Source organism: Dulcicalothrix desertica PCC 7102 (assembly GCF_003991905.1).
In the GTDB taxonomy this organism is placed as follows: domain Bacteria; phylum Cyanobacteriota; class Cyanobacteriia; order Cyanobacteriales; family Nostocaceae; genus Dulcicalothrix; species Dulcicalothrix desertica.
Genome location: NZ_RSCL01000004.1, coordinates 173014 through 230684 on the forward strand (window position 1 = coordinate 173014; position 57671 = coordinate 230684).

The following is a 57671-nucleotide window of genomic DNA, read 5'->3' on the forward strand; positions in this document are numbered from 1 at the left end:
TCTGCGGTTGCAAAAGCTTCATCTAACCCAAGAATGTTCATTTGATTCCCATCTGACCATTCTATTTGTTGATTTGGTTGTCCAATAGTACCAAAAGGTACTATATCTACTTCGGTATCTGTCGAAATATGTATAAACTTGTGTGAAACTTTAGTTGCTTTAAAAAGTGGGCTTAACCCTTCGGTCATTGCTCTACTGAAAGCTTGAAAATCTAACCAATTGTTTACTTGTATAGCAAAGTCTAAATCAAACGTACCTCGACCTGGAATTTTCAACTGATTGTCAAAAACTAGCACTCTAGCACCTGCACCAACCAACATGATAGATAATTGTAAACTATCAGCGATGCTTTTAATATCCAGTAAAACTTGCTTTTGTTTATCTTCTATTTTACACATTTTGCTGTCTATCTAAAATAAATTTATCATAAATACGTTCTGCTGTTTCTCGCAGCCTATCATGGTTTAAGTTTAAGTTTAGCCGAAGAAGTCACATATGGCTGTATTGTGTAAGGGTAGTCCACTGAGTTAACCGGACTATGTATTGTTAAAATTCCATCAATATTTGTTTTATCGGGTATATTGTATTTTTCATGTAAGGTTGCCCGAATATCTGGCAATACTTTTAGATTATCTAGACACTTTTGCAGTAATTTGTCTTCGTCACTCATATATATATGTAAATTACAGCGGTTTACGCATCCACTTATATTTTAAATTATTTTTGAAAAATCTACATATTTGTAGGGTGGGCACTGCCCACCTTACTACTGCTTTTACCAACAGTTTTAAATTATACGTTTGTAGCCCATAAGTTAGATACATTAAGCGACCAATCTGGTAATAATTCAGGGAGGGTCAATGTATCACCGTCTTCTAATAGAGTAACAGCGGCGCCAAGCTTATATATAGATACATTACGTTGGTCTGGGTCAATGAGAATTCCAAATTTAATTCCCCATTGTAATTGTAGAAAAGCCTGCATTTTTTTCTGTAACGGGAGTAAACGGTCGAAAGCTGTTTTTACTTCCATTACAAGTTATGGCGCCATTTCTGGATAAGTGCGAGGTGTACGTTTTAATCTTTCGCGCGAGATATACGAACAATGGGGTTGCAAAATCTCCCCGTTGGTTAACTGATAACCAACGCGCGAGCTAAGAACATATCCAAGGTTGCGGGGTTCAACCCAAGAAAATAGATGAGCGCAGAAACGAGTGCTAACTTCTGAAGATGTAAAGTCAGGTGGAGATTGTATTGATTCATCTTCAACGTTTAAAGTAGTACTTACGCTGATGAAAAAAAACTATTATATTTAGCAGGGACAGGACTTGTTGCTTATGAAACTACGACATCAACTCAAAAAATATCGCAAATTATTTCTAGTTACAATTTTAGCTGCTGTGATGATAACTATACTCGGCGCCTTTACTCCGACCAAATGGTATTATGATTTTAGCAGTCCTTGTAATGTTAATATTTATGTAATTAATGGTGGTCTACACAGTGATTTGATATTACCAGTAAAAACGTCAAAGTTTGACTGGAATCATTTTATTCCATTAGAAGAAATTGGCACCGACACAAATCAACAATATCAGTATCTCAGTTTTGGTTGGGGAGAGCATGACTTTTTTATTAACACCCCAACGATAGCCGACATTAGAATTCATACTGTTATCAAAGCTTTATTTTACCCGAATAATACTTCGGTGATGCATGTTAGAGGTTTTAATAATTTACCGAATAAAAAATATGTTGATATCAAATGTGTACGTATTAGCTATGATAATTATCTGAGACTAGTACAATTTATTCAACGAACCTTTCAACTTGATAATACAGGTCGTGTAATTAGAGTTGCCAATGGTTATAATGCTTATGGTGGATTTTATGGCGCCATTGGTCGGTATTCAATTTTAAGAAATTGTAATGACTGGACTGCAGAAGCGTTAAGAACAGCTAATGTCAATACTCCTCTTTGGAGCAGTCTTTCCGCTCCTATTATGTGGCATCTTAGAAGTAATTGTAATTGTTAATAGTAGGGTGGGCACTGCCCACCTTACAAATACAGACACATCAAAGCGAATTTCTGTCATTGTTTATTTATTAACCCTTCTGCAGCTTCTGCCAAAGATACTTTTGCTACTTTACCAAACAGGCGCCGCTGTACAAAGGCGCCGTCTATCAACAACAATAAAATACTAGCAAGCTCATATGCATTATTTATATTCGCTTCTTCTCCAAGTTGAGTCAAACGTGCTAGCACTGCTTCTTTATGTTTTACAGCTACTTGATGTCCCGGATAATCTAACTCTCCATATTCTGCGGTTGTAATAATAAACGGACATCCCAAGCACTCTGGTTTTGCTAGTAGTTCATCTAACCATGTGAATACTCTTAATAACTTTTCTACTGAGTGTGACGGATACTTAGCTAGTTCAGCTTCCAATAAATCCCAAAACCGCTGGTTACGCTGTTCTAGATATGCAACTACCAAATCATCTTTTGATGGGAAGTATCTATATAACGTTGATTTTGCCACTCCTGACTTTGCAATAATCGTATCTACACCTGTCGCTCTAATCCCTTCACTGTAAAATAATTCATCTGCAATATTCAATATTTGCTCACGCAGTAAGGGTTTCGCGCCATCTTGCAATTTTTTAGGCATTAGGTTCTCCATTTTTCGTATAACCCTATTGACATGATACAGACCTGTCTGTAATATTTCAATTATAGATATAAAACAGACCTGTCTGTATTAATCAAGGATAAAGCAATGAAAATTGGAATTATTGGCAGTGGAAACATGGGACGTTCACTGGGTATTCTTTGGGCAGAGCAAGGACATCAGGTATTTTTCGGCTCGCGGGATAGTGAAAAAGGGAAAGCAGTTGCTCAAAAAGCTGGACTAGGAACACAAGGAGGAACAAACGATGAAGCGGCAGCATTTGCAGATGTGATACTGTGGACAGCGCGCGGAGTTATGCCATCAGAGTTGTTATCTAACAAAGAAGTTCTCAACGGTAAAATTATTATTGATTGTAATAATCAGGACATTCCAGAAGAATTTGCATATCCTGCGATAGTAGAATCTTTGGCAGAAAAACTTGCTTCAGATGTACCAAACGCGCGTGTAGTCAAAGCTTTTAATACAATGGCACAAGAAGTATTTGAATTGGCGCCTGCACCACTCAAAGATTATCAAGTTTCGGTATTTGTAGCTGGAGATGATGAGCAAGCTAGAAGTACAGTCATGCAGCTTGCTACTGTAATTGGGTTTGCACCAGTAGATTCCGGGGTTTTACGTAACGCGCGGTTAGTAGAAGGGTTGGGAGACTTTATACGGATGATAATGATAGGTCAGCAACAAGGTTCTTATGCGACTATTTCGGTTAACGTTTTACCAAAAGCGGAACAACAGCGTTTAGGTGGAAGACAAGCTTCAGCATTATATTAAATTTGGGTTGACAAGCTGTTTTAATTGCTGGTAGTTCGTTTCATCATTGATTACGCTCCTTGTGAAACCCAAAATTTGTTTTCGAGTAAATATTTCTCCTAGTAAAAGGAGATTATTTATTATTTTATCAGATATTAATTGTCTGGTATTTGAGTTTTTAAGCAAATATCTGTTTCCAAGCTTATATCGTAACTGCTCAATGAGTGAGCAATAACTATTAAAATTCAAATTGTAAAGACAACACGCTTGTCATAAAACACCTCGATTCCCGGTTTATTAAAGAAACCAGGAATCTTATATTTGTTTTAGATTGAATCAAGTTCTGCGCGCTTTGATCTGATTACGTTTAATTGTTACGGCGCCTAAACCAGCAAAGAAGAGAGCAAATACGGAAGTTGGTTCGGGAATAGCGGTGTAATAACTAGCAACGCGGATTGGACCGTCTTGGTCTGCTGGTAGCGGTGCTGCTGGTGGGATAATTCCACCACCCGGTCTCAGGTCGGGTTTGCTAGAGAATGGATTGTAAAATACCGCTCCATTACTGATTTCACCACCGCTAAAAGTTATTCTGTTGCCTGTTACAGTAACGTCTTTAAAGATATCTGTTAGACCAGGTGTGGTTGAGTACCCGATTTTTCCATCTCCGTTCACATCTCCCCACTCAACTGGTTCGTTATTAAACGCAGGAGTCACGTTCGGATTGCTATAGGCAAGCGTTTCTAAATCAAATACAAAACTGCCTATATTATTTCCTGTCGCGTTTAGCAAGTTGTTTGCGAAGTCTGGAACTCCATATTCAATAACTTGTCCAGGTTGTATATCTGTCAACCTTCTTGGATTTCTTGTCGCTAAGATATCTTGATTTGCTGTTGTCACAAGTGGTTCGACAAAAATTACAGCATTTGCGGGTTTAAACGACAAAAAAGCAATTGCTGTTGCTCCTATGGAGGTAACAACCACACGAGGTAGAGCAGTTCTTAAACAAAGCTTCATGAATTACCTATGTAATTTAAAGTTTTGACAAAGAAATATACTTTGCCATAGTCGTAATAATACCGTACCTCACTTGTCTAAACCCGATTTTCTTAATAACTGTCAGAATTAACAAAAAATAAATCATCGTAAGGATTCAAAGAAAGCTCAGAATTATCTATTTTTTCGAGCTTGTTGACAGCTTATTAGAGAAACATGTCGATTTGAGTTGAAAACAACAGTTTCAAAAAATATACCGTCTAAGCGAATTATTATTTCGCTCGCTAGATGATGTAACCGAAGATACTTTTATTGATGCAATAGAGCGCATATCGTCTCATTCTTTAGATAGAACAATGAGCAGGAAATGGGAGTTAGGGGCGCCAGCACCTTCAGTCTAACTTAACGGATGGCATGTTGGAATTTGTGGTTCATCGCTATACCCCTCTGTGTTCTCCGTGTCTCTGTGGTAAAAATCATGAACTGGACTGCACAGGGGCGCTCCTGCCTATGCTACAACATCTCAAATTTGATAAAGGAACAGTAGTGGTTCATGTCATCAGTTTTGGGGTGTCGGCTGGCAACGGATGTAACGGATGTAACGGATGTAACAGATAAGTTATTGGTTACAAACGCTCATCTAATTGTTAAAAATAAACCATCAGTTACATCCGTTTATCATCCGTTGCTAATATTTCTACCCACCAAAATTAATGACATGAACTAGTAGTTGACGATTTGATTGTGAAAGCTTAGATTATTAATATATTTGTACCAAATATGAAGCTGTCTGTTGATGTCTGTTTAATTAACATTTTTTACAACACCCATCACTATGAACATCTCTGAATATATAGAATCTAAGCGTCATGCGATAAAGAAAGTGAAGAGCGATATCCGCGAACGCTGGAATAACCGTTTGGTTAAGAACTCATGGCATTTACAAGGAACTGACGGCGCCGCTCAATATCTAGCAAACTACGGTAACAACATTGGCATTGATAAAGTTATAGGGTTTGCAGTGTGTGCGGAACAAGAAGGATACCCGGAAGTTGCAATGGGGTTTTGGCAGAAAGCTTTTGAAATTGAAACAGGTGCGGCGCCAGTTCCAAAAAAAACAAAAGCTGCTGTTAAGGCTTCCACCAGTCCAGAGTCTACGGTTATTGTAGAAGCGGCGCCAAAGTTAGTTGAAGAGTTACCATCACATTTGCAACCTGGACGAATTGTAACGATGCAGGCAGTTGATGCACCGTTTGACCGCTCATATTATATAGATTCTCCTGATTATTGGGGACAACCTAAACGGGATGGTAATAGGTTGGTAGTAGTTGCAACGAAAGACAAAGTTTATTATCAGTCCCGCTCAACCAACATAAAAGCACAACCATCTATAGAAATTAATAATTTATTGCTTGAACTAGCAAATCAAATAGGTACTTTTGTTCTTGATGGTGAGTTATACTATCGGTCTTCAACAGGTAGTGAACATCGAACTGCACCGCAAGCAGCAATGGTAAATGAGCAAAATGGACAACCTGTTGTCGCAATACCTATTTACGCTATTTTTAAAGCTTTGTGGTTCTCTGGGCAAGATTTAACTAATAAAAGTGAAGTTGAACGCATTGCAGCTGGAGAAAAAATCGGCAAACATTTAGATACTCAATATTTTGAAGTTGTTCCAACTGCCAAAACTCAGGCAGAAAAAGCATCTCTAGCAACTAAACAGCAATCTGAGGGTAGAGAAGGTGAAATATGGGTATCACATAGCTGCCAATATACTGGCGGAAAAGATACACGCACTTATGTAATGGTACGTACAAAATATAATTTGGAATTAGATTTAATTATCACCGAATGCACCAAAACAACTGTAGTTGGTAGACCATTTAGTGCTATTAATGTGGCACAAGAAGTGAAGGGTAAATTAGTACCAATGGGTTCAGTTGGTACAGGATTTTCACAACATGATATGGAAGAAATTGCTCGGCGCCACTCTGCAAACCCCGGAAGCGTTAAAATTACAGTGCGCTGTCAAGGCTTAACCGAACGCGGTAAACTATGGCACGCGCGCTTCATCGGAATTTGTGAAGATAAATGAGTATATTTGAAGATGAAAAATATATCAACACTTAAATGGAAAGAATTTTTATGGTTCAACTTATTTATACCTGGTATATTTTTTATCTTCGCTTTTTATATAATGCCGATTTGGCGAGCATTTGAATTTGATACAAGCGATGAAGGAATCGAATTAATCAAAACGTCTTTATATTTACGGGGATTTGATTTATATACACAAATATGGAATGACCAACCACCACTCTCAACTATTGTTTTGGCTCAGTGGTTTCGTTGGTTTGGTGAGTCGATAGTTTCAGCAAGACTTTTAGTTTTATGTTCTTCAACGCTACTTGTGTGGTCATTTTGTCAAACTATACGCATTTATGTAGGTAATATTGCAGCAACTGCAGGCGCCTTTTTGTTAGCTATCTCTTGTAATTTCCTCAGAGTTAGTGTTTCTGCAATGATTGGTCAGCCAGCGTTAGCAATGGCAATGATGTCTATTTATATGTTAATGCTGTATAGACAGAAATTATCAAAGAGTTTAATTATAACATCTGGTATCTTTTTAGCGCTGTCGCTACAAATTAAATTATTTACTGCGTTTTTAGTCCCACTAATTATATTAGAATTGATTAATATCAGATTAGAAAAAGATTCTTGGCAATTTAAAAAAGATATATTTGTTGATATTCTTACTTGGATAGGCTCTTGTGGATGTGTTTTTTTGCTAATTAGCTTTATATCTAATTCCTTGAGCTATGAGCAATTATTTGGCTCTCATTTTGATGAAGATGTTAAAACAGCATTTGATGTAGGTAATAGTGTGAGACTAACACTTTCGTTTTTGTTACAAGATTTTGATTATATGCTCCTAGCAATTCCAGCAATAATAATTATCTTTAAAAAACGCGAATGGAATAAAGCTTTTCCAATCATTTGGCTCTTAACAGCATTTTTGCTCATTCTTACTCATAAACCTGTTTGGTATCACCATTATCTGTTAATTTCAATACCATTAACTTGGCTAGCTACCTACGGGGTAGAATTAGCAATTAATTATTTGAGAAAAAACCGTAATAAGTTACAAACAAAGCTAAATAATCTTCCCAAAATATCTTTACATAAATTATCAACTTATTTTTTAATATTATCGCTATTTTTCATTCCAGTTAAACTGACTATTATCACGATGGAAAATAATAAATATATTCAAGAAAGTAAAGAAAAAGTTGAATTACTAAATGTTGTATTAAATCATAAACAAAATACGCAATGGATATTTACAGACTGCCCAATTTATGCATTTTACGCTGGGTTACGTATTCCACCAGAGGTAGCTGTTTTATCGCATATCAGACTTCGCTCAAACACTATCACGCGCGAGCAGTTTCTCTCAGTCTTTAAAAATTACCGTCCTGAACAAGCTTTATTTTGCAAATCTAGAATGATTCGCGATTACGTTGATAGTCATATCAGCCAGTATTATACAAAAACATTTGAAAACGGCGCCGGAACTCACTATTTATTAAAAGAGAAATTTTAGTGAGCTATCACTCACTAAAAATCATAATAATGTTTACATAATAAAACTTTTTGATTGTATATTGACGAACTTGTAAAGTTGGAATATAAAAGATTAACTTGTGATGGGATATATTATTGGAATTCAAAATTGAGGTAAAGACACATGGCTATTAATTTCAGTGAAGTTTATCAAATTATTATTATTGCTTCTATTGCAAGCTTTGTATTATCTTCAGGCATGTGCTTGACGGCGCCTAAAGTTAAATAATATTTAAAATTTTTTCTCTGTCTCCTCTGCGTCTCTGTGGTGAAAATATTATTACCACAGAGGCATTGGTAAATATGTGATTTATCTGAGACGTGATATATCTGAGACGTGACATGTCACGTCTCTACATTTATGGACATCAACCCAGCGTAACCAATTAAACACGAATATCCCCCAAACAAAAAGGCGCCATATCTTCCTGCTGTTTCAGGTTGCATATTCACCATTAATTCAGAAAAAGTCGAAAGCACCAGCACTTCACCTAACATTCCCGGCAAAGCAAGACACACCGCACCATATAACCAATATTGCGACTCAATGCGGCGCCACTTCATTAACCCTATACCAACAGCACTGTACAAAAGACCAGTGACAATTACATTCATCCAATATCCAAGCGTAGAGCTTTCAAAAAAGTAAGACCCAGCTAGACGGTAAACTAATGTACCTACTGCCCAAATAATCAGACCTAACGAAAAAAGAATAATTCCATCTTTACGGCTCATAGCTACTTCCTTCCATGTTAATGTAATAGCTGTTACGTTAATAATTAGTGTAATAGCCGTTACGTTAACTGTCAATGAGTAGACCACCCGAACCTCAAAAAAAGGAAGAGCTTTTAGAAAAGTGCTTAAATGCTGCCATCGAGACAGGCAGCTTAGACTGTAGCATTAACGTTATTGCCAAGCGCATTGGTACAAGTGGACGGATGCTTGTGTATCACTTTGGCTCGAAGCAAGAGTTAGAGAAGCAGGTGATAAGTCTTTTAGAAAGGCGCCTGCGTGATAAATTATGGTCATTCCAACTGGCAACAGATGATAAGACAAAAGCTTTGATTCAAATGTGGGAGCATTTCACATCTAAAGAATTGCACGGTTTGCTCAAACTGACTATGGAACTAAACCAGCGTGCGGTACAAGGTGATGTTGAAACGCGACAATTTTTGGAGCTTGAAATTCAAAAGTGGTTGGAAGCGCTATCACAGCTTTTACACGATGAGAATAAAGCGTTAATACTGCTGCACTTATTTCAAGGCGCCGTGTTAGATTATCTCACGACAGGAAACGTACAGCGTGGGGAGCAAACAATTAGGAATTTTATAAAACTCTGTTACGAATAGAAAGCTTGCTGCGAGGAAAACATGAATGTTGCTCAATCTTTATTCCCCAAAACAATAAACTCGAAGCAAAAGCAGACAAACTAATTTTCGTAAGCAGTAAATAGCAGTTTATCCTATCAGGTAACGTACAAATCCATCAAAAAGGTCAACTATTGCAAGGTGATAAGTTTATCTGCTCTTTAGTAGAGAGGAAATGTATTAAAGATTAAAATAATTCGCGCACGTTAATTTTTACCTATTCTTAGATATAATGGAGTACAATATGTAGAAGTTAATTGATTAAACTTAGGTGAGTAATAATGGATAACTGGAATATTTTATTGGAAAGTACAGATGATGGTTTTACGACAGCGACAGTTTTGGAAGTTCCTAGCTTTCAAACTACTGATAAAACTAAACAAGGCGCAGTAGAAAAAATTCAGCAGTTATTACAAGAACGTTTAGCCAAAGCCGAGATTGTTAAAATACCGGCACCAATACAACCAGTTGCCGCAGAACATCCTTTGATGAAATTCGCTGGGATTTTTAAAGATGACCCAGACTTCATGGAAATCATCAAAGAAATTAGAGCGGAACGTGAGTTGGACAGTGATGTATGAGCTTATGGATTCTTGATACCGACCTTTAGCAAAAAATAAAATTGAAAAAGACTTAAGAATAGCCTCCATTACTCTTGTTAACAATGCAACAGTAGTCACACGTAATTATAAAGACTTTTCCCAAATACCAAACCTTAAAATAGAAAATTGGCAAGATTGAGTAATAAATACGGAAGACCTGCAGTTTGCGGAATATAATCTACAAAATTGATAGTAAGCAATATGCATCCGTACAAGATACAGCCACAGTTATTCTGTAGTTAATGTAGAAAGGAAAGAACTTGCATACAGTGCAGCTTGGGTTCTGTCTCTCAAACCCAAGCTACTTAAGATATTAGTGACGTGGTTTTTGACAGTGTTTTCGGATATATATAGTGTGCGTGCGATTTCACGGTTATTGGCGCCAGTGGCAATTAAACGTAATACTTGTAATTCTCTGGGGGAAAGTTCTAATAGTTCTTGGGGAATATTTAATTTTACAGGTTGAGTAGCAGATTGGGAAAATGCTTTTTCAAATAACCCTGGCCCCATATGCGTGTAACCTTGATGTACTGCGCGTATTGCTGCTGCTAGTTCCTCGGAGGGAGTATCTTTGAGTAAATAACCTTTGGCGCCGAAGCGCATTGCTTTTTAGTTTGTATAAAAATCTAATTATCACATTTTCCTCTAACCACCTTAAATAATCACTAGTACTTTATTCCTATTTATGTTTAGGACTATCGAATCATTTCAATCTTTAGGCTAATCACTATACTTCTGAAAGTGGCTAAAATACAGCAAGTAAAACTAATGCTTCCTATACAGCAAATTCAACGTTTTCTTCAAGTATTCGGCAAATCAATTGCACTACTCTGGTCTGCTTTGCCTATTCTTACCGTCTTACTAATTATATGTCAGTTGCTGCAAGGTTTGGCGCCTGCAGTTAGTGTATGGATTGTTAAACAAGTAGTAGATACTATTAGTGCAGCATTAACACAAAAAGTTGATGTTAGTACAAATATGACATTTCTGCTAACAGGTTGGATTGCAGCTTTGATGCTAGAGTCATTGTTGCCACCTTGGGTAACAGTAATTCAGGGTAATCTCAATGAAAGGTTGATGGGACACATTAACCTGAAGTTGATGCAAAAAGCTAATACATTTGAAGATTTACAAGCGTTTGAAGATACTTTGTTTTATGACCGTTTACAAATATTGCGCTCAGAAGCAAATCAAAAACCTTTATATCTACTAACAGGTTTGGGTTACTTAGGGAAGCAACTCGCTACCATGTTAACTATTGCGGGATTGTTATCTTCTTTAGGTTGGTGGATTCCTACACTGTTATTTGCTGTATCTTTACCTCAAGCTTATGTTTCGTTTCGACTTGAAGAAACAGCTTGGCAAGTCGCTGAGGGCAAAAGTCAGCAAATACGACGGATGGAATATTTTTCCTCTGTCCTGCTTACAGATACTTATGCTAAAGAAGTTCGTTTATTTGGTTTAGGCAAATTCATTGTAAACCGTTATCAGCGTGCTTTCACTGACTGGCATCAAGCACAGTCTAACATACGTTTTCGTCAAGCTCGATGGTCAATGTTATCTGCCTCAATAAGTGCTATTGCCAATGCTGGTATATTTTACTGGGTTGTACAGCAAGCTCTCCAAGGATATTTAAGTGCAGGAAGCGTTTTACTATATATACAGTCGCTGGCATATTTTGAAGAAAGCATTGCCGAAATTGCTTATTCACCAATATTGTTTGAAGCGCTGGTGTATATGCGCTCTCTATTTGAGTTTCTCGTGCGACAGCCAACTTTGTATATAAACCCTTCTCCTGTTACCGTACCCCTGAATTTTACAAGTGGTATTGAATTCAAAAACGTTTCGTTTAATTACCCCGATGGCAGGTTAGCACTTTCTAATATCAGTTTTACTATTCACTCAGGAGAGACTATAGCACTCGTTGGTGAAAACGGCGCCGGAAAGACTTCTTTGATTAAATTACTTACACGCTTATATGACCCAACGTCGGGAAGTATATTTGTTGATAATACTAATTTACAAGATTTGGATATTACCGAATGGCGCCAGCGTATTAGTGTAGTGTTTCAAGATTTTGGTAAGTATTCTTTAACGATTATATACATCATATGAATATACTAGAAAATTTTAACATGGCAGTTAAAACTTTGACAGTTAATAAAATGCGAAGTCTTCTTACCATGTTAGGAATAATTATTGGTAATGCTTCGGTAATTGTAATGGTAGCAGTCGGAGAAGGGGCACAACAATTTACTAAACAGCAACTCGACTCAATGGGACCAAATCAATTATCAGTATGGGCTGCACAAAGCGCTTCTGAAGTAACTACTGAAGCAACTGAATTAACATTAGCAGATGTAGAAGCTATTCAAAAAGCGCCATCTGTAATTAAAGTGGCGCCACAAATAAGCGCAAACCTTCAATTAATATATCAAGGACGTGCAACTAAAGCCAGCGTTACAGGTACAAACCCATCTATATTATATGTCCGCAACTTAAAAGTGCGCCAAGGACGTTTCTTTGATAGCACCGAACAAAAGCAAAATGCACAAGTAGTTATTTTAGGCGCCGCCATTGCCAGTAAGCTATTTAGTAGAGAGAATCCACTTAGTAAAGAAATACAAATTAATAATATTAACTTTCAAGTCATAGGGTTGATGCAACAAAAAGGCGCCTTTTTAGGAATAAACTATGATGATGCCGTTTATATTCCGATTACAACTGCAGCAGACCAATTAATTGCTAGACGCTCAGTAAAAGGAATAACAGTAGATTTTCTAGAAGTCTCTGCAAAGGATAAACAGGGAGTACGTGCAGCAGCATTTCAAATAAATAACATACTAGCACTTCGACACAGCAAGAAAAAATTCACAGTATCAGCCAATAAATCACTACAAGATTTGGTAGGTAACATTACAGCAGCATTAAGCGTATTTTTAACCCTTATAGCCGGAATTTCATTATTCGTCGGCGGTATTGGTATTATGAATATTATGCTTGTATCAGTAACCGAACGTACAAAAGAAATTGGTCTACGCAAAGCAATAGGCGCCCCTAGTAATTCTATACTCACTCAATTTCTGATCGAAGCTATCATATTATCGGTTGGTGGTGGGTTAATAGGCACAACTATAGGAGTTGGTAGTGCCATGCTAGTGAGCATTTTCACACCTCTAAAACCAAATGTACCAATAAGCGCAATTTTTTTAGCAACTAGTGTATCTGGTGGTATAGGATTACTATTTGGCGTGGCGCCTGCACGTCAAGCTGCGCGGCTAGACCCCATTGTCGCACTTAGAAGTGATTAAATTTAAAATTAAAGATTTTGAGTTTTATAGGTTTAGCGTAGTACTACTCAAAGACAGTGACTCAACTGCATTCACATAAATGTTTCCTGCATTCTGATATCATGTCCGGGAGCGTAACCATAATAAAATCATTGTAGAGACGCGATGTTCCTCGCGTCTCTACGTGACGTGGTAATTATGGGTAATCAAGCGGACATGATATGACTTCCTCGGCTAAAGTAAACCCGACTCCCAGAATTAATGTTAAATTGAGTAAAACTATGAAATAAATTGCTACCGCGAGCGGCGCAGCCATAAATAAAGGCATTAGGTGAAATTAACCTACCTAGTCCCGAATATGGTAAAATTTGCGCGCTTACAGGTAATTGAAATAGTCAAATTATAGAAAATAATCGCCAGTTCATAAATTTTAATATAAGTTTTCGGTATTGAGCCGCTGCAATTTTACTGCTTTTGCAATAGGAGTTTTAATTGTAGAGAATTAGTAAATGTATAGGACTATCCAAATCAGTTGCTTGTGTAAATCCCCCCTAACCCCCCGAAATTCGGGGGGAACAAGAGAGATTGAAATGTTTACTGCCAGTTACCGACTAGTACGAAGGGAGACCAAATTGCTGGGTGTCCGTTGGCGTCGGAGATGATTTTGAGTTGCGCTTGACGAAGTGCTTCGGCTTTGTTTACTCCTGGTTTTTGAATTTGTTTGTAGAAGTTTTGAATTAATGGTACGGTGTCAGCGTCATTGACAAACCATAAGCTTGCTAATGTACTTTGAACTCCTGCACGCAATGCAACTCCTGCTAGACCTAGTGTGGCACGACTGTCACCTGCGGCTGTTTGACAAGCGCTTAGTGTTAGTAAGTCAATTGGTTTTTTGCTGCGACGTAATACTGACTCGAATTCGTTGAGTGATACTCGTTGGTCGTAAAGTTGTAAAAAGGTGCTTTCGGTATCGGCGCCAAATTTACCGTGAGTTGCGAGGTGAATGATAGGATAATCGTTTTTATCTATTTGTTTTTGTAGGTTTGCGAGAGTAAAGTCTTTGTCTAAGAAGCGTTTACCACCTAGTATTTTTTCTAAGCCCTCAGTTTCAAATTTGACATTTGGGAGAGGTGCAAATGGTGGAATTTCTACGCTTAAACCAAATATTGCGGCTCTAGCATCGCGTGCTATTGGAGTGTTATTAGGTGTTAGGTTTAACCCAAGTGTTGTAGCAACGGCATATTTCTCAATTAGGAATTGTTTACCGTCATGTAGTGCAGCCATTGGGATGTTTCGCAGCACACCATCGCTAACAAAGACGAGTGTTTTCGGATTAGCTTGTGCTAAATCATCTGCCATTGGACGAATCAGCAAATCATAGACTTTTTGCGCTTCAGCAAGATATTCATCGGTGGAAATATCTTCGAGAGTATAGCGCAAGCGGTCAATATTTTTTGCTAATTCTTCAGCAGATATTGCAACTGGGTAGCTTTTAAGATTACCGTTGCTTAAACGCAGCAACATGTGAGTTTTTTGGTCAAGAACAACTGAGTGAATAAATGCTGTGTCTTTATTACTGTACGCAATTTCTGCACTAGATTTAGAATTACGTGCGACTTGAACACATTCGTCTCCAAAAAAGTTTTGCAGTTCGTTTAATTGCAGTAGTTCAGAGACTTGAAGCACTTCGGAGATTTTCGATTTTTGATTTCCGCTTTTGGATTCTTTTTCTTTGTCTCCATCTTCCAAGAGCAGTGCCATAAGTTCGCGATATACGGGTTCTACTGAGTCACGCAAATCAAATTGTAGGTCTTTGCTGGCAACTGCAATATCTCCGCGAATGCTTTGCAATGAAGCAATGGCGCCTCGATACGATGTGATAGCTGCTTCGCGTTCGCCTTGAGCATTATATATTCGTCCAGCTTGTGCTTGCGCGCGGTAAAGACTGTCGGTAGCATAAACTTGCTGTGCTGCAAATTGCGCTTGCTGGGTTAATTCCATTGCTTTACCCAGATTTCCCATTTTTTCGTAAATGGCGCCTAATGTAGTCAAAGCAAAAGATTCTGCCCGTTGGTCTCTTAGGCGCCGCGATGTTGCAATGGCTTTTTCTAAGTTTTGGACTTTTATATTTTGGGAATCTTCAGCACTTAAACTTTCTGCCAAGTTAATCAAAGCGTATGCTTTTGAACGAGAATCAGGAACAGCATCTAATAATGCCATTGCTTCCGAACGGTATTTATTAACTGTATTTTGTGAAGAAGGTTCGCTCTGTTCTAAGAAGCGGGCAAGATTAAGCATTGCTTTCGCTTGCTGAATTCCACCAATAGTTTTACTTATATCAATACTTTGCTCGTAAGCTTGTTTTGAGAAAGTAAAGTCTTGTTGCATCAAACCATTTAACCGCACAACTTCCTTATCATCGCCTTCAAGTTTTACTGAGTTTGCTTGCAGGGCATAACGTTGGTAGCGGTTGCTATATACATTACCAAGATTATTTAAAGCTGTGGCAATGAAACCAGAATTTTTTAAGTTTGTAGAAAATTCTAAGCTTTTTTTATTTGATGTAATGGCAGCATCAAATTCACCTAGTGCTAAATAAGCATTTCCCAAGGCGCCATTAGCTGCTGCCAAGGTATTTAAATCTTGGTACTTACTAGCTTTTTCAATAGCTTCTTCAAGCAAAGGTACAGCAGTTCGCGACTGTCCTAGTGCATTGTAAGCTTGTGCTTGTTCGGTTAGTACTTGTGCTAACAAACGATTTGATTCTTTGCCCTGACTCGATTTATAGATTTTGATTGCTTCATCCCAAGCTTGAATTGCTTGTCCTAAACTACCCACTTGGCGATAAGCAGAACCTAAATTTGTATAGAGAGTCGCTAGAACTTTTCTATCTGATGTTTGCTTTAATGCTTGACTCCACAGCTTTATCGCTTCTTGGTATTGTCCTGAGTTGTATTGGAACAATGCTTGGTCTTGCTGTGTTGTAGTTTCTTTGTCCAAAGCAACTACTGAACCAGATATTTCCTGATGATTGTTTGGTTGGGCAGCTTGTACTTCTTCTTCCCAGAATAAGAAATGTGAGAGTAAGTAAGCTAGCAATCCTACACATAACGAGAGGCAAAAGCGGTATAGCCCCTTCTGTCGAATATTAAATCTCATGTTTTATTAAATAAGGCTTTTCCGACAATTGAACTTTTTATACTCGCTAAAAGTCAATCGTAAAACTATTGAATTATCTATACTTTTTTAGCTTGCCATCATTTTTATAAGTATTATTACTGATAAAAAGACCGTGAAGCTAAAATCATAAAACTTTGTTTTATTTATATAAAATTTATTGAATAATCGCACAAATACGGATTGCTGATTTATTAACTGCGAATACGATTAATTGGTAGTAATGTTTATTTTAAACCTTATTACAAATTCTTAGAAACCGGGTTTTTTGTTCGATATCTTGCAATAAAAAGGCGATTTTGGATAGAAACCCGGTTTCTTTAATTTAAGGGTTAATCACATATATGTTCAAACACAAACTTACGGTAGCTATAGGCGCCGCTTCATTATCGTTATCATTACTGGGTGCATTTTTACCTGTATTCATTAATGAGGCACCTGCACACGCACAACTTAATGGTTACAAGCCTCCTGGCGGTCGGGGAAGAATGCAGCGCACCGAAGGAAGTGGAGCGCGCGGTTGTACGAATTCAATTCCTGTAACGCTGAATTTAGTAACACCCAGCGACCACACTGCGCTTACAACCCAAGCGCGTCCAACCTTTTTGTGGCATATTTCAAATGCGACAACTGCACCAATGGTGTTCACTTTGACGGCGCCGGGTCAAAACAAGCCTATTCATCAAGAGTTTCTCAAGGCAAACAAAGCTGGAATTATGAAGCTTGAACTGCCTGCAAAAGTTCCAGAGCTAAAAGTTGGTCAAGAGTACCGTTGGACTGTAGCACTTGTGTGTAACGACAAACGTCCTTCTCAAAATATCAACGCGCGTGCTTGGATTGAAAGAGTTGCAACCAGTTCGCAGTTAAAGCAACAGTTGGCAGCAGCTAGGAATGATAACGAACGCGCGCTTGCTTACACTCAGTCCGGTATTTGGTACGACGGAATGAGTATTTTAAACAATTTGCAATCTTCCAATTCAAATCCAAAAGCAAATGAGTTATTTACATCATTGCTTAAACAAGTTGGTTTGAACAAAATTGCAACCGCAGGAAGTCAGCGTTCAAGCAACTAGAAGTAGTGGTCAGAGGTTAGGGACTACTAATTTTCTAACCTCTTAATTTCCATTCCAAAACCCCTTAGCAAAGAGTCGCGATGTTTTCTACCAAATTGACAAAAATTTTAGCGCTCACTAGTGTATTTACTATCCTCCAGTCTGTAGAGCTAAGTACCTCTTCATATGCTAGTACCTTTCAAGGTTATACTCCCCCAAAAGAACGCAGACCACTACAACGAACTGATGGTGCAGGTTCGCGCGGTTGTCCAGAAGGATTGTTTGGTTCTTTGAATTTGCTTGTGCCAAACGACCATGTAGGGTTAACTATTTCTGAACGTCCAACATTTTCTTGGCACGTCTCAGCAGTTCCCTCAACCCCGATGAAATTTGCTTTAGTTGAACCCGGAGTTGCAAAGCCATTATTCGTTAAAAAAATAAAGGTAGATAAACCTGGTTTAGTGCAACTGCAAATTCCTTCAGATATTAAAGGATTGACAGTTGGTAAGCAATACCGCTGGACAGTTTCGCTTGTATGTAATACTAAACGTCCTTCACTAAGCATTTATGCACGAAGTTGGATAGCACGTGTTCCACTCACCGAAGTAAATAATTTCTCTAAAACAGCATCGGAACAGCAAGTTAGGGATAAAGCGATGTTTTACGCTCAACAAGGTATTTGGTACGATGCAGTAGCAACCATGACTAAAGCGTATTTAAGTAATCCAGATAGTCAGTTTTACGCTACATACCTTCATGGTTTATTAAACCAAGTTGGGTTATCTGATGTTATGGCAAATGAATTACAGCGTCTTGCTGAAGGTTAAGGCAACGGATACAACGGATGTAACAGATAAATGTATGGTTCCTGATTTCTTTGAGAAATTGGGAATTTTATAATTTTATCAGTAAATAGTTTTTTTAATATGAAGATAGGCGACTTTGTTTTGGGAATACTACAGAGAGGTAAGGACGTTACATGTGGAGACTAAACATGTAACGTCTCTACTGGCTTTTATAAACGAAGACGATGAAATTTTTTTATACCAAGCTTTTAAAGCATTTAGAGAAAGGCGCCAGTTCATCTGTTGGCGCCAGAAAAGTCAGTAAGATAGTCGGTAAAATCGCGAAAAATAGCCAAAAATGGCATGGAACACTGGTAATAGCACCAGGTGTTGCAGGGTTAATAATTGGCATTCGACTGTTGGGTTTTATACAACCTTTGGAATTAGCTGCTTTGGATATAAGATTTCGGTTGCGTCCTGCTGAACCAGTGGATAAAAGGTTTGTAATTATAGGTATTGAAGAGTCTGATATTACGCGGTTTCAACAATGGCCCTTTTCTGACAAAGATTTGGCAAGGTTAATAAATAAGATTAAAGAACAACAGCCTAGAATTATTGGTTTAGATTTATACCGCAATTTGCCTGTTGAACCTGGTCATGCAGAATTATTAGAAGTTTATAAAACTACCCCTAATCTTTACGGTATTCAAAAAATAGTCGAAAACGGGTTTAATTCTAAAATTGGCCCTCCCCCAATACTTGGTGAAAAAGGTCAAACAGGTTCAAATGATGTAACTGTTGATATCGATGGAGTGGTACGTCGTGGTGTGCTTTTTCCAGAACCAGGAAACCCACTACCAAGTTTAGGTTTAGTTACCGCAGGAACTTATCTAGAAAAAGAAGGTATTAAACCCGAAGCTGCTCCTGATGGTTCAATAAAATTCAAAAATACTGTTTTTCGTCCTTTTGAAGCGTCAGATGGTAGCTATATTAATGCTGATGCAGGTGGTTATCAAATTATATTAAATTACCGTGGTCAGGCGAAGTCATTTAATTATGTTTCGCTGATAGATGTTTTGGAAGGTCGCATTCCAAATGATTTAATGCGCGACCGTATTGTTTTAATCGGCGCCAAAGCAGCAAGTCTTAATGATGCTTTTTATACACCTTATAGCCGTGGATTTTCTAGTACGCCAGAAAGGACACCAGGGGTAGAAATTCAGGCAACCTTAGCGAGTCAAGTATTAAGTTCTGTGTTAGATGGGCGCCCGTCAATTTATGTATGGCATGACTCGTTAGAACACTTATGGATTTTTGTATGGGGTTTACTAATAGCCACTCTCGGTTGGAAATGGCGAAATATCACAGCTTTGCATTACCTGCTTCGTATGCTAACACTATTATTATTGAGTACTGTAAGTGTTGGTATTATTAGCTATGTTAGTTTTTTGTTTGGATGGTGGATTCCTGTACTATCACCAGTACTAGCTTTAATTGCCTCGACAACTGGAATTTCTAGTTATGTTTATATTAGTAGATTACGCGAACTCAACTCAGAGCTTGAGAAAACCGTCAAAAATTTAGAAGATGCAATGGATGAGTTACAACAGTCTCAAATTCAACTTATTCAAAGCGAAAAAATGTCCACTTTAGGACAATTAGTTGCTGGGGTAGCTCACGAAATAAATAACCCAGTTGGTTTTATATCAGGTAATCTTAAATGCTTAGAAGGGTATGTTCAAGATTTAGTCAATCATATACAGCTTTATCATCAACATTTCCCTGAACCTGGTGAAGAAATTGAAGAAGATGCCGAAACAATAGATATTGAATATGTATTAGAAGATATGCCAAAAATGGTCGCCTCAATGCACGTTGGAGTTACTAGAATCAAAGAAATTAGTATCTCTTTACGCACTTTTTCGCGCAGTGATACAGCGAGTAAAGTGGCTTATAATATTCACGAAGGAATAGACAGTACAATATTAATTCTTAAACATAGATTAAAAGCCAATAGTGTTCGTCCAGATATACAAATTATTAAAGAATACGGCAAGTTACCAATGGTTAATTGCTATCCTGGGCAATTAAACCAAGTAATTATGAATTTAATTGCCAATGCTATTGACGCACTCGATGATTCTAATGAAGGTAAAACGTTTACAGAGATTGAAAATAATCCAAATAAGATTATTATTACCACTGAAGTGGTTACAACGGTGGTTACAACGGTGGTTACAACGCAAGCTATTATCAAAATTAAAGACAATGGTCGTGGCATGTCAGACGAAGTTAAGCAAAAAGTATTTGAACACTTGTTCACAACAAAAGGTGTTGGCAAAGGTACTGGTTTAGGTTTATCTATTAGCCGTCAAATAGTCGAAGAAACCCACGGTGGTAAGCTGAGTTGCGCTTCTGAACCAGGTAACGGCGCCGAATTCCGGATTGAAATTCCTATTTCTTAATTCTTGATTTCACCCAAAGCTAAAAAAAGTTCAAATATCTTGTACGGTGATAGCTTAAAATATAATTACATTGAAAAAATGAAAATTATTATTATAATTACCAAATGAAAAGTTTTTATTTCAAGATATCCCTGTATAGTAGCTTGATGCATGTCATATTTGTTCCAGGGGAAGTCATAGCTCAAATTGTTCCAGATACAACGCTACCAATAAATTCTCAAGTTACGCAACAGCAAAGCATTAATGCTATTGAGGGTGGAACGACAGCAGGAACTAGTTTGTTTCATAGTTTTGATTCGTTTTCAGTTCCGACAGGTAGCAGCGTTTTTTTTAACAATGCACAGAATATTCAGAATATATTATCACGGGTGACAGGTCAATCAATATCTAATATTGATGGTTTAATTCGTGCTAACGGAAGCGCTAATTTATTTTTACTTAACCCGAACGGAATTACTTTTGGTAAAAACGCGCGTTTGGATATTGGTGGGTCATTTATTGGTAGTACTGCTTCGAGTTTAAAGTTTGCTAATGATACTACATTTAGTGCCAAAGCTTCTGAATCTACACCGTTGTTGACAATCGGTATTCCTGTTGGTTTGCAATATGGAGTAAATCCGGGAAAGATAGAAGCGCAAGAAAATACTTTACAGGTGCAACCAAATCAAACTTTAGCTTTTTTCGGTGGTGAAATTATTTTAAAAGGGTCAACACTAATGGCACCAGGGGGTCAAATCGAATTAGGAAGTGTGAGTGATAACAGTTTAGTTAAGCTGACTCCTGTAGAAAAGGGTTTAAATGTGGGCTACAGTGGGGTGCAAAATTTTGGAACTATTCAAGTTGAAAGTGGCTCAAACATTGATGCCAGTGGTATTGGTGGAGGTGATATTCGTTTAACAGCACGCAATTTACGAGTAAATGAAGGTTCTCGTCTTGCATCTTTTACTCTAGCATCAGGGACATCGGGTGATATCACTCTTAACGCTACCGAGTCAATTGAGTTAACTGGCACTGGTGGATATATAGAAGGTTTGGAGCAAGTTATCACCCCTACTAATATATTTGCACTACGCAATGGCATATATAACAGCAGTGTAGGTGAGAGTGGAAGTGGCGCCATTGAGATTAACACTCAAAAATTAAGCGCACGGGATGGATTTTTCATTCTCGCATCTCCTTTTGGTCGAGCAAACGGTGGGTCTATAAATATTAATGCCTCTGAATCAATTGAAGTGATTAGCTCATTATTCTCGACAGGGGGAAGAATTGGAAGTACAGGAGACGGGAGCAACTTTACTATAAACACTCGGAATATGTTGCTTTCGGATGCAGCAATAGTTTCAACTGCTGGTTTAGGTACTGGTAGATTTGGTAATTTGAGCGTTAGTGCTTCCGAAAGCTTGGAATTGATTGGTGGCAACTTAAAAATTCCTTTTTTTAATGACCTAAGAACACTTTTAACTACTGCCACAACTAGTTTATCAGATGCTGGAAATTTGGAGATTAACACCAAAATACTAACTGTTCGCGATGGTGCCCAAATTTCAGCCAGTACTGTAGGTCAAGGTAAAGGAGGAAATTTAACCATAAATGCATCCTCGTTGGTGGAAGTTATTGGTATTTCATCGGATGGAATGATTTCTAGTGGTATATTTGTTCAGGCAGACCCAGGTACAACAGCTCCGGCAGGAAATTTAACGCTTAATACTCGTGAATTGTTAGTTAGTGATGGCGCCTTAATAGCAGCTACTGCATTTGGTGCAGGAAAGGGAGGCAATTTAACAGTTAATGCTACCGATATCAAATTGCTTGGTACAGCAAACGACCGTGTAACATTATCTCGTGGGTTATCTGCTCAAGCAGCTCCTAATTCAACAGGAGCGGCTGGAGATTTAACAATAAATACTCGTAATTTGTTAGTACGAGATGGAGCGCAAGTTAATTCTGGTACTTTTGGCGTAGGTAAAGGTGGAAATTTGACGGTTAATGCGGATGGCACAGTAGAACTTATAGGCGCCTCTAAAGATGGTATTTTTGCGAGTGGCTTATTTGCTGAAGCAGGACTTGGAACAACAGGAGCAGCAGGAGATTTAAAGATTAACGTTAATAAATTGATTGTTCGGGATGGCGCAAGAGTTGCAGTTAGAAGTCAGGGAAAAGGTAACGCTGGTAATTTTACTGTCAACGCTCACTCTATCCGTTTAGATAACAAAGCAACTTTTACAGCAGACACTCAAAGTATAAATATTGACCCTAGACAAGAGCAAGCTACTATTACTTTAAACACTGAAGATTTAATATTGCGTCGTGGTAGTAATATTACTACTAACGCCAAAGGACAAAATGTCATCGGTGGGAATATTAATATTAATACTCGTGTGTTAGCTGCATTTGAAGACAGCGATATTGGCGCCAATTCCACAGACGGACGTGGTGGAAACATCAAAATCAAAACTCAAGGTATTTTTGGTACGCAGTTTCGTAATATACCAAGTATTAATAGTGATATTACCGCAACAGGCGCCAGTTCACAGTTAAGTGGAAATGTCGAAATTAATCAACCCGATGTTGACGCGACTTCAGGATTGTTTGAAATATCAGTTGATTTTGTAGACGCAAGTCATTTAATTGTTCAGGGTTGTCCAGCATATAAAGGTAATTCATTTATTATCACTGGACGTGGAGGTTTACCATCTTTGCCTAACTCGATTGGGCGCAGTAATCTTGCTTTAGGTATTGATTGGGTTGAAAATAGAGTTTTGCAAGGAACAGAGACTATAAAACATAATAATATCTCACGTTTCCCAATCAATTCATATATAAAGCAAAATCAAATAGTGGAAGCATCAAGTTGGCAAATTAATCAAAAAGGTGAAGTATTACTAACTGCCTCTAAACCTATAACTAAATTATTTTCATCTACTTCAGACTTAAGTATAAAATGTTATTAATTTTGTGGAGTTGCAGGTGAAGCAAAGACCTACTTACATTTCCAAATTAGGGATAAAAGGAAGATTTTATGGAAATATTTGGTTTAATAATGTAGTCTTTGTAAATACAAATATAATTACAGTAAAAGTATGCCAAGCAACATAATTATTTTAATCGCTGCATTAATTATTGCTTTTTTTGTCTTCAGAGCTTTACTTAATGTAACAAAAACACTTATTAGTACAGCTATTACGATTCTTGTCGTTGTAGTTATACTATCAGTTTTTGGTGTTGCTCCTCAAGACTTAATGCAGGAGCTAAAAAACTTACCTCAAATAATTGGACGCTCAATAACGGAAATCAGGAAGCTGTTTGGATTTTAAAGACTTTCTTCTTATTGGTACATCAAAATCCATAATTATACCCATGTCAGATTCGGTTTTGCGAAGTCAGGAAAGATTTTATAGCAGAAGGTATAAATGTTTGAGCAGCGTTTAATTATTTATGCTTTATTTTGGGCAAACTGCTTTTATCGCACGCTCTTGTGATGGAGTGACAGTCGGCGCCGTTGCTACCAGTTCAACAGAACCATCTTCTGTTTTTATCCAACCTTGCGCTTCGACTATTGGGGAATTAAGTTGAGGTTGTTGAGGCATATTTGATACTTTAGCCTTTTCGTCTAAAGAAGCAAGCGCACGTTGTGTTGTTGTACCTGGCATCATGTCGAGAGGATTCGGTGGTAAGCTACCACGTCCTGTAATAGTAAATTCGCCTAATGGTTTGGCGCCGGGAATTCTAGGACAAATTTGAGCAACTTGCCGAGTTGCATCAACAACTTCTTCGGGCAATTCTATTATTGCTTGAGTAGGCTGAACTTCAGGTTGCTGAATCAATATTTGACCTTGCACACCAAGTTCAGAACTCGCTGTAATATCGCTGCTATTCAGTAAATCTTCAGGACGCGCTTCTATTCCAAATAATCCCTGTGTTTTGATGTTAATGTTACCACCATTACCTGTAAAAGCATTGGCGGTAATATTGCTATTTTCTTTACCTACTGCCACTATAAACGGGACATCAATGGTAATATTTCCGCCATTTCCACCTTGGTCAGATATGCCTGCTGTTGTTGAAATTCCACTATTACGACGCAGTAGTAACAAATCTTTTAGCTGCAATCGAATGTTACCACCATTTCCAGATGTGGTAAAAGTGCCGATAGTACTATTGTTATCAAGCTGAAGCGAACGCGCGTTAATTTCTATATCATTGGCATTGCCGGTTTGAGATGGAAACAAACTAAGAGCTAGCTCAAGTTGCTGTAAGTCCTCTACTGTAGCACCAGACCGCTTGACTGTATCAATATAATCCCTTAACGAGATTGCTGCAGCAAGAATACCGCTAGTTTTATCAAAGTAAATCGTACCGCCTGAATCAATCACGACTTTTCCAGCATTAACTGGCCCGTAGGCTGCGGTTGATAATGCACTCTTATTCGCAAAGGTAATATCGCCACGAGTTTTCACAATTATGTCACCTGCGTTACCCCCTCCAAGACTACTAGTAGTAACACCCATTCGATTGGTAATCGTTAGTGAGTCCGCATTAATCCTGATATCACCTCCTTCGCCCTTGGCTCTATTTGATACTATGCTAGCAATTCCGCTAGCGTCAACGTTTTGGTTTGCACCATCAAGGACGATTTCGTTACGCGCGTTAATAGTGATGTCGCCAGCCGAACCTTTGCCGAAAGTACTCGTATTGATATACGCTGTATTTCTAACAAAAAGCGAATCCGTATTAATATTGATATCTCCTGCTTTTCCTTCCGCATTAGGAGATACAGCGCTAGTAATAGTAGTTGGTTTTCCCATTCCATCCACCACCACCGTATCGCGCGCATCAATCTGTATATTTCCTGCGTCTCCTTTTGCATTAGTGGCAGAAGATATAGTTGACCCGTTTTTTACGTAGAGTGAGTTAGTTGTAATTTTGATATTCCCACCTTTGCCTTCTCTTCCAAATAGAGTGCTAAAGATTCCGCTAGGGATACCATCCAAACCTTTTCCATCTACTACAATAGTATCGCGGGAATTAATAGTGACGTTGCCAGAAGCTCCAGTAGCAAAAGGTACGGAACCAAGCATCGACCCATTTTTTAGGAAAAGCGAACCTGTGTTAATATCCACGTTTCCAGCTTTTCCCACTGCTCCAACATCTGTGGTACTGGCAATTAATCCGCCTTCTACGGTAATGGCGCCGCGAGTATTAATGATGATATTACCAGCATCACCTTGTCCCAAGCTCACAGTTCCAATACTTGAATTTTGTTTCAAAGACAAAGAGTTAGCGTCAATAATAATATCGCCACCCGGAATAACTGCATTTGAATTCGTTTGAGGTGCAAAGCTGTTGGCTAATTTAGCTTGAGTTAGTGAAATTGCACCTGTGGCATTAATAGTAATTTTTCCAGCTTGGCTTCGGGCTGTTGCTAATTCTTTAGTACTAGTTTGTAAGGAACTTTTGAAAATATCAATATTGCGTCCATAAAGTGAAATATTTCCTTTATCGTTTGATACAACGTTTATTATTGAATTCGCAATCGAGGTATCCGCACGTGCAGTATCTTTAGGAAAATCAAGTCGGATACCATCCTGGTCAAAAACTAGTCCCACTGTTCCAGCTTCAGATAACCCACCAAGTTCGACTCGTCCTCCCGAATTTAATATTGCTGAATTGTTTAAATTTACCGCTCCTCCCACTAACAAAAGACTGTTACCTAATTTGATAAGTCTTTGTGCTTGACTTTGAATTGGTTGTGGATTGATTTGATTATATAGTAATGCTGATGGATTCACTGTTAACAACGCTGGTGCTTCTGGATTTGTCGCACTAAAAAATCCTTGCTCACCAAATTGAACTTTGTTTGCTGTTGTCCCAACAAATGAGCCACGTATATCCAACCGTGCATCCTTGCCAAAAATAATACCTGAAGGGTTAATTAAAAATAAATTTGCGGCGCCATTAACTCCCAACGTTCCCAAAATTGTTGATGCGTTTCCACCTGTTACGCGCGTCATTATATTTTGCACCCCAGTGGGATTGCTAAAATACACGCTTTGACCACTACCAATATTAAACTGACCAAAACTATGGAATAGGTTATTACCACGTTGGGCGCCACCATTTATCAAATCTATACCATTACCAATTGGTGTAATGACGGAATTTTCTTTACCAAGCGAATCGTCACGAGTAACCTGAGCATGTGAAGACGGCGCCCATGCCATGATTACAAGGCTAGTAAATAGGAAACATGATGTGGATATTCGCGTAACCATCAGCTTTTGCCTCTAACGCAGGTAGATGCGTGTTCTTATTAAACTATTTCTGATAGTAAAGAACTTATGCGATTTTACAAAAATAAATATATTAACCTAAACTTACTAATTATGTTGCTATTTAACTAAGTATTTTTATGATGCTTTCGTCACTTTATGTGTTTTTAAATACTGCAACCAATATATTAGCTAGGAAAAGAAAACTTCAAAGTTATTAAATAACAGTATAAATTTTTATAACTAGCAACTAGCTAGCTGTATTAATTATCGTTTATGGACGCATCTACCAAATAACAGTTTTTAGTATAGTTACTACTTAAACGGCGCCTAAAATTGTTATATAGTAAATTATTTTTGACAAACCATGACAACTTATGCATCTTTTTAATTGACAGGCGCTATGAAACGAAATGCCAGGATTTTCGTACTATTAATTCATTACCTATTTTTGATCAATTAGTCCAGGCAGCATTTGTCAAATGCAAAAAGCGCCCCCTGTAAAGGGAGCGCTTAAGCGTTGGTTATTCAACTAGAATTAACCGTTGATTGCAGGTGCAGTCAATGCTACAGGTGCAGCGTCGCCACTTGCTAAGTCAAGTGGGAAGTTGTGAGCGTTACGCTCGTGCATTACTTCCATACCTAAGTTAGCGCGGTTGATGATGTCTGCCCATGTGTTGATGACGCGACCTTGGCTGTCAATTACTGATTGGTTGAAGTTGAAACCGTTCAAGTTGAAAGCCATTGTGGAGATACCTAAAGAGGTAAACCAGATTCCAACCACTGGCCAAGCAGCTAAGAAGAAGTGTAAGCTACGGCTGTTGTTGAATGAAGCGTATTGGAAAATCAAGCGACCGAAGTAACCGTGTGCTGCAACGATGTTGTAGGTTTCTTCTTCTTGACCGAACTTGTAACCGTAGTTTTGGCTTTCGGTTTCGGTTGTTTCACGAACCAACGAAGAAGTTACAAGTGAACCGTGCATAGCTGAGAACAAGCTACCACCGAATACACCTGCTACACCTAATTGGTGGAAGGGGTGCATTAAGATGTTGTGTTCAGCTTGGAATACCAACATGAAGTTGAAGGTACCAGAGATACCTAAAGGCATACCATCGGAGAATGAACCTTGACCGATTGGGTAGATCAAGAATACTGCGGTTGCTGCTGCAACAGGTGCAGAGTAAGCAACACAAATCCAAGGACGCATACCTAAGCGGTAAGAAAGTTCCCACTCACGACCCATGTAGCAGAATACGCCAATGAGGAAGTGGAATACTACCAACTGGTAAGGACCACCGTTGTACAACCACTCGTCTAAGGAAGCTGCTTCCCAGATTGGGTAGAAGTGTAAACCGATAGCGTTAGAAGAAGGAACAACTGCACCAGAGATGATGTTGTTTCCGTACATTAAGGAACCAGCTACTGGTTCGCGGATACCGTCGATGTCAACTGGGGGTGCTGCTACAAATGCGATGATGAAGCAGGTGGTTGCTGCCAACAAGGTAGGAATCATTAGTACGCCAAACCAGCCGATATAAAGGCGGTTCTCGGTGCTAGCGACCCAACGGCAGAACTGTTCCCACACATTGGCGCTTTCGCGTCTTTGTAAGGTTGCGGTCATGTCTTTATGATTGCTCTATGTGATGAATAATTTAAGCGAGTCGTTTGACTTGCTTAATAACTAAGTTAAATCTTTTATTGAGTTTTGTAAAGGTATTTAACTTAACATTTTGTTATATATGAGTGAGTATTTATATAGTTTACATTATGAAATGTAAATAAATTGGTTAAATATTTTACGTGTATAAAAATGTAGAGACGCGACATGTCGCGTCTCTACAAAAATCGGCGCCTTCTATAAAAACCTTACACAGCAATGATTCCAGCACATTAACTATTGATGCTCAACCTGGTGGCCAGCCCAGCGGGCGCCCACCTAATATATGGAGGTGCATATGGAAAACCGTTTGACCACCATCGTTGCCAGTATTAATCACAACTCGATAGCCGTTAGTAAGTTTTTCATTTTCGGCAACTTTCTTAACAGTCTGTAACAAATGACCGAGAAGTTCGGTGTCATCGCTTTGAGCATCGGAGAGCTTGGGTATAGGTTTTTTGGGAATTACAAGGATATGTACAGGCGCCTGTGGGTTAACATCTCTAAAAGCAAGCGCTAAATCATCCTCATAAACAATGTCCGCAGGTATTTCGCGTCGAATAATCTTGCCAAAAATCGTATCTTGGTTGGTCATGTGTAATTTAATGATTTGGTAAACCATTTGTCATTCGCCAATTTCCAATGATAAGACAAAGGAATATTGCTATAACAAAAGGCCATAAATATAAATGCTTGCAAGGGTTTGGAGTGCTTCTGTAGTTGGAATTGATGCTGTAAAAGTGGGTGTAGAGGTAGATGTTTCAGGGGGATTACCTGGAATAATTATTTTAGGCTTACCAGATGCTGCGGTATTAGAGGGAAAAGAAAGAGTCAGAGCAACATTAAAAAACGCTGGGTTTGGATTTCCGACTAAAAAGATTGTAATTAATTTGTCCCCTGCTGATTTACGTAAGGAGGGGCCTAGTTTTGATTTACCCATTAGCGTGGGGATTTTAGCTGCATCCGAACAAGTCGGTGCTGCAAAACTAGGTGATTATTTATTCTTAGGTGAAGTTAGTCTTGATGGGAGCTTGCGTCCAGTTGCGGGAGTATTACCAATAGCAGCATCTGCACACAGTATGGGCATAACAGGTTTAGTTGTACCAGCAGATAACGCTCAAGAAGCAGCAGCAGTTGATGGATTAAAAGTTTATGGTTTTCATAATTTGCTGGAAGTTACAGATTTCTTAAATAACCCATCTCGCTACAAACCTGTACAAGCTACACATAATATAGAAGCATTCGCAGCTTCGGACGTTGATTTAATTGATTTAAAAGATATAAAAGGACAAGCTCATGCACGACGAGCGCTAGAAATTGCCGCAGCAGGAGGACATAATCTTATATTTGTGGGGCCACCAGGAAGTGGAAAAACCATGCTCGCACGACGTTTACCCGGTATTTTACCACCACTAGATTTTGCTGAATCATTAGAAGTAACCCGCATTCATTCAGTTGCGGGTATGTTAAAAAATCGTGGAACATTAGTAAGAGAGCGTCCTTTTAGAAGTCCACATCATTCAGCTTCGGGTCCCTCCTTGGTGGGTGGTGGTAACTATCCTCGTCCTGGAGAAATTTCTCTAGCTCATACTGGTGTGCTTTTTCTCGACGAATTAACAGAATTCAAACGCGACGTATTGGAATTTTTACGTCAACCACTTGAAGATGGTTATGTCGCAATATCTAGAGCAAAGCAGTCGGTAAACTTTCCAGCGCAGTTTACATTAGTGGCAAGTACAAACCCATGTCCATGCGGATATTACGGTGATGTAATTCAACAATGCTGCTGTACACCCCGAAAACGTGAAGATTACTGGGCAAAACTTTCGGGGCCACTAATGGATAGAATTGACTTACAAGTAGCAGTCAACCGATTAAAAGCAGAAGAAATTACCCAGCAACCCACAGGTGAATGTTCTTTAGAAATACGTAAAAGAGTTATCAAAGCGCGCGACATAGCAACCCACAGATTTAAAAAAGAGCAAAATATACGCTGTAACGCGCAAATGCAAAGTCGTCATTTACAAAAACATTGTAAACTCGACGACTCAAGCAAAAGACTACTAGAAGGCGCCATTCAAAAGTTAAGTTTATCAGCAAGAGCCAGCGACCGCATTCTCAAAGTCGCACGTACCATAGCAGACCTAGCAGGAGACGAGCAATTAAAACCGCACCACGTAGCAGAAGCCATCCAGTACCGCACAATAGATAGAATGTAGGTTGGGTGTAGGCTTTACGTAACCCAACAATCTTATGATGAATCAACAAATGAAACCACTTAACCCCATAAAATCACCTGCATTTCTTCAAAAACTACAATGGGTCGCCAATCCTGTAGGATACATGGAAAATGCGGTTCTTGAATATCCAGATATTTTTAGCGCTAATATTTTTAACTCTGAGAATAAACTTGTATTCGTTAACCACCCTCAAGCTATCCAAGAAATTCTAACTAATGACCGAAAGAAATTCAGTGCCCCAGGAGAATATAACGGTATATTAAAACCTATAATTGGCGATTATTCGGTGATTATGCTTGATGGTGAAAATCATCGCAAACGGCGCCAGTTAGTAATGCCATCATTTCATGGTGAGCGAATGAAAGCATATGGCGATTTAATTGTTAATCTGACCAAAAAAGTGATGGACTCAATTGCATTGAACCAGCATTTTTTGGCACGGTCGGCAATGCAAGAAATATCAATGCAAGTTATTCTTCAGTCAGTTTTTGGCTTGTATGACGGTACACGCTGCCAGCAACTCAAAGATTTAATGGGAAAAATGTCAGAAATTTTTAAATCCCCTTTTTCCTCAAGCTTCCTATTTTTCCCTTTTCTACAAAAAGATTTAGGCGCCGCAAGTCCTTGGGGTAGTTTTTTACGTCAGCGCTCCTCAGTTGACCAATTAATATATGCTGAAATTGCCGAACGCCGAGAAAACCCAGACCCAAACCGGATTGATATTTTATCATTATTAATGTCCGCGCGCGATGAACAGGGACAAGGTTTAACTGATAAAGAATTACGCGACGAATTAATGACGCTGTTATTTGCTGGGCATGAGACAACAGCCACCGCAATGGCATGGAGTTTATACTGGAGTCAACATGTACCTGAAACTAGCGAAAAAATCCTCAATGAGATTAATACGTTAGGTGATAATAATGACCCAGTAAGTCTTTCTAAATTACCTTATTTAACAGCATTCTGTAACGAGACATTACGAATTAATCCAGTTGCAATGCTGACATTTCCGCGTGTTGCCCAAGAACAAGTAGAAATTTTAGGGTATCAAATAGAACCTCAAACTATTATAATGGGCTGCATATATCTTGTACATCATCGTGAAGAATTATACCCCCAGTCAAAACAATTTAAACCAGAGCGTTTTCTAGAACGTCAGTTTTCCCCCTATGAATTCATGCCTTTTGGTGGTGGTGTACGTCGCTGTCTGGGTGAAGCTTTAGCTATATTCGAGATGAAATTGGTTATCGCTACAATTTTGTCTAATTACCAATTATCACTCGTTGACTCAAAACCAGAAATTCCCCGTCGTCGTGGTGTAACTCTGGCGCCTGCAAAGGGAGTCAAAATGGTTATAACAGGAAAACGCGCGCGTCAAGAACGAGTAATGGTTACTACTGCGTAATTTCTACTAATATAGATATATTACTTCACATTAGTTAACAAAAGTCAAAGTTATGCAGTCTGACCGTCAAAAGAAAATCATGGAACACTTAAGCCGCAGTAAGGGTGATTTTATCAACCCCAAGCTTGACTCAGCTTCTCGTAAGCAGCAAATTATGGATCATGTCCGGTTAAGTAAAGGTTAGGCAACGGATGAGAGCGGATGTAACGGATAAAAGAATCAACTATTCGTTACATCCGTTTATGATTCTTTGCTAAGGCGCCTTGGTTCGTACCCATACATTCTCAGGGCGATTTTTAGTAATATTTTTTAGTAATATATTTATATTATCGTAGGTGAACCTAGTATGAGTCCAGAACAAGAGTTATTAGAAAAGTGGCGTTCTCTCCCTGAAAATAAACAAGAAGAAGTACTAGATTTTGTGGACTATCTTCATTTGAAAAATTCAGCAACGAAACCTCCATTAGGTGAACGTCTACGAAAAATTCGTGAAAAGATTGTTGCTTCAGGTAAACCTTTATTAGATGAGGATGAAATAGAAAGAGAACTTGCTAGTCGTAGAGGTGGATTACAAAGTAGAGAATAATGAGCATAGCTTATATTGATTCAGGGGTATTATTGAGTGCTACAGATGGCACGAGTAGAATTGCTGAGAAAGCTTTACAAGTTTTGGGGGATTCAAATCGTAAGTTTGCTTCAAGTCAATTTGTTAAGTTGGAAGTAATTCCTAAAGCTGTTTATAACAAGCAAACAGAAGAATCTGAATTTTATGAAGAATTTTTTAGTGATGTTACTTATTGGGCACGGGATTTAGAACAAGTAGTTCAAGATGCTTATAATATTGGCTGTAACTACGGTTTAGCTGCAATGGATGCTTTACATATTGCAGCAGCACTGTCAGTTGATGCGGATGAGTTTATAACTACTGAGAAGCCAACAAAGCCGATGTTTAGGGTTACAAGCATTAGAGTCACTTCTATTTTTAGTTAATGTTGTATGGTGGAACCAGTTAATAACCCAACAAAGCCTAAATTGTTGTTGGGTTGGTTAGCAACGGATAAAGCGGATGTAACGGATGACTTATTCGTAAAACAAAGTTTAGTTAATTAAAGTAACTTATCCGTTACATCCGTTTATCATCCGTTGCTAATCATGGTTTGTAAAGCTTTGTGTAGGTCTTGGGTTAGTTCGGTGACGGTTTTTCTGGCTGACTGACGGTCTTGTTTGTAGCTTTGCCAATATTGGGTTACCGAAATTGGTGTGCCAACTTTTACTGTTGACTGGCGCCAACCTAAGTTAGGGCGCCCAGGAAATGTGTCATCCTGGAGACGTGACATCATGTCATATATTAATAGTGTTGTTTCAGCGAAGCGCTCAAATGTTGGTTTATCTTTTATGTATGTGGCTGTAACAGCGACAAAACTCTCTACCAAACGCATATGCTGCAAGCGTTTTGCTGCTTCTGTTGCTGCCCAGTCAGCAAGTCCGCGCGTAAGTGGGGTTAAAGTATCTAAAGAAGGTAAATCTTCGCGGTAAATATAACTCCAACCAGCTTCTTCTAAACGACGACAGCGGTCTATAAAGTTTCCTTGCGGTTGTAAACCGAAGTGTTGCTCGCTAACACGCAAGGCTATATCCTGCAAACGGTGAAGACGAGCAATGATAATTTGGTTAGCTTCTGCTTCTGAGTCTAAGTCAATTGGCACAAGGGTTTGATGATAAAAACGTTGATAAAAATCTTCTATTTCTGAAAGTATTTTTTCAGCAAGACGCAGTATGCGCTGGTAATAAATTTCTTCGCGCTTCAATGAAGAGTCTACTGCGGACTCAAGTCCACTCATCGCTTCTAATTTACTCAACAGCCAATCAAGCTTTTTCCAAGGTGGGTTAGGGTAACTGTATTGAATGGTAATGGGGACTATAAATACTTCTTCCGAACGATTGGCTTTTTGTAAATCTTCTACACACCAAAATCCTAGCTGGGCAACACCAGGTTCTAACGGACTAACTTTACCACTGTGTCCATTAGTGGCGCCTTCTGGGGCAACAGATATGGGTATATTACTGTTGAGAAATAATTCGCGCGCTGTTTGTAAACCAGTTTTATCAACTCGTTTACCGCGACGAATAGGGAATCCACCTAAAAACGAGAAAAATTCTCCCAACCAGTTACCTGCCCATATCGTCATCCCTCGTTCGTAGATAAAGTGGCTATGAACAGGTTCTTTTAATTTAATTCCATGCTGACGCGCGCTCTTGGGAACACCGCGCGAGATTAAATAAAGCATTGATAGCGGGTCATCGACTTCAGGATGACGAAATGCCATCAAGAAACGAACTTTACCCGCTTGGAACTGTTCGTATAGTTTAGCTAATTCCAAAGCGTTCTCGGTTTCAACTCGAATGATCTTCGCAGGTAGCCAGCGTCGAAGACGAAAGCGCAATAGTATGGGTAATGACCATTGAACAATCTGGAGGAAAAATCGATTGAAACGTGGGGCTATAAATTTTAATGGCGGTTGAACGCTTTTAATTTCTTCAGACAAGGCTATTCTCCAGATTTAGTCAATCTTGCCTACTGACCCAAAGATATAAAAGTATACATTACTTTGGCTTCTTTGACGCAGTAGCTTGCTCTAAACATCTCTAATTTTAGAATTTTGCCTGAATTTTTGCTTGAACGCCAAAATTAAGAGCGAAAAATAGGCTTAAAAAAATTGCTGAACGGTTACAGGCTAGTTTAGTTACACTATATTTAGTGAAGCCATCACGAGAAAAATGATAATTATTGTCATGGGTGTATCAGGTTCGGGCAAATCAACGATTGGTAAACAGCTAGCGGATTCGTTAGGCTATGAATTTCACGATGCCGATGATTATCATCCTCAATTCAATGTCAGTAAAATGCAGCAAGGTATTCCGCTTACAGATGCAGATAGAATACCTTGGTTAGAAATATTGCAAGCTTTAATTCATAAATGGTTATTAGAACACCGTTCGACAGTACTAGCTTGTTCAGCATTAAAAGCTACTTATCGTCAATATCTTAACGGCAACGATGAGATTCAACTAGTTTATCTCAATGGCTCATTTGAAACTATTGAAGCACGATTGAGACGGCGCCAAAATCATTTTATGTCATCTGGTCTTCTTCAAAGCCAATTTGAAGCGCTCGAAGAACCAGTAAACAGCATCAAGGTAGATATCTCATCTTCCCCCGAAATTATTGTTCAGCAAATACGCGCGCAGTTAAAAATTTAAGTTAATAATTAATACTTATTTAGTGGTAGAAATCTGACATCGTTTTAGTGGTTGACCTTTGACAAAGTGACTTTCAACAATGGCGCCGACATCTTCAGGAGTTAGATGACCATATACATAACGCTTCGGAAATAGCAATCGTCTAAGTTTTACCTGTAGTTTAGTAGGTAGCCAAGAAAACTCGTTTCGATTAGGCTGATAAACCATTGCGACTGCTCCAGTTTCACAATGATCTAGGCACCCAGAACGACGAACTTCAACGCGCTTATGCAACATTCGTGTTTGAATTTCATCTTGAAACGTTTGGTAAACATCCAGCCCACCTGCATTACAACAACACCCTTCCTCTGCATTCTCTGGGCGCCGTTTAGTACAAACAAAAACACGGTATTGAGGTGAATCCATAACGTTTTGCTCTTCAACAGTTATTACTCGTATGGTAAGAGCAAATATTCGTATTGCCAACTCACTTTTGATCTTGGTGCTTCAATGCCTAAATAAAGGTCAACAATGTATAAAAAGTATAAGTTTAAAGGTGAATGAATCTGTATTTGTTAAAGAAGTTGGGCGTCTTGAGTAATATATAAAAAAACTCTTGTGGGATGCAAGTCCCCTTGCGTCCCTTAAATGTGGCAAATATTTATGTTGGGTTCATGACGCCTCCACCCAACCTACGATATTTGGGAGGCGAGGAATGCTTCTACTTCGGCGAGAGTGGGTTGGGAAGCAATGGCGCCAGGTTTCAAGGTAGTTAATGCACCAACTGCACTTGCATATCGTACAATTCCACGAGCGGTTTCTTTATCTTTAAGACTTGGAATACCGTGAGTTAATAGTTGATGAATAAAGCCAGCTAGAAAACTGTCTCCGGCGCCTGTTGTGTCAACTACGGGTACTGAAAAAGAAGGTAATTTGCCTTCGTTTTCATCTAAGCAGTATGCACAACCGTTTTCACCGTCTGTTACTAACACACCTTCAACTGAGTCGAGACGATAGTTAATTGCACCTGCATCGCTGGTATCAAATAACCATTCTGCTTCTTCTTTAGCAAGCTTAACAAAATCTACTTTTTTAAAGATTTTACGAATTATATCTGGTGCTATTGCTGGATTATGCCAAAATACTGGGCGCCAGTTCACGTCAAGAATAATTTTCATGTCGTATTTTTCCGCCAAGTCCAAAGCGTGATGTACAGCTTTGCCGCTTTCGGGATAGGCTAACTCTAAAGTGCCTAAAACTAAAATATCTGCTGCTTCAAATAATGATGGTGGTAATTCTTTTGCGTTGAAGCGTGTATCCGCAAACTCGCTAGTGTCGTAATTACCGAACCCCGCAAAAGTCCGGTCGCCGCTTAAACTTCTTGTTACATAAACTTGCCGCGTTGGCGCCGACTCAGACCGTTGTAAACCAGTTGTGTCAACCCCAACATCATTTAAAAGCTTTACTAATTCATTACCTGGTTGATCTTCACCCACACAACCAACGAAACCCGCAGGTATTCCCAACTTGACTAACGCACAAGCAACATTAGCTGGCGCCCCCCCTGGATAGGGAGTCCATGACTCAACTGAAGAGAGGTCACGTCCTAGTTGGTCAGCTAAGAGGTCAAATAAAACTTCGCCGAGACACAATACACGGGGATTACTCATGCGCTCCTGTCCGTTTCTTTAGAAGGACAATTCCATCTAGAAAATTTACAACTAAAAATTTACAATAATTTTGACCCACGGTCGGCAGTTGTTCACACAAATCTACAAGAACTTTTATTACTGATTTCACTTTGTATGAATTAAAAACAACATTTCACCTTTGAATGCGCTGGTATTTTCTTCATATATAGCGTATAATAAAAAACTAAGTAACACAAAAATGTGCTACGGCTAACTGGCCAATTAAAGAATTCTTTATTATCGTATTACCGCTAACAGTTGAAACACCGACTAGACAAAGAATCTTCTAGAATGAGAAAGAGCGATTGAGTACATATACTAGGAGGATTCAGTAAAACATGGCTAGTGGCGAGTCACAAACCCCTGTAAGTCTTTCAGACAGAGAACTGCAAATTATCGACTTAGTAGCCGCTGGCTTAACTAACCAAGATATTGCAGGCAAGCTTGAAATTAGCAAGCGCACAGTTGATAACCACATCAGCAACATTCTTACCAAAACGCAAACCGATAACCGTGTCGCGCTTGTGCGTTGGGCAATGCGCTGGGGCAAAGTTTGCCTAAATGATGTGAACTGTTGTACTTTGCCAAACCCAAACCAACCTGATTGAATACATATTCGCTTCTTTCAACTTTTAAACACGACTCAGCAATTATGGCTGGTTGCTGTCCGTTCTCCTCACGTCGCAGCTTGTGTGTCAACCAGTCAGAAAGCAACTTCAATTTCTCTCTTCTTGGTTATACGTAGCTTTTGGCGAACAGGTGTTGCATTATTACGCTATCTCCGTAAAAAACACAGACAACTTCAAACCTGCTAACATTCGCGCGCAAGCGCACTCTCTATACAGACCGGAGTTTAAAAGCTTCGGTCTAATTTTTTCCCAAATCTTTAGAAACCCGGTTTCTTGTTCGATAGCTTGTAATAGAAACGACAATTTTGCATAGAAACCGGGTTTCTTTGTTTCTCAGCAAAACTCAATAAAAATTTGTAGTTATTTGATTGATACAAGAGTTAAATTAAAAATATCTTCAATACTCCATTAATTCTAAGAGGGCGGTGTTTTAATGAATACCTCTGTTCCTGTACAGGGTAACTCCAATTCCCTTGATTTTGTAAATCTTGATTTGTTGGATTTTATTACTCCTCAGCCTAACCAAGATAAGGAGTTGCTTGCACTGCTGCATTTTGTACCTGGCTTAAAAGAAATTTTGATGTTACGTCAGGTTCATGCACTTGAACACGCTACTGTGTGGCTTTTGAGTCAACCCCGTTCTTCCCGGTTTATTTCGCTGCTACCTCGTAATTTTCAGGTAGATAACGAATCACTTGGAGGATTATCTACCGAACAAGGCTTTTTTCTCTACGGTGATGTTAATATCAGTGATTTACGTCGCGCTGTTACCAACGGTCTTCAACGTTTAAAAGACGGTGAGTGGAATTTAGCTGTTCATCCTCGGTGTGGTACTAATGTATCGACATCAATGTTACTGACTGCGGGATGTGCAGTAGGAATGCATTTAATTATGCCACGCGGATTAATCGAACAGTTGTTTGGGTTGGGAATAGCTACCACTCTTGCTGGTGAGTTGGCGCCTTATGTCGGCGCTTTAGCACAGCGTTACTTAACGACATCTGTACCTTTTAATCTCAGTATCGAGAGTATTACCAAAACTAGGGATATGTGGGGACGTGAAGCGCATTTCGTGAAGGTTCAATGGCAAAGTTAGAAAGAAATTTTTTTAGGTATCGTGTAGCGCTACTTATTAGCATTATATTTATTGTGCCACTGGGTTATTTTGTACGCTTTGCACAAGGATTTGGATATCCTGAACTGTATGATTTTTTGGGGAGCGTTGCTTATGAGATATTTTGGATTTTATTAGTTGGTTTTGTTTATCCGAAAGCTTCTCCTTTATGGACTGCGGTTGGAGTTTGTGTTGCTACTTGTGGAATAGAGTTTTTACAGCTAGTGAAATCTCCTTTTCTTGAAGCTGCACGCGCGACGTTGCTAGGGAGGCTTGTTTTGGGTAATACTTTTGTTTGGTCTGATTTTATTTCTTATTTTTTTGGTAGCTTTGCTGGGTGGTTTTGGATGCGCTGGTTAGTTAAAATTCGTAAGTGAACCCGCCCATACAAAATATGCGAAAACTTTATTTTTTGTTGCCTGGTACGGATGCTAAATTTACTTGTGGTGGTTTGTTTGCGGAACTGAAGACGCTTAGTATTGCTCAAAATATTTGTGATGCGGAGGTTGTTACTTACCGTCAACGCGAACCTAATAAGCTTTTTTTGGATGATGTTCTTAAAGCATCTAGTCTTGAGGATGTTATTTTTGTTGTTAGTTGGGGATTTGATGTTCCTAAACTGGCGCCTTCTTTAAAGTCTCATAACGTTATATATCATGCTCATAGTGCGGGTTACGGATTTAAGCTTCCGGCGAGTATTCCAATTATCACCGTTAGCCGTAATACAATGGGGTACTGGGGACAGTTGGCGCCTAACTCTCTAATTTACTACTTACCAAATCAAATTAGCGACGAATTTACAAATTTAGATATAACGCGCGATATTGATGTACTAGTACAAGCGCGTAAATCTTCAAGTTACTTAATAAAAGATTTAATCCCAGCTTTACAAGAAAAATGTAATGTGTATATCGTTGAATCTTTTGTAAAAGATTTGACAAGTTTGTTTAATCGGGCAAAAGTATATTTATACGACTCGGCAGAATATTGGGCACTCCAAGGTGTTACCGAAGGTTTTGGCTTACAACCACTTGAAGCAATGGCTTGTGGATGTCATGTTTTTTCTAGTCTAAATAATGGACTCTCTGATTTTTTAGACCCAGGATTTAATTGCTATAAAATTGCCGGATATTCTAAAGAGTATGACATGGAACGTATATTAAAGGTAACTGCGACTGAGCAACCCTTTAATTTATCTCAAGATTTCTTGACTGAATACCGATTAGATAATATTACCAGGCGCCTGCAAGTAATTCTCAGTGAGTTAAACGAATTCTTTGACCATAAACAAAAATACCCTGGCAATATCCCAGATTTTAGTAATATTCGCCTAACTCAGCTAAAAATACAGCAAGTATTAAGCAAAGTTAAAAAAAAGCTGAAATAATTAGAAACCAGAAACCCGGTTTCTTTACTGAAATATTGTAATAAAAATAAAGATTTGACGTAGAAACCGGGTTTCTAGAATATTACACTCAGGTAAAACGAATGAGTTATCGGTTGCTGGTTACTGGTAGTGCTGGGTTTATTGGCGCCAATTTTGTGAACCATTGGTTCACAAATTATCCTAATGACCGAGTGGTGGTGTTGGATGCTTTGACGTATGCTGGCAACCGTAGTAATTTGGCGCAATGGGAAATATAAGAAGGTTTAAGCTTAACAGTACAATTGTATATTAGTAATCGTGATTGGTAGAAATCGTTACTTTCTGACGTTTTTTAATATTGTAGCTAACATAGTAGTACTGATACGCTCCACCCGCAGTTGCTCGCTTTATAATGATGCTGCAAGTAGAACAAGTATTACAAGACCGTTACCAGTTACAACGCTTACTAGGTAATAACGGTATCCGTCAAACTTGGTTGGCCAAAGATTTACAAGCTGCTGATGTTGACTCACGAGTTGTAGTCAAATTATTAGCGTTTGGAGGCGCCATACAGTGGGATGATTTAAAGTTGTTTGAACGCGAAGCGCAAATACTCAAGCAACTAAAGCATCCTAGAATTCCTCAATATATAGACTATTTCTGTGTTGACGACCGCAGCTTATGGTTCGGTTTGATTGAACAGTATATACCTGGGGAGTCTCTGAAAGAAAAACTTGCTACTTGTCATCGGTTTAGTGAAAAGCAAGTACGTAAGATAGCTGTTGATGTTTTAAATATTTTAATTTATCTACATGAGTTAAATCCCTTGGTGCTGCATCGCGATGTTAAACCCAGTAATTTGATATTGGGTGAAGATAATCGTGTATATTTAGTCGATTTCGGCGCCGTTCAAGATAAAGCAGCTTCATCTGGTGTTACTTTTACCGTTGTCGGAACATACGGTTATGCACCAATGGAACAATTTGGTGGTAAAGCTGTTCCTGCATCAGATTTATATGCATTGGGTGCAACTTTAATTCATTTGTTAACTGGTATGTCACCTGCGGAGTTACCCCAAAGGTCATTAAGAATTGAGTTTAGTCATTTGGTTAATGTAACTCCTGAATTTAAGGAATGGTTACAAAAGTTAACTGAACCTGCACCAGAAGACCGTTTTGCAACTGCCGCACTTGCATTAAAAACTTTAAAAGAAGGTGCTTCTTTAAAAGTAGTAAAACCGTCACACATACAACAAGTACCAGATATTAATAACTCTGGATGTGGAATTAATAGTACGGCGCCTGTTCCTGAAGAAGTTTTAGGATGGAATTGGGGCGCCTTTTTAATGCCTTATTTATGGCCGTTTACAAATAAAGTCTGGGTAGGTTTATTATATTTTGTGCCCTCAATCGGAATTCTTATGACTGTTGTTCTTGGCGCCAAAGGTAATGAATGGGCATGGAAAAGTAGACGTTGGCGCAGTATTGACCATTTTAAACGTCATCAACGCGGTTGGGCAATTGCAGGACTTTTTGTGGGAGCGCCTATCAGTTTAATGATTTGGTGGCTTGCTATGATGATAATTTCAGGTTTTTTTAATTAGAAATCTATAATTTATATTTTTAGTAATTTAATGAAATGCTCCAACCAGAACAAATAATCCAAAATCGTTATAAACTTGAGCGTCAACTTGGTAATAATGCAGCGCGTCAAACTTGGTTGGCAACATATTTAAGTGTTGATGATGGCAAAGATTCACATGTAGTCGTGAAGTTGCTTGCTTTTGGCGGTACAGTTCAATGGGATGATTTAAAGTTATTTGAACGTGAAGCTCAGATTCTTAAGCATCTTGAACATGCAAAAATTCCCAAGTATATAGATTATTTTTCCATTGATGACCGGGTGCTATGGTTTGGACTCGTCGAAGAGTATATTCCTGGTAATTCTTTGAAAGACTTGTTAGTGCAAGGTAAAAGATTTACAGAGAAAGAAGTACATAAAATTGCCACCGAAGTCTTAAATATCTTAATATATTTACATAATTTAAATCCGGCTGTTTTACATCGAGATATTAAGCCGAGTAATTTAATTTTAGGAGAAGATAAAGAGATTTATTTAGTTGATTTTGGCGCCGTTCAAGATAAAGCAGCAAAAGAAGGTGTTACCTTTACTGTTGTCGGAACATATGGTTATGCACCAATGGAACAGTTTGGAGGTAAAGCTGTACCTGCTTCTGACTTATATGGACTAGGTGCAACTATTATTCATTTGTTAACAGGTATTCCTCCTGCTGATTTGCCTGTTCGTGATTTAAAAATACAATTTCACGATAAGGTTAATATAAATGATAATTTTTTAGCTTGGATAGAAAAAGTATTAGAACCATCAGTAGAAAGACGCTTAAGTAATGCCACTGAAGCATTAAAAGCACTTGAATCTAATAGTTTGAGTAACAAAGCTGCAAGCAATATTTTCCAACCCTTTCGCAAACCTAATTATAGTTTAGTCAAAATCAAAAAAACTTTTAATAAATTAAACATAGTTCTTCCTAGAAAAGAAATAGATAACATTAGAGTCATTGCTTTAATAGTTAAGTACTTAATCATATCAGGATTTGGGCTAGCCTTTTTTTCTCTGTCAGGAATAGGACTAGTAACAGGAATGTTACCCACACTTGGAATTACTGTTCCCCTGCTTTTAATTTGGCTAGCAGCTATAGACCAGTGTATAATTTCAGACTTTGCTAATCACAGAATATGTTTTAATGAAGATGATTTTCGGATAGAACTATGGATATTTACGTTTCGCCGCAGTATAAAAAGTGGCAAAATTAGAGATATTAGAGACGTATTTCAAAGTATTATCCGTTTAGGCAAAGAAGATAACCTTCAGCTTGAAAGTCATCAAGAAAAGGAAATGATTACTATTCAAACCGTAAATAAACGATTCTCATTCGGTATTGGACTAAGTGCCCAAGAATGTTTATGGATAGCGCAGGAAATTAAAGACTGGTTACGTGGAAGGTAGAGACTAAACATGTAACGTCTTTATATAACATCAAGATAAACAGGCGCCGAGTTTTGTTTCTAACTCTTCTATGAGTGTATCAACATCTTTACCTAGTTGCTCAAAACTTTGAGGTGGCGCCGTTTCTGGTTCAAAATAAATAAGTTTAACTTGGTCTTTACCAATACCTATCATCAAAACTTCCACTTCGGGTTTATGGTGCTTAATAAGTCCTAAAATTTCTTGAAGTCGATTCTCTACTCTGTCGTTTAAGCTTTCAACTGCTGTCGGTGGACAGTATACAAAGTGCGGTGTAGGCTGTAAATCTATGCCTATGGTTCCTTGACTGTTACCATTTTCTAGCCATAGTCCCCATGACAAAGCCGCTAGCTCTATTTTATGGTCTTTAACGAATTTGTCTAGCCGATGGCGCCATTCGTTTTCTGGAGATGAAGGTTGAGATGACGTAGTAAACATAATTTAGCTCCTGACTGTTTTGGCAAGGTAACTTTTAAAGATTGGCGCCGCCCATTATTTTAAACCACTAATGAGACGTTCTTGATAATTGGGAATCTATTTTTGTAAGCAAAAGTAATATTGTTTAACTCAACTTCTCCTCTGACCTTTTCGGGAGATATGCGTGTATCTCCTGTATGAATCGTGATAGGAGTATCTAATAAATCCATAATACCGACTCTAATACCCAGACAATCACTGTAAAAAACGCTAAAATAAGGAACTGTCCGAATATATCGGTAATTCCCAAACGTGCGATGACTGAATCTTGCTTTTTGACCACCACATCAACTGCCGTACCAATTAGTACAGGTGGCGCCAAATCGAAAACTTTGTTTAAAACCGAACAAATGGCTGCTTGCCAGATTTGTTTGCGATAATGAATATCGTAACTTGACAAGCGCGCTTTGTGGATGTACTGAACCAGTGCGAGTATTGGATACCCTAAAATTTTTTGATAGCGTAACCACAGCTATTTTTTGAAGTGTGAATTATATTTTACTACGTTTGCCTTAATAGAACGCAAACGAGTATAGATAACGGAAATAAAAGGAGAGGAGAATTGAAAAATACGCAATCTACCAGTTGGCAAAGCGCTGCACTAGGTATAGCACTAGGTATAATTGTACTGTTGAGCTTAAATTCCTTTATCATAATAAATCCTGGACAAGCAGGGGTGATTAGTATATTAGGTAAAGCGACAGATGGAGCATTACTGGAGGGAATTCACGTTAAACCACCTTTTATTTCAGTGGTAGATGTATATGATTTGACGGTGCAAAAATTTGAAGTGCCTGCCGAAAGTTCAACGAAGGATTTGCAAACGCTGTCCGCAAGATTTGCGATTAATTTTCAAATAGATTCCTCAGAAGTAGTACAAATACGTAGAACACAGGGTACTCTAGAGAACATAGTAGCAAAGATTATTGCACCACAGACTCAGGAATCATTTAAAATAGCAGCAGCACGCAGAACAGTAGAAGAAGCTATCACCCGGCGAACTGAACTTAAGGATGACTTTGATTTAGCATTAAGCCAACGATTAGATAAATATGGAATAATTGTCTTAGACACCAGCGTCGTAGACTTAACATTCTCTCCTGAATTCGCAAGAGCCGTAGAAGAGAAGCAAATTGCCGAACAGCGGGCACAACGAGCGGTCTATATAGCTAGAGAAGCAGAACAAGAAGCTCAAGCAGAAATTAATCGTGCCAAAGGTAAAGCCGAAGCTCAAAGACTTTTAGCTGAAACATTAAAAGCTCAAGGAGGACAGTTAGTGTTACAAAAGGAGGCAATTGAAGCATGGAAGACTGGTGGCGCCCAAATGCCAAAAGTTCTTGTTATGGGGAACGATAAGACTAGCAGTGTGCCATTTCTATTTAACGTAGGTAACATCCAATCACCTTAAAGTGAAATAAAACACGAAGAGTAACGCGCTATCTCACCAACAAAGCACACAACTAGCAACCAGCAGGTATATGACAAGTCAAAACCAAACCAATCTCACACTTCAAGACGCAAAAAAAATCCTAAACAAATTCAATTGCGTCGATATTGCTCCGATAGTTAAGAGTTCTGAAAAAGCTTTAGTTCGTAAAGCAATACTAGCTTTTGCTAGACTTTCAGATTACCAAATCTTAGGTATTTGTGCCGATACAGCCGAAGAAGGTTTGGCAGCGATGAAAGGTTACTCCTTGGCATTCGGCTATGAGCCACCTAGCAATTTGCCTATTATCGAGGGACCTGTTTACATCAAATTAAACGGCAAAAATGGTTTGTGCTACCTTGATTCATATTCAGGACACCATCGCGGCGTTTTAGTATCGTGCCAGTCCCACACCCAAAGCGGAATTAATGAAATGTATGGTCACCTACCCCTAGACCTATTTGATTAATCTTAATCTTGTGGACTCTCTTGTGGAGCCTCTTGTGGAGCGGGCATCCCTGCCCGCCTAAATATAAAAATTTGCCCAATATTTATCAGTTATGAGTCTCGTTACATTACAATCAGTCAAAAAAGATTTTGGCATTAAAGAAATCTTAAAAGAAGCTAGTTTTAGCGTTGATGCGAACGATAAAGTTGGTTTAATTGGTACAAATGGTTCGGGAAAATCAACATTATTAAAAATGATAGCTGGTATCGAGTCAATCGATGCTGGACAAATCATAACTAACTCCGGCGCCAAAGTTATATATTTACCACAGCAACCCGACGTTGATGAAAGTCGTACTGTTATTGAGCAGGTTTTTGCTGACAGTGGTGAGCAAATGACCTTAGTACGCGAGTATGAAGAAATCTCAGAGAAATTAGCGCATTATCCAGAAGATAGTCAGTTGATGTCACGTTTATCGAGCGTTATGCAGCGAATGGACACAACAGGCGCCTGGGAATTAGAGACAAATGCTAAAATTATTCTCACCAAGTTAGGTATCACTGACTTTAATGTAAAAGTTGGTACATTATCTGGAGGTTATCGTAAGCGGATAGCATTAGCAACAGCTTTACTTGCCGAACCAGATTTACTATTAATGGACGAGCCAACTAACCATTTAGATGCACTTTCGGTAGAATGGTTACAAAGTTATTTAAATCGATACCGTGGCGCCTTATTATTAATTACTCACGATAGATATTTTCTGGATAAAGTCACAAATCGAATTATTGAAATAGACAGAGGCGATATTTATACTTATTCTGGTAATTACTCATATTACCTAGAAAAAAAAGCTGCTGCTGAAGACTCTGCCGCAAGTACACAACGTAAATTCCAAGGTGTATTACGACGCGAGTTAGAATGGTTAAAGCGTGGACCAAAAGCACGCAGTACGAAACAAAAAGCGCGTATTCAACGTGTTGAAGCAATGCGCGAAACCGAATTTAAACAAGGAATTGGCAAAGTTGAAATTTCTACCGTTAGTAGACGCATCGGTAAAAAAGTTATTGAGCTAGAGCATGTTTCTAAAGCATATAACGAGCGAACACTAATCAAAGACTTTACCTACGAATTTAGTCCTGAAGATCGTATTGGTATAATTGGTGGAAACGGCGCCGGCAAATCCACTTTAATGAATATTATCACCGGAAAAGTACAACCTGATTCAGGTAAGGTAGATATTGGCGCCACAATTCATATAGGGTATTTCGACCAACATTCCGATGACTTACTAGCAGCACTCAACGATTCGCAGCGTGTAATTGATTACATCAAAGAAGAAGGAGAGTTCATCAAAATATCTGATGGAACTCAAATTAGTGCTTCCCAAATGTTAGAACGATTCTTATTCCCAGGTAATCAACAATATGCACCAATAAGTAAACTATCAGGAGGAGAAAAAAGGCGCCTATTTTTGCTGCGTATACTAATTAGCGCACCAAACGTATTAATACTAGACGAACCGACAAACGATTTAGACGTACAAACACTAGCAATACTAGAAGAATACCTAGAAGACTTTACAGGCAGTGTAATCGTAGTATCGCACGACCGTTATTTTCTAGACCGCACCGTAGACACAATTTTTGCCTTAGAAGAAGGTGGAAATATTCGTCAATACCCAGGTAACTACTCTGTATACCTCGACTATAAAGCACAAGAGGAAGCACAACAAACATCGGAAGTCAAAGAAAAACCTAAAAGCACCTCAGCAGAAACAAAAGAAATAAAAACATCGGCGCCATCAGAAACATCCAAAAAGCGTAGACTATCAACATGGGAAAAACGAGAATTTGACTCTCTCGAAGGAAAAATAGCAAAATTAGAAACCGAAAAAGCCGAAACCGAAAAAGCAATGGGTAATGTACCAGCAGGAAACTACACCCAAGTACAAAAATTATACGACCAAGTAGAAGAAATCAAACGCGCAATCGACAAAGCCACAGAACGCTGGATGGAGCTAGCAGAAATCGAATCGTAGGTTGGGTGGGGGAACGGAACCCAACACCCAACACAACATTCGCGCAGAAAATCTCATGTGGCGCCTCCAAACTAAAATTAGAATAATCTTTTACTGGGGGATATAATAAACAAACCCCAGTAAAAAACAAAATAAAAATCATAACCACCAGTAAAAACAGCCCCAGTAATTCAAATAAATACTGTATACAGATGTATAAAAATTAATTCTCCATATTGTGGAATGGGCATCTTGCCCGTTCCATTACAAGGGCGGGCAATGATGCCCACCCCACAAGAAAATTTTGAATATTTTATTACTTGGAAGTCCCTAATCACTAACTTGACTAATAAAGATGTAGTGGCGCCTGAACCTGAAGTTAAAATCATGTTTTACTGGGGGATATAATAAACAAACCCCAGTAAAAAATAACATAAAAATCATAACCACCAGTAAAACAGCCCCAGTAATTCAAATAAACAAGCTTATCAAATCTCTGTAGTAAAAAAAAACTATATCATTGCACAGGCTAGAAGCCTATGCTACAACTTACCAATTTTGCAACAGTCTGCGAAAATAAAAGTACAGTCTTCTTCCAAGTGACTATGACACAGCTTCAAACAAAGCGCTTTACCATAGAAGAGTATCATCGTTTAACACAGCTTGGTTTTCTGACAGAAGGAGACAGGGTAGAGTTGATACGAGGAGAACTTATACAAATGGCAGCGAAAGGAACTCCTCATTCAGTTTGTAATACAAAATTAATCAGAGAGTTAGAAAAACTACTCTGTGAAACAGCAGTTGTACGCTGTCAAGAACCAGTAACGCTTTATCCTAATAGCGAACCAGAACCAGATGCAGTAATTGTCAGAGGACAACCCGATGACTATTTAGTAAACCATCCTCAACCAGAGGATATTTTTCTTTTAATCGAGGTTTCCGACTCAACTTTGAAATACGACCAAACCGAAAAGTTATCTTTATACGCAGAAAACCAAATACAGAATTATTGGATTTTGAATTTGGTAACATACGAACTTGAACGCTACAGTCAACCATATCGAGATACTCAGGGTAAGTATAATTACCGGAATAAACAAATTTCGTTAACGACTGAAACAGTCTTGCTCCCAGGTTTTGCTAATTTGTCATTAAATTTAAATAGTGTGTTTCCAAGTATTTAACAATTTCTCTTAATTCCTACTAGTGGTTCATCCATTTGGGTGAATACATTTGCCCTGGTTAGAATTTAATCTAAGTAATAGGGGTGAGGACTAAGGACAACAGGGATGAGTAAATGTGAAAAGAGATTAATGATTTGTGTTATGAGCAGATAAATAAGGGATATTCATAATAGGGTTCTTTTATAATAAACTTGTACTCAGGCGCCTTTCGATTCGTTTCCCTAGTTCTTAGTCCTAACCTCTTTATATAGTAATGGTTCACAGAGTGAATGAAACTGCAAAAGTACAAATGCACACTCGCATTAATGGATTATCGTTACTAGAGAAAATTACAGCTAGTTTGCCTGGGGTAATTTTCACGTGTATTCAACGTCCTGATAACTCGAATGTAATAACCTATATCAGTTCGGGTTGTCAAGAACTATTTGAATTAAAACCAGAAACTGTGCAAGCAAACTTTTTGGTTTTGCTTAATCTCATTCATCCAGAGAATGTTCAGACTTTTACAGAATCATTTTTAGTATCAAGCAATACTCTGTCTCCTTTGTATTGGGAAGGTCGAATTGTCACCGCAAGCAACAAAAGTAAGTGGGTACAAGTCACTTCTCACCCAAGTAAACAAGCAAACGGGGATATTTATTGGGAAGGTTTGGTTATGGATATTACAACTCGCAAATTAGCGGAGGAAAATTTGCGTGTCAGTGAAGCACGATATAAAGCGATTTTAAATGCTATTCCTGATTTGATTTTTAGAATAAATGCCAATGGTGAGTATATAGACTTTAAAGGAGAAGGGGCAAACATTACAATTCCTCGTGAGCAAATTATTGGTAAAAACCTATGGGATTTATTACCACAGGATGTTGCCAACAGTAGTTATGCTGCAATTCATAAAGCTTTAGCATCAAGAAGCGTACAAACTTGTGAGTACAAATTGCTTACACCAATAGGTTTACGCGATTATGAAGCACGCTTAGTAGTTAGTGGACACGAAGAAATTTTAGCAATCGTCAGGGATATAACCGAACGTAAACAAGCAGAAGCGCAATTACATATAAGTGTATCGCGTAATCGCTTGCTAGCAGAAACCTTGGCAAGAATTCGCAAGTCCCTTCATCTCGATGAAATTCTACAAACGACTGTCACCGAAGTGCGGAAATTTCTTCAAGCAGACCGAGTGTTTATTGCGTTGCATGAAAATAAAAATCAAAACAACGCACAGTGTAGAGTTTTAGCTGAGTCAGTAAATCCGTGTTATCCAGCGGTATTAGATTGGAAAGACGATAATCCTGACGAGTGTTTATTTAACGAGCTAAAAACTTCATTATTAATAAATAACGTTCGCGTTGTCGAAGATATTACAAAAATCGAAGCATCTGCGAGTTTGAAAGGATTATATCAGGCATTTCATACGCAGGCAACATTAGCGGTGCCAGTTATTCTGGGTGATGAATTATTTGGTGTATTAATTGCAAATCAATGTTCCAGTCCTCGTTATTGGCAACCAGTAGAAATAGATTTACTTCAACAAATATCTGAACAGTTAGCAATTGCTATCCAACAAGCCAAACTTTATCAAGAACTTGCACAGCTTAACTTTAACCTAGAAGGGCAAGTTGAGGAAAGAACTGTTCAATTACAGCAAAAAGTCCAGGAAATTCAAGAGCTAAGTCGTATTAAAGATGTTGTATTAGATACAGTGTCTCATGATTTACGTACTTCAGTAATGGGTAATTTGATGGTACTTAATAACTTGCTCAAAGCAGATAGAGAAATTCCTAGTTCTATAATTGAACGCATGATTCAAGGTAATGAACGACAGCTAGGAATGATTAATTCTTTATTAGAAATCAATTCTAGTGATGCAAAAGATATGATAATGCATCAGGAAATAGTAAATTTTACTACATTGATTGAAGCAATACTTCAAGACTCAACGTCATTACTGACTCGTTATCAAGCACAATTAGTTACACAGTTAAAAAACTTAGACCGTAAAAATTCTGTTATAGTAAAAGCCGACCAAGAATTATTACGTAAAGTATTTGTATCTTTCTTAACTTATAGCTGCCAAAATAATCCACCCGGACTAAATTTTAGTATAAAAGCTAAGATGGATGGAGATAAAATTCGATGCATAATTCAAGATTCGGGGGTGGGGATGAACAAATCGGAGTGCGATAGTTTCTTTGATTTACACGTGCGTGACCCACAAAACCGTTTATCAACGAGTCTGTGTTTGAAACTATATATGTGTCGGCAAATTATTAAAGCACACGGTGGTGATATTGGTGTAAATTCTAATCGCAAACAAGGAGTAACTTATTGGTTTACACTACCCATCCAACAAACGATAACCTCGTAAGGGCGGGTTAACCCATAACATACAATAGTACAGCAGATTTCGTAAACCCACCCCCCTATTTATAGTCCCTAATCTAATGGTTGACGTACTTAGAACCGTACAACGGAGATGGAGACAAGCCGTTTCTACATACATTCTACCCAAAACCGATATTTTAACTGTTAAATATGAAACTTGGCGCCGTCATTTTTTGTGGCAGCGTCTACAGTTATGGTTATGGCTAGCACTTTTCTGTGTTCTAAGTTTTGTCGTTCGCGATGTTTACAACTTCTTTTTTCCTTTAAAAGAACTTGCTAATCTTCCACAACAATTAATGCGTCATGCATTGCTTGTAGACGGCGCCATGTTATCAAGTATCAGTATATCATTACTAGTACATCGAACCTCATTTGGGCGCCGTCATCCAGGAGTACTATTTTTAGCCTCATCTTGGTCAATAAGTCTTGGGCAACAAATATTTAGTACTCTTAAAGGGTTTGCAATACCTGATATTGTCACTTGGTCACTGCTGTTTCTTGGTCAAGCAGCTTTTATGCCAGTACGCTGGAGACTGCATCTAGTCTCCCAAGTCGTATTATTAATTTATTACTTCGGTGTAAATCTGAGTCTCGGTTTTAAACTTCCAAGACCAGCACTAGGTCAAGAGTCTATATATAGTGTGACGCTACTTTTATATATATTTTGGTTCTGTGCTATATGTAACTTTAGCGTTTATTTATACGACAGACTACAATCGCGTGAATTTAACGCACGTAAACAGCTTGAGAAAACCAATAATAAACTAAAAATAGCCGAAAATAAATACCGCAGTATATTTGAGAACGCAGTCGAAGGTATTTTCCAAAGTACAATCGATGGACGCTACATCACCGTCAACCCTGCACTTGCACAAATTTTAGGCTTTTCCACACCCGAAGAAGTTATTGATTATTATACCGATATTGGTAAACAGCTTTATGTCAATCCAAATCGACGTACAGAATTTATTAATTTAGTCGAGAAGCATGGTAATGTCTCCGAGTTTGAATCTCAAATTTACCGACATCATAATTCTTCAAATAACATTGTTTGGATTTCCGAAAAAGCATATGCCGTTCGCGACTCCCTAGGTAATATACTATATTACGAAGGAATTATTGAAGATATAACCAAACGTAAACGCGCAGAAGAAGCACTCCAAGAGCAATTTGACTTTTTACAAGTTCTTATCGACACAATTCCGGCGCCTGTATATTATCAAAATGCTCAAGGACTGTATGTAGGATGCAACAAATCTTTTGAAACGTCAATTGGTTTAAGTCGAGCAAGCATTATTGGTAAAAAGGTGTATGAAATCGCACCAAAAGAACTCGCAGAAGAATATTATCAAGCAGATATTAAGCTATTATCCAAGCGAGGAATTCAAACTTATGAAAGTTCTATAATCTATGCTGATAACAAAAAGCACAGTGTAATATTTTACAAAGCAACATATGATAAAGCAGATGGCGCCTTGGGTGGTATAGTAGGGGTAATATTAGATATTAGCGAGAGAAAACGCACCGAAGAAGCACTACGAGTATTCATTCACGCAGTTTCCCACGACTTACGTAACCCAGTATTAGGAACATTGATGGTTTTGAAAAATTTACTAGGGGATAAACAAGAATCATCGTCGGTTACAGTGCCTCGTGCAATAATTGAAAGAATGCAGCAAAGTAGTGAACGTCAGTTAAATTTAATCAACTCATTAATGGAAGCACACGTTAGTGAAGTCCAAGGTATAGCACTACAATTACAACCAATATATTTAAACAAAGTCGTAGAAGATGCAGTTGCCGACTTACAACCAATGCTTACAGAAAATGAAGCAACCCTTATCAACTTAATTCAATCTGACTTACCCCAAGTTAACTCAGATGCAACACAACTATGGCGAGTCTTCTCTAATATAATCGCCAACGCCGTCAAACATAACCCTCCCGGTTTAAATATAATACTCAACGCGACTATCAAAGATAATAATAGTAAAATTTTCTGTACAGTTTCCGATAACGGAGTTGGGTTAACGCAACAGCAAAGCGAACATCTATTTGACTTATATTTTCGCGGTACCAACGCACGTAACTCTCTTTCATTAGGACTGGGATTATACTTGTGTAAACAAATTATTGAAGCACATGGTGGTGAAATAGGTGTTAATAGTACCCCAAATGCAGGCGCCACTTTTTGGTTCACATTACCAGTATATAATTGGCAACGGATGTAACGGATGTAACGGATGTAACGGATGAAATATGTCATGCTGAGGTACGTTAACGCAGTTTTCCCGTAGGGTAGCATCTCATATGCATTGTCATGCTGAGGTACGTTAACGCAGTTTTCCCGTAGGGTAGCATCTGTTATGTATTGTCATACTGAGGTACGTAAACGTAGTTTTCCCGCAGAGTAGTATCTTCAAGCATATGCTACGTGTCAGTACAATAAGTGTCACAACCCAAAAATTAATAGATATATTTTTTATAGTACTATAGTGCAGTAATACGGTGGGAGTATCCCATCTATCAGCAATAATAGCTAGACGAGGCACCCTCATCTATATGAATCATTGGGTTAAAAATATTATATGCATCTAATAAGCATTCGTTATTTACGTAATGATGCAGCGATATATCCAGACGTAGCTGAACAAATAGAAGTTTGGTATCGGGTTGTTAGAGATGCATCATGGCAAAGTTTACAAGATGTAAAAGAAATTTATCCATCAACTGATGCTGTGGGAAATTTTACAGTATTCAATATAAAAGGTAATGCATATAGATTAATTGTTGATATTGACTATGAAACTCAAACAATCTATTACAAATACTTTTTGAGTCATGGTGAGTACGATAAAGAAAGATGGAAAAAAAACCCTTATTTTTAATAAATAGCTAATTTAAAAAAGTTTTTGAGGGTCAAATAGGTAAATATATATAAACATTTTAAAAGCAAAGTACTATACTAGTAATAAATGAGTCGCCGTTCGAGGCGAAAGGGCAAATATAATGTCTCTAGCTTTTGATAAAAATGCTTACGGTGAACTACTTGCTGAATATCAACCTCAAGTTATCACATCAGAATCGGAGTATGATAGTATGCTAGCTAATGCTGAAAGACTTATAGGAAATAAAAACCGTTCACCAGAACAAACCGCTTTATTAAAAATTTTGGTGAGATTAATAGAGGAATATGAAAGCAAAAATTATCCAATGAGTAAACCCTCTCCTCATGCAATTATTCAACATTTAATGGAAGCACGAGAACTTGAGCAAGCGGATTTAGTAGAAATTATTGGCTCATTAGATGATGTATCAGAGCTTATTAATGGTAAACAAGCAATTAGCAAAGAGCAAGCAAAAGCATTAGGAGAATTTTTTCACCTATCTGCGGAATTATTTCAGTAAAGACTCTAAAATTTCTGGTGTTAAACCTCGTCGTTCAGCTTCAGCACTAATTTCATCCATTATTTGCATAATTCTAGCAATAGCTTCCTTTTTAGTTTGGATAGCAATATCTTTTTTATTTGTTTCATTTGTCATAATCAATTATATGTATGTAGATATTTAACAGATATATTTAATTTATCAATTCAGCATTGGCAGCATCAAAAACTTGCTGTGCGGTAATATTAAGGTCAGGAAAAGATGGGGAAATTATGCGGTCATTGCCTTGAAACCGCCTAACTTGATATTCTTCGTCTATTAATTGATACACTGAGAACGTGGGTTGTTTGGGATTTCCTGTAAACTTTTTGGCGCCTAATCCCAGATAGTCAACAATCCAATATTCAGGAATTCCCATAGCTTCATATTTTCCCTGCTTCATGTAGTAATCATCATCCCAGTTAGTTGATACAACTTCTACAATTAAAGGAATTGAAGCACCATATATTACAGTTGATGTTTTTCGCCATAGGGATTCATTTACCAGATTTTTTCGTTTATTACTAATACATCTGGCTCATAACCTGATTGATTTTCAGTCGGTTTTACTAATACTTTTCTAGGTATAAAATATGGAAGATTAAGAAAGTCGAACGCGACAGTTACCTTACGAGCTAAAAATCCTGTAACCAGTTCATGTCCACCTAACGGTTGTGCCATTTCAACAATTACTCCATCATGTAGTTCATAACGTCCGTTTTCTGGGCGCCAAGCAGCAAATTCTTCAAAGGTTACTTGTTTGGTTTGAGCTTCGGCAGCATCTGATGGAATCTGAACCGTAATCTGTTGTTTGTTTATCATGATGCCATTTTCTTAGGGCTTTTATTCAATTATCATAACTCTGTTTAATATAGCTATCGGTTATCTGTATATATTAGTAACGGCTATCTTCATAACCTGTTTTACAAGTATTGTTAAGATATATAAAGATATGGTACATACCCCAGGTTGCGGAACTCAGGCGCCGCTTGGATATAGCACTGGTAGCATTGGAGAGGGAACGTATGACAGCTTCTAAGAATCAAGAACAATACGAAATTGTAAAGACAGATGGGGAATGGCAAAGTATCTTGACACCAGAACAGTACCGTGTGTTGAGAAAACACGGTACTGAAAGGGCTGGAACTAGTCCACTTGACAAAGAGTACGGGGAAGGCACTTACTATTGTGCCGGATGTGGGCAAGCTTTGTTCACGTCTGATACAAAGTTTAACAGCGGTACTGGATGGCCTAGTTTCTTTAACCCGATAGAAGGTGCTATTGCGACTACTGTCGATAAGTCGTTATTTATGACGCGCGTTGAAGTACATTGCAGTCGTTGCGGTGGACATTTAGGACACGTGTTTGGTGATGGGCCAAAACCTACTGGTCAACGCTATTGTATGAATGGTGTCTCATTAAAGTTTGAACCAGCTACAAAAGCCTAATTAACAAACAAACCCGACTTATCTAACGAGTCGGGTTTTTGGTTCAATTAAAATGTGAACCGTGGTTCACAGAAGAACTTAAGTGCTTGTGAATAATGTGAACCAATAGCTCAAGCTAAGAAAATACTGTTTATTGGCTACTCAATCTTTTTCTTAACTCAGCCTCTAACTGTTCACCTGTACTAACTATAACTCGATTTGGTCTTGCTCTAACAATTGTAAGGTAATATTGAAAAGCTTCTTCCAGAGCGGGGATGACGCTTTACATAATCTCTCAATTGAGCTTCAGTTAATTGTTTATAATTTAAATCAGTCATTGTATTATTCGCTCTCATTCGTACACACAAGTCATAGAAAGCTTTTATCTGTTCAATGGTGGGACCTACTGGTTGATCACTTCTAGTCATGTATCTTAAAAGTTTTAGCGTTTTTAGATGCCACTTAATAACATATCAGAATGTGAAGCGTGGTTCACATAAGAGCTTTTATCCGTAAATTTTTGTTTAAGAATGTAACTGAAGTTACATATTACAAGTTTGGCGCCGTTGTTTTATCTTCTTAGGGTAACTTATATATAAGTGTTCCATAGCTCAAATAAAGATGTGTGTTAATTTCGGGCGAGAAATCTGTGGTACTCTTGAAACCGCAGAAACAAGGGAATGGCTAGTCACTAATGGGATTGGTGGTTATGGTTCGGGAACGGTAGCAGGTTTGTTAACTCGTCGTTATCACGGGTTATTAGTTGCAGCACTCAAACCTCCACTCGGTCGAACTTTGTTGCTTACGAAGCTTGATGAGACTGCTGTATATGATGACCATACTTACCCGTTACACGCTAACCGTTGGGCTGATGGTATTGTAAGTCCACAGGGTTTTCGTCATATTGAGCGTTTTAGTCTTGAGGGTACTATTCCAACGTGGGAGTATGCTTGTGCTGATGCGCTGTTAGAAAAGCGTATCTGGATGCAGCAAGGAGAAAACACTACATATATTCAATACCATCTGCGTCGCGCGACTCAACCGTTAAAATTAACTATCAAAGCGATGGTTAATTATCGCGATTATCATAGTGATACGCAAGGTAATGGTTGGCAAATGACAGTTGAGGAAATATCAGGGGGAGTTCGTGTACTAGCATATCCTGATGCGGCGCCGCTTTATTTGTTAACTGACCGTGGTAATGTATCACCAGTTCATAATTGGTATTATGGTTTTGATTTAGCGGTGGAACGTTATCGAGGATTGAATGATAAGGAAGACCATCTTCATGCGGCAACATTTCAAGTTACCCTAGAAAAAGGCGAATCAATCACGTTTGTTGCTAGTACAGAAGATTTAAAGCAATACGATGGTGAAGCTGCTTTAAAGTTACGGCGCCAAAACGAGAATAAATTATTGGGACTAT

At 38.3% G+C, this 57671-nt stretch carries 52 protein-coding genes and 5 pseudogenes (2 of these 57 only partly in view); 38 read left to right on the top strand and 19 right to left on the bottom strand.

From position 1 onward, the window contains the following. The 3 genes and pseudogenes from DSM106972_RS10005 to DSM106972_RS55325 form a co-directional block, all read right to left on the bottom strand. Positions 1 to 398: the 5' portion of a nucleotidyl transferase AbiEii/AbiGii toxin family protein gene (locus tag DSM106972_RS10005; RefSeq protein WP_127080562.1), read on the bottom strand. 193 nt of this gene lie to the left of the window's left edge; only the first 398 of its 591 coding nucleotides appear in the window; the start codon lies at positions 396 to 398; its stop codon lies off the left edge, out of view. Positions 399 to 457: 59 nt separating this feature from the next. Continuing rightward, complete coding sequence (locus tag DSM106972_RS10010; RefSeq protein ID WP_127080563.1) at positions 458 to 670, bottom strand: hypothetical protein; 213 nt, start codon at positions 668 to 670, stop codon at positions 458 to 460. Between the two features lie 122 nt (positions 671 to 792). Further along, positions 793 to 1293: pseudogene (locus DSM106972_RS55325) on the bottom strand (Uma2 family endonuclease). A gap of 43 nt (positions 1294 to 1336) precedes the next feature. On the opposite strand from DSM106972_RS55325, the gene DSM106972_RS10025 reads away from it, so the two are divergent. Further along, a complete protein-coding gene (locus DSM106972_RS10025) occupies positions 1337 to 2035 on the top strand; it encodes a TIGR02117 family protein (RefSeq protein ID WP_127080565.1) in 699 nt (232 codons plus the stop codon). Positions 2036 to 2091: 56 nt separating this feature from the next. Here DSM106972_RS10025 and DSM106972_RS10030 read toward each other — a convergent pair whose 3' ends face one another. Next, entirely contained in the window at positions 2092 to 2670 is a 579-nt protein-coding gene (locus DSM106972_RS10030) for a TetR/AcrR family transcriptional regulator (RefSeq protein ID WP_127080566.1), read from the bottom strand. A gap of 108 nt (positions 2671 to 2778) precedes the next feature. Here DSM106972_RS10030 and DSM106972_RS10035 point away from each other — a divergent pair, with 108 nt between their 5' ends. After that, entirely contained in the window at positions 2779 to 3459 is a 681-nt protein-coding gene (locus tag DSM106972_RS10035) for an NADPH-dependent F420 reductase (RefSeq protein WP_127080567.1), read from the top strand. Positions 3460 to 3774: 315 nt separating this feature from the next. Here the strand turns inward: DSM106972_RS10035 and DSM106972_RS10040 are convergent, their stop codons facing one another. After that, complete coding sequence (locus tag DSM106972_RS10040) at positions 3775 to 4452, bottom strand: PEP-CTERM sorting domain-containing protein (protein ID WP_127080568.1); 678 nt, start codon at positions 4450 to 4452, stop codon at positions 3775 to 3777. Between the two features lie 532 nt (positions 4453 to 4984). Here DSM106972_RS10040 and DSM106972_RS51315 point away from each other — a divergent pair. From DSM106972_RS51315 to DSM106972_RS10050, 3 genes are all read left to right on the top strand, one after another. Continuing rightward, positions 4985 to 5158: a hypothetical protein gene (locus DSM106972_RS51315; protein WP_158632800.1), complete on the top strand. Its 174-nt coding sequence runs from the start codon at positions 4985 to 4987 to the stop codon at positions 5156 to 5158. 108 nt (positions 5159 to 5266) lie between these two features. Next, on the top strand, positions 5267 to 6529 hold the full coding sequence (locus DSM106972_RS10045; RefSeq protein ID WP_127080569.1) for an ATP-dependent DNA ligase: 1263 nt from the start codon (positions 5267 to 5269) through the stop codon (positions 6527 to 6529). 12 nt (positions 6530 to 6541) lie between these two features. Continuing rightward, on the top strand, positions 6542 to 8038 hold the full coding sequence (locus DSM106972_RS10050) for an ArnT family glycosyltransferase (RefSeq protein ID WP_127080570.1): 1497 nt from the start codon (positions 6542 to 6544) through the stop codon (positions 8036 to 8038). 365 nt (positions 8039 to 8403) lie between these two features. Here DSM106972_RS10050 and DSM106972_RS10055 read toward each other — a convergent pair whose 3' ends face one another. Beyond that, positions 8404 to 8793: a DUF5367 family protein gene (locus tag DSM106972_RS10055; RefSeq protein WP_127080571.1), complete on the bottom strand. Its 390-nt coding sequence runs from the start codon at positions 8791 to 8793 to the stop codon at positions 8404 to 8406. Between the two features lie 74 nt (positions 8794 to 8867). Between DSM106972_RS10055 and DSM106972_RS10060 the strand changes: the two genes are divergently transcribed. Together DSM106972_RS10060 and DSM106972_RS10065 are read left to right on the top strand one after the other, a co-directional pair. After that, a complete protein-coding gene (locus DSM106972_RS10060; protein WP_127080572.1) occupies positions 8868 to 9407 on the top strand; it encodes a TetR/AcrR family transcriptional regulator in 540 nt (179 codons plus the stop codon). A 299-nt stretch (positions 9408 to 9706) separates the two neighbouring features. Continuing rightward, entirely contained in the window at positions 9707 to 10006 is a 300-nt protein-coding gene (locus DSM106972_RS10065; protein WP_127080573.1) for a hypothetical protein, read from the top strand. 249 nt (positions 10007 to 10255) lie between these two features. On the opposite strand, the pseudogene DSM106972_RS10075 reads toward DSM106972_RS10065, so the two are convergent. Next, positions 10256 to 10633 (bottom strand): annotated as a pseudogene (locus DSM106972_RS10075) (LuxR C-terminal-related transcriptional regulator); the annotation flags it as partial. A 162-nt stretch (positions 10634 to 10795) separates the two neighbouring features. Between DSM106972_RS10075 and DSM106972_RS10080 the strand changes: the two are divergent. Both DSM106972_RS10080 and DSM106972_RS10085 read left to right on the top strand, forming a co-directional pair. Then, a complete protein-coding gene (locus DSM106972_RS10080) occupies positions 10796 to 12142 on the top strand; it encodes an ATP-binding cassette domain-containing protein (RefSeq protein WP_148129236.1) in 1347 nt (448 codons plus the stop codon). A gap of 20 nt (positions 12143 to 12162) precedes the next feature. Next, positions 12163 to 13338 carry an ABC transporter permease gene (locus DSM106972_RS10085; RefSeq protein WP_459178364.1) on the top strand — a complete coding sequence of 392 codons (1176 nt, stop codon included), beginning with the start codon at positions 12163 to 12165 and terminating at the stop codon, positions 13336 to 13338. Positions 13339 to 13911: 573 nt separating this feature from the next. On the opposite strand, the gene DSM106972_RS10095 is transcribed toward DSM106972_RS10085, so the two are convergent. Next, positions 13912 to 16476 carry a CHAT domain-containing protein gene (locus tag DSM106972_RS10095; protein ID WP_127080577.1) on the bottom strand — a complete coding sequence of 855 codons (2565 nt, stop codon included), beginning with the start codon at positions 16474 to 16476 and terminating at the stop codon, positions 13912 to 13914. Between the two features lie 362 nt (positions 16477 to 16838). Here DSM106972_RS10095 and DSM106972_RS10100 point away from each other — a divergent pair, with 362 nt between their 5' ends. From DSM106972_RS10100 to DSM106972_RS10120, 5 genes are all read left to right on the top strand, one after another. After that, a complete protein-coding gene (locus tag DSM106972_RS10100) occupies positions 16839 to 17567 on the top strand; it encodes a DUF928 domain-containing protein (RefSeq protein ID WP_127080578.1) in 729 nt (242 codons plus the stop codon). 80 nt (positions 17568 to 17647) lie between these two features. Continuing rightward, on the top strand, positions 17648 to 18373 hold the full coding sequence (locus DSM106972_RS10105; RefSeq protein ID WP_127080579.1) for a DUF928 domain-containing protein: 726 nt from the start codon (positions 17648 to 17650) through the stop codon (positions 18371 to 18373). A gap of 203 nt (positions 18374 to 18576) precedes the next feature. Then, entirely contained in the window at positions 18577 to 20796 is a 2220-nt protein-coding gene (locus DSM106972_RS10110; protein WP_127080580.1) for a CHASE2 domain-containing protein, read from the top strand. A gap of 104 nt (positions 20797 to 20900) precedes the next feature. Then, positions 20901 to 23747 (top strand): beta strand repeat-containing protein, encoded by a 2847-nt coding sequence (locus tag DSM106972_RS10115; protein ID WP_127080581.1) that lies wholly within the window; start codon positions 20901 to 20903, stop codon positions 23745 to 23747. Positions 23748 to 23876: 129 nt separating this feature from the next. After that, positions 23877 to 24110, top strand: a complete 234-nt coding sequence (locus DSM106972_RS10120) for a hypothetical protein (RefSeq protein ID WP_127080582.1) — start codon at positions 23877 to 23879, stop codon at positions 24108 to 24110. A 126-nt stretch (positions 24111 to 24236) separates the two neighbouring features. On the opposite strand, the gene DSM106972_RS10125 is transcribed toward DSM106972_RS10120, so the two are convergent. The 3 genes from DSM106972_RS10125 to DSM106972_RS10135 form a co-directional block, all read right to left on the bottom strand. After that, positions 24237 to 27068, bottom strand: coding sequence for a two-partner secretion domain-containing protein (locus DSM106972_RS10125; RefSeq protein ID WP_127080583.1), 2832 nt, complete (start codon positions 27066 to 27068; stop codon positions 24237 to 24239). A gap of 535 nt (positions 27069 to 27603) precedes the next feature. Then, positions 27604 to 28686 (bottom strand): photosystem II reaction center subunit D1, encoded by a 1083-nt coding sequence (gene psbA / locus DSM106972_RS10130; protein ID WP_127080584.1) that lies wholly within the window; start codon positions 28684 to 28686, stop codon positions 27604 to 27606. A 283-nt stretch (positions 28687 to 28969) separates the two neighbouring features. Further along, the gene (locus DSM106972_RS10135) at positions 28970 to 29317 is read right to left on the bottom strand and encodes a histidine triad nucleotide-binding protein (protein WP_186538834.1); all 348 of its coding nucleotides are present in this window, start codon (positions 29315 to 29317) and stop codon (positions 28970 to 28972) included. Between the two features lie 94 nt (positions 29318 to 29411). Here DSM106972_RS10135 and DSM106972_RS10140 point away from each other — a divergent pair, with 94 nt between their 5' ends. From DSM106972_RS10140 to DSM106972_RS10155, 5 genes are all read left to right on the top strand, one after another. Continuing rightward, on the top strand, positions 29412 to 30941 hold the full coding sequence (locus DSM106972_RS10140; protein WP_127080586.1) for a YifB family Mg chelatase-like AAA ATPase: 1530 nt from the start codon (positions 29412 to 29414) through the stop codon (positions 30939 to 30941). Between the two features lie 37 nt (positions 30942 to 30978). Continuing rightward, the gene (locus DSM106972_RS10145) at positions 30979 to 32370 is read left to right on the top strand and encodes a cytochrome P450 (RefSeq protein ID WP_411675297.1); all 1392 of its coding nucleotides are present in this window, start codon (positions 30979 to 30981) and stop codon (positions 32368 to 32370) included. Positions 32371 to 32422: 52 nt separating this feature from the next. Then, positions 32423 to 32554 (top strand): hypothetical protein, encoded by a 132-nt coding sequence (locus DSM106972_RS54825; protein ID WP_255666604.1) that lies wholly within the window; start codon positions 32423 to 32425, stop codon positions 32552 to 32554. Between the two features lie 162 nt (positions 32555 to 32716). Further along, complete coding sequence (locus DSM106972_RS10150) at positions 32717 to 32956, top strand: DUF2281 domain-containing protein (RefSeq protein WP_127080587.1); 240 nt, start codon at positions 32717 to 32719, stop codon at positions 32954 to 32956. Next, complete coding sequence (locus DSM106972_RS10155; protein WP_127080588.1) at positions 32956 to 33360, top strand: type II toxin-antitoxin system VapC family toxin; 405 nt, start codon at positions 32956 to 32958, stop codon at positions 33358 to 33360. Before DSM106972_RS10150 ends, DSM106972_RS10155 begins: the two co-directional genes overlap by 1 nt. 146 nt (positions 33361 to 33506) lie before the next feature. On the opposite strand, the gene DSM106972_RS10160 is transcribed toward DSM106972_RS10155, so the two are convergent. Further along, complete coding sequence (locus DSM106972_RS10160) at positions 33507 to 34916, bottom strand: 1-acyl-sn-glycerol-3-phosphate acyltransferase (protein WP_127080589.1); 1410 nt, start codon at positions 34914 to 34916, stop codon at positions 33507 to 33509. Between the two features lie 232 nt (positions 34917 to 35148). Here DSM106972_RS10160 and DSM106972_RS10165 point away from each other — a divergent pair, with 232 nt between their 5' ends. After that, a complete protein-coding gene (locus tag DSM106972_RS10165) occupies positions 35149 to 35631 on the top strand; it encodes a gluconokinase (protein ID WP_127080590.1) in 483 nt (160 codons plus the stop codon). A gap of 15 nt (positions 35632 to 35646) precedes the next feature. Here DSM106972_RS10165 and DSM106972_RS10170 read toward each other — a convergent pair whose 3' ends face one another. Both DSM106972_RS10170 and DSM106972_RS10175 read right to left on the bottom strand, forming a co-directional pair. Then, a complete protein-coding gene (locus DSM106972_RS10170) occupies positions 35647 to 36036 on the bottom strand; it encodes a (2Fe-2S) ferredoxin domain-containing protein (RefSeq protein WP_127080591.1) in 390 nt (129 codons plus the stop codon). 266 nt (positions 36037 to 36302) lie between these two features. Next, positions 36303 to 37280, bottom strand: coding sequence for a carbohydrate kinase family protein (locus tag DSM106972_RS10175; protein WP_127080592.1), 978 nt, complete (start codon positions 37278 to 37280; stop codon positions 36303 to 36305). A gap of 359 nt (positions 37281 to 37639) precedes the next feature. On the opposite strand from DSM106972_RS10175, the gene pedR reads away from it, so the two are divergent. The 7 genes and pseudogenes from pedR (at position 37640) to DSM106972_RS10210 (ending at position 43437) form a co-directional block, all read left to right on the top strand. Continuing rightward, positions 37640 to 37909: a photosynthetic electron transport-dependent transcriptional regulator PedR gene (gene pedR / locus DSM106972_RS10180; protein ID WP_127080593.1), complete on the top strand. Its 270-nt coding sequence runs from the start codon at positions 37640 to 37642 to the stop codon at positions 37907 to 37909. Positions 37910 to 38363: 454 nt separating this feature from the next. Next, on the top strand, positions 38364 to 39026 hold the full coding sequence (locus DSM106972_RS10185) for a DUF6391 domain-containing protein (protein ID WP_127080594.1): 663 nt from the start codon (positions 38364 to 38366) through the stop codon (positions 39024 to 39026). Then, positions 39014 to 39421 (top strand): ribosomal maturation YjgA family protein, encoded by a 408-nt coding sequence (locus DSM106972_RS10190; RefSeq protein WP_127080595.1) that lies wholly within the window; start codon positions 39014 to 39016, stop codon positions 39419 to 39421. Before DSM106972_RS10185 ends, DSM106972_RS10190 begins: the two co-directional genes overlap by 13 nt. 17 nt (positions 39422 to 39438) lie before the next feature. Next, entirely contained in the window at positions 39439 to 40431 is a 993-nt protein-coding gene (locus tag DSM106972_RS10195) for a glycosyltransferase (RefSeq protein WP_127080596.1), read from the top strand. Between the two features lie 101 nt (positions 40432 to 40532). Then, positions 40533 to 40682, top strand: a pseudogene (locus DSM106972_RS10200) (NAD-dependent epimerase/dehydratase family protein); the annotation flags it as partial. Between the two features lie 143 nt (positions 40683 to 40825). After that, on the top strand, positions 40826 to 42013 hold the full coding sequence (locus DSM106972_RS10205) for a serine/threonine protein kinase (protein WP_127080817.1): 1188 nt from the start codon (positions 40826 to 40828) through the stop codon (positions 42011 to 42013). A 35-nt stretch (positions 42014 to 42048) separates the two neighbouring features. Beyond that, positions 42049 to 43437, top strand: a complete 1389-nt coding sequence (locus DSM106972_RS10210; RefSeq protein ID WP_127080597.1) for a serine/threonine protein kinase — start codon at positions 42049 to 42051, stop codon at positions 43435 to 43437. A 30-nt stretch (positions 43438 to 43467) separates the two neighbouring features. On the opposite strand, the gene ccmS is transcribed toward DSM106972_RS10210, so the two are convergent. The 3 genes and pseudogenes from ccmS to DSM106972_RS10225 all read right to left on the bottom strand — a co-directional run. Further along, on the bottom strand, positions 43468 to 43893 hold the full coding sequence (ccmS, locus tag DSM106972_RS10215; protein WP_127080598.1) for a beta-carboxysome assembly chaperone CcmS: 426 nt from the start codon (positions 43891 to 43893) through the stop codon (positions 43468 to 43470). A gap of 59 nt (positions 43894 to 43952) precedes the next feature. Further along, positions 43953 to 44102, bottom strand: a complete 150-nt coding sequence (locus DSM106972_RS53290) for an ABC transporter ATP-binding protein (RefSeq protein ID WP_127080599.1) — start codon at positions 44100 to 44102, stop codon at positions 43953 to 43955. Positions 44103 to 44104: 2 nt separating this feature from the next. Next, positions 44105 to 44402: pseudogene (locus tag DSM106972_RS10225) on the bottom strand (ABC transporter); the annotation flags it as partial. A gap of 92 nt (positions 44403 to 44494) precedes the next feature. On the opposite strand from DSM106972_RS10225, the gene DSM106972_RS10230 reads away from it, so the two are divergent. From DSM106972_RS10230 to DSM106972_RS10265, 9 genes are all read left to right on the top strand, one after another. Then, positions 44495 to 45340: a prohibitin family protein gene (locus DSM106972_RS10230; protein WP_019495456.1), complete on the top strand. Its 846-nt coding sequence runs from the start codon at positions 44495 to 44497 to the stop codon at positions 45338 to 45340. Positions 45341 to 45410: 70 nt separating this feature from the next. After that, positions 45411 to 45827 carry a DUF1824 family protein gene (locus tag DSM106972_RS10235; protein WP_019495455.1) on the top strand — a complete coding sequence of 139 codons (417 nt, stop codon included), beginning with the start codon at positions 45411 to 45413 and terminating at the stop codon, positions 45825 to 45827. 91 nt (positions 45828 to 45918) lie between these two features. Continuing rightward, positions 45919 to 47847: an ABC-F family ATP-binding cassette domain-containing protein gene (locus tag DSM106972_RS10240; RefSeq protein WP_127080600.1), complete on the top strand. Its 1929-nt coding sequence runs from the start codon at positions 45919 to 45921 to the stop codon at positions 47845 to 47847. 222 nt (positions 47848 to 48069) lie between these two features. After that, positions 48070 to 48234, top strand: a complete 165-nt coding sequence (locus tag DSM106972_RS53295) for a hypothetical protein (RefSeq protein ID WP_233787878.1) — start codon at positions 48070 to 48072, stop codon at positions 48232 to 48234. Between the two features lie 197 nt (positions 48235 to 48431). Then, entirely contained in the window at positions 48432 to 49010 is a 579-nt protein-coding gene (locus tag DSM106972_RS10245) for a Uma2 family endonuclease (RefSeq protein ID WP_127080818.1), read from the top strand. 253 nt (positions 49011 to 49263) lie between these two features. Beyond that, positions 49264 to 51375, top strand: coding sequence for a sensor histidine kinase (locus DSM106972_RS10250; RefSeq protein ID WP_233787879.1), 2112 nt, complete (start codon positions 49264 to 49266; stop codon positions 51373 to 51375). Positions 51376 to 51451: 76 nt separating this feature from the next. After that, positions 51452 to 53623, top strand: a complete 2172-nt coding sequence (locus tag DSM106972_RS10255; protein WP_127080601.1) for a PAS domain S-box protein — start codon at positions 51452 to 51454, stop codon at positions 53621 to 53623. Between the two features lie 357 nt (positions 53624 to 53980). Beyond that, positions 53981 to 54280 carry a type II toxin-antitoxin system HigB family toxin gene (locus DSM106972_RS10260; protein WP_127080602.1) on the top strand — a complete coding sequence of 100 codons (300 nt, stop codon included), beginning with the start codon at positions 53981 to 53983 and terminating at the stop codon, positions 54278 to 54280. Positions 54281 to 54401: 121 nt separating this feature from the next. Beyond that, complete coding sequence (locus DSM106972_RS10265; protein ID WP_127080603.1) at positions 54402 to 54800, top strand: helix-turn-helix domain-containing protein; 399 nt, start codon at positions 54402 to 54404, stop codon at positions 54798 to 54800. Here the strand turns inward: DSM106972_RS10265 and DSM106972_RS51320 are convergent. Beyond that, positions 54789 to 54935: a hypothetical protein gene (locus tag DSM106972_RS51320; RefSeq protein ID WP_158632802.1), complete on the bottom strand. Its 147-nt coding sequence runs from the start codon at positions 54933 to 54935 to the stop codon at positions 54789 to 54791. The two genes, DSM106972_RS10265 and DSM106972_RS51320, sit on opposite strands and share 12 nt — an antisense overlap. Before the next feature lie 37 nt (positions 54936 to 54972). Further along, a pseudogene (locus DSM106972_RS10270) lies at positions 54973 to 55640 on the bottom strand (Uma2 family endonuclease). Between the two features lie 203 nt (positions 55641 to 55843). Between DSM106972_RS10270 and msrB the strand changes: the two are divergent. Next, entirely contained in the window at positions 55844 to 56266 is a 423-nt protein-coding gene (gene msrB / locus DSM106972_RS10275; RefSeq protein ID WP_127080604.1) for a peptide-methionine (R)-S-oxide reductase MsrB, read from the top strand. A 600-nt stretch (positions 56267 to 56866) separates the two neighbouring features. Beyond that, positions 56867 to 57671, top strand: the 5' end (the start) of a protein-coding gene (glgX, locus tag DSM106972_RS10285) for a glycogen debranching enzyme GlgX (RefSeq protein ID WP_127080605.1). 1181 nt of this gene lie beyond the right edge of the window; only the first 805 of its 1986 coding nucleotides appear in the window; its start codon is at positions 56867 to 56869; its stop codon lies off the right edge, out of view.

Coding starts and splice junctions, on each gene's coding strand:
- DSM106972_RS10030 (WP_127080566.1), bottom strand. CDS start 2,670: ATGCCTAAAAAATTGCAAGATGGCGCGAAACCCTTACTGCGTGAGCAA.
- DSM106972_RS10035 (WP_127080567.1), top strand. CDS start 2,779: ATGAAAATTGGAATTATTGGCAGTGGAAACATGGGACGTTCACTGGGT.
- DSM106972_RS10165 (WP_127080590.1), top strand. CDS start 35,149: ATGATAATTATTGTCATGGGTGTATCAGGTTCGGGCAAATCAACGATT.
- DSM106972_RS10210 (WP_127080597.1), top strand. CDS start 42,049: ATGCTCCAACCAGAACAAATAATCCAAAATCGTTATAAACTTGAGCGT.
- DSM106972_RS10260 (WP_127080602.1), top strand. CDS start 53,981: ATGCATCTAATAAGCATTCGTTATTTACGTAATGATGCAGCGATATAT.
- DSM106972_RS10025 (WP_127080565.1), top strand. CDS start 1,337: ATGAAACTACGACATCAACTCAAAAAATATCGCAAATTATTTCTAGTT.
- DSM106972_RS10235 (WP_019495455.1), top strand. CDS start 45,411: ATGACAAGTCAAAACCAAACCAATCTCACACTTCAAGACGCAAAAAAA.
- DSM106972_RS10170 (WP_127080591.1), bottom strand. CDS start 36,036: ATGGATTCACCTCAATACCGTGTTTTTGTTTGTACTAAACGGCGCCCA.
- DSM106972_RS10205 (WP_127080817.1), top strand. CDS start 40,826: ATGCTGCAAGTAGAACAAGTATTACAAGACCGTTACCAGTTACAACGC.
- DSM106972_RS10110 (WP_127080580.1), top strand. CDS start 18,577: ATGAAATTTTTTTATACCAAGCTTTTAAAGCATTTAGAGAAAGGCGCC.
- DSM106972_RS10185 (WP_127080594.1), top strand. CDS start 38,364: ATGAATACCTCTGTTCCTGTACAGGGTAACTCCAATTCCCTTGATTTT.
- DSM106972_RS10055 (WP_127080571.1), bottom strand. CDS start 8,793: ATGAGCCGTAAAGATGGAATTATTCTTTTTTCGTTAGGTCTGATTATT.
- DSM106972_RS10265 (WP_127080603.1), top strand. CDS start 54,402: ATGTCTCTAGCTTTTGATAAAAATGCTTACGGTGAACTACTTGCTGAA.
- DSM106972_RS10085 (WP_459178364.1), top strand. CDS start 12,163: ATGGCAGTTAAAACTTTGACAGTTAATAAAATGCGAAGTCTTCTTACC.
- DSM106972_RS10245 (WP_127080818.1), top strand. CDS start 48,432: ATGACACAGCTTCAAACAAAGCGCTTTACCATAGAAGAGTATCATCGT.
- DSM106972_RS10100 (WP_127080578.1), top strand. CDS start 16,839: ATGTTCAAACACAAACTTACGGTAGCTATAGGCGCCGCTTCATTATCG.
- DSM106972_RS10255 (WP_127080601.1), top strand. CDS start 51,452: ATGGTTGACGTACTTAGAACCGTACAACGGAGATGGAGACAAGCCGTT.
- DSM106972_RS10135 (WP_186538834.1), bottom strand. CDS start 29,317: ATGACCAACCAAGATACGATTTTTGGCAAGATTATTCGACGCGAAATA.
- DSM106972_RS54825 (WP_255666604.1), top strand. CDS start 32,423: ATGCAGTCTGACCGTCAAAAGAAAATCATGGAACACTTAAGCCGCAGT.
- DSM106972_RS10040 (WP_127080568.1), bottom strand. CDS start 4,452: ATGAAGCTTTGTTTAAGAACTGCTCTACCTCGTGTGGTTGTTACCTCC.
- DSM106972_RS51320 (WP_158632802.1), bottom strand. CDS start 54,935: ATGACAAATGAAACAAATAAAAAAGATATTGCTATCCAAACTAAAAAG.
- DSM106972_RS10155 (WP_127080588.1), top strand. CDS start 32,956: ATGAGCATAGCTTATATTGATTCAGGGGTATTATTGAGTGCTACAGAT.
- DSM106972_RS10095 (WP_127080577.1), bottom strand. CDS start 16,476: ATGAGATTTAATATTCGACAGAAGGGGCTATACCGCTTTTGCCTCTCG.
- ccmS (WP_127080598.1), bottom strand. CDS start 43,893: ATGTTTACTACGTCATCTCAACCTTCATCTCCAGAAAACGAATGGCGC.
- DSM106972_RS10050 (WP_127080570.1), top strand. CDS start 6,542: ATGAAAAATATATCAACACTTAAATGGAAAGAATTTTTATGGTTCAAC.
- msrB (WP_127080604.1), top strand. CDS start 55,844: ATGACAGCTTCTAAGAATCAAGAACAATACGAAATTGTAAAGACAGAT.
- DSM106972_RS53290 (WP_127080599.1), bottom strand. CDS start 44,102: ATGGATTTATTAGATACTCCTATCACGATTCATACAGGAGATACACGC.
- DSM106972_RS10060 (WP_127080572.1), top strand. CDS start 8,868: ATGAGTAGACCACCCGAACCTCAAAAAAAGGAAGAGCTTTTAGAAAAG.
- DSM106972_RS10145 (WP_411675297.1), top strand. CDS start 30,979: ATGAATCAACAAATGAAACCACTTAACCCCATAAAATCACCTGCATTT.
- DSM106972_RS10045 (WP_127080569.1), top strand. CDS start 5,267: ATGAACATCTCTGAATATATAGAATCTAAGCGTCATGCGATAAAGAAA.
- DSM106972_RS10240 (WP_127080600.1), top strand. CDS start 45,919: ATGAGTCTCGTTACATTACAATCAGTCAAAAAAGATTTTGGCATTAAA.
- DSM106972_RS10065 (WP_127080573.1), top strand. CDS start 9,707: ATGGATAACTGGAATATTTTATTGGAAAGTACAGATGATGGTTTTACG.
- psbA (WP_127080584.1), bottom strand. CDS start 28,686: ATGACCGCAACCTTACAAAGACGCGAAAGCGCCAATGTGTGGGAACAG.
- DSM106972_RS10190 (WP_127080595.1), top strand. CDS start 39,014: ATGGCAAAGTTAGAAAGAAATTTTTTTAGGTATCGTGTAGCGCTACTT.
- DSM106972_RS10195 (WP_127080596.1), top strand. CDS start 39,439: ATGCGAAAACTTTATTTTTTGTTGCCTGGTACGGATGCTAAATTTACT.
- DSM106972_RS10150 (WP_127080587.1), top strand. CDS start 32,717: ATGAGTCCAGAACAAGAGTTATTAGAAAAGTGGCGTTCTCTCCCTGAA.
- DSM106972_RS51315 (WP_158632800.1), top strand. CDS start 4,985: ATGTCATCAGTTTTGGGGTGTCGGCTGGCAACGGATGTAACGGATGTA.
- DSM106972_RS10120 (WP_127080582.1), top strand. CDS start 23,877: ATGCCAAGCAACATAATTATTTTAATCGCTGCATTAATTATTGCTTTT.
- DSM106972_RS10115 (WP_127080581.1), top strand. CDS start 20,901: ATGAAAAGTTTTTATTTCAAGATATCCCTGTATAGTAGCTTGATGCAT.
- DSM106972_RS10105 (WP_127080579.1), top strand. CDS start 17,648: ATGTTTTCTACCAAATTGACAAAAATTTTAGCGCTCACTAGTGTATTT.
- DSM106972_RS10080 (WP_148129236.1), top strand. CDS start 10,796: ATGCTTCCTATACAGCAAATTCAACGTTTTCTTCAAGTATTCGGCAAA.
- DSM106972_RS10125 (WP_127080583.1), bottom strand. CDS start 27,068: ATGGTTACGCGAATATCCACATCATGTTTCCTATTTACTAGCCTTGTA.
- DSM106972_RS10250 (WP_233787879.1), top strand. CDS start 49,264: ATGGTTCACAGAGTGAATGAAACTGCAAAAGTACAAATGCACACTCGC.
- DSM106972_RS10010 (WP_127080563.1), bottom strand. CDS start 670: ATGAGTGACGAAGACAAATTACTGCAAAAGTGTCTAGATAATCTAAAA.
- DSM106972_RS10140 (WP_127080586.1), top strand. CDS start 29,412: ATGCTTGCAAGGGTTTGGAGTGCTTCTGTAGTTGGAATTGATGCTGTA.
- pedR (WP_127080593.1), top strand. CDS start 37,640: ATGGCTAGTGGCGAGTCACAAACCCCTGTAAGTCTTTCAGACAGAGAA.
- DSM106972_RS53295 (WP_233787878.1), top strand. CDS start 48,070: ATGGGCATCTTGCCCGTTCCATTACAAGGGCGGGCAATGATGCCCACC.
- DSM106972_RS10175 (WP_127080592.1), bottom strand. CDS start 37,280: ATGAGTAATCCCCGTGTATTGTGTCTCGGCGAAGTTTTATTTGACCTC.